General features: G+C 61.8%; 52 protein-coding genes, 1 tRNA gene and 2 pseudogenes (1 of these 55 only partly in view). 14 read left to right on the forward strand and 41 right to left on the reverse strand.

The features are described from left to right. The 6 genes from ACH79_RS37035 to rplJ form a co-directional block, all read right to left on the reverse strand. Window positions 1–1485 carry the 5' portion of an FAD-dependent oxidoreductase gene (locus tag ACH79_RS37035; RefSeq protein ID WP_161855317.1) on the reverse strand. Its footprint begins 570 nt before the window's first position, so the window shows 1485 of its 2055 coding nt (coding positions 1–1485); its start codon is at window positions 1483–1485; the stop codon falls past the left edge of the window. Between the two features lie 224 nt (window positions 1486–1709). Continuing rightward, a complete protein-coding gene (locus ACH79_RS37040; protein ID WP_161855318.1) occupies window positions 1710–2807 on the reverse strand; it encodes a LuxR family transcriptional regulator in 1098 nt (365 codons plus the stop codon). Window positions 2808–2958: 151 nt separating this feature from the next. Beyond that, window positions 2959–7158: a DNA-directed RNA polymerase subunit beta' gene (gene rpoC / locus ACH79_RS37045; protein WP_161855319.1), complete on the reverse strand. Its 4200-nt coding sequence runs from the start codon at window positions 7156–7158 to the stop codon at window positions 2959–2961. A 148-nt stretch (window positions 7159–7306) separates the two neighbouring features. Continuing rightward, a complete protein-coding gene (gene rpoB, locus ACH79_RS37050) occupies window positions 7307–11425 on the reverse strand; it encodes a DNA-directed RNA polymerase subunit beta (RefSeq protein ID WP_161855320.1) in 4119 nt (1372 codons plus the stop codon). A 521-nt stretch (window positions 11426–11946) separates the two neighbouring features. After that, entirely contained in the window at window positions 11947–12324 is a 378-nt protein-coding gene (gene rplL / locus ACH79_RS37055) for a 50S ribosomal protein L7/L12 (protein WP_161855321.1), read from the reverse strand. Between the two features lie 54 nt (window positions 12325–12378). Continuing rightward, the gene (gene rplJ / locus ACH79_RS37060; protein ID WP_161855322.1) at window positions 12379–12897 is read right to left on the reverse strand and encodes a 50S ribosomal protein L10; all 519 of its coding nucleotides are present in this window, start codon (window positions 12895–12897) and stop codon (window positions 12379–12381) included. 629 nt (window positions 12898–13526) lie between these two features. Between rplJ and ACH79_RS37065 the strand changes: the two genes are divergently transcribed. The 3 genes from ACH79_RS37065 to sigJ are packed head-to-tail and all read left to right on the forward strand — an operon-like array spanning window position 13527 to window position 15307. Next, complete coding sequence (locus ACH79_RS37065) at window positions 13527–13904, forward strand: hypothetical protein (RefSeq protein WP_161855323.1); 378 nt, start codon at window positions 13527–13529, stop codon at window positions 13902–13904. Beyond that, a complete protein-coding gene (locus ACH79_RS37070; RefSeq protein ID WP_161855324.1) occupies window positions 13897–14442 on the forward strand; it encodes a hypothetical protein in 546 nt (181 codons plus the stop codon). Before ACH79_RS37065 ends, ACH79_RS37070 begins: the two co-directional genes overlap by 8 nt. Further along, a complete protein-coding gene (gene sigJ, locus ACH79_RS37075) occupies window positions 14414–15307 on the forward strand; it encodes an RNA polymerase sigma factor SigJ (RefSeq protein WP_371419318.1) in 894 nt (297 codons plus the stop codon). The genes ACH79_RS37070 and sigJ overlap by 29 nt, the downstream gene beginning before the upstream one ends. 4 nt (window positions 15308–15311) lie before the next feature. On the opposite strand, the gene ACH79_RS37080 is transcribed toward sigJ, so the two are convergent. The 5 genes from ACH79_RS37080 to secE form a co-directional block, all read right to left on the reverse strand. Next, a complete protein-coding gene (locus ACH79_RS37080) occupies window positions 15312–16265 on the reverse strand; it encodes a 2-hydroxyacid dehydrogenase (protein ID WP_161855325.1) in 954 nt (317 codons plus the stop codon). 118 nt (window positions 16266–16383) lie between these two features. Continuing rightward, complete coding sequence (rplA, locus tag ACH79_RS37085; protein ID WP_057849146.1) at window positions 16384–17076, reverse strand: 50S ribosomal protein L1; 693 nt, start codon at window positions 17074–17076, stop codon at window positions 16384–16386. 6 nt (window positions 17077–17082) lie between these two features. Further along, window positions 17083–17511 (reverse strand): 50S ribosomal protein L11, encoded by a 429-nt coding sequence (rplK, locus tag ACH79_RS37090; RefSeq protein ID WP_161855326.1) that lies wholly within the window; start codon window positions 17509–17511, stop codon window positions 17083–17085. Window positions 17512–17642: 131 nt separating this feature from the next. After that, the gene (nusG, locus tag ACH79_RS37095; RefSeq protein WP_161856757.1) at window positions 17643–18173 is read right to left on the reverse strand and encodes a transcription termination/antitermination protein NusG; all 531 of its coding nucleotides are present in this window, start codon (window positions 18171–18173) and stop codon (window positions 17643–17645) included. A 20-nt stretch (window positions 18174–18193) separates the two neighbouring features. Continuing rightward, a complete protein-coding gene (gene secE / locus ACH79_RS37100) occupies window positions 18194–18385 on the reverse strand; it encodes a preprotein translocase subunit SecE (protein ID WP_161855327.1) in 192 nt (63 codons plus the stop codon). A 377-nt stretch (window positions 18386–18762) separates the two neighbouring features. Between secE and ACH79_RS37105 the strand changes: the two genes are divergently transcribed. Beyond that, entirely contained in the window at window positions 18763–18948 is a 186-nt protein-coding gene (locus ACH79_RS37105; protein WP_246738280.1) for a hypothetical protein, read from the forward strand. Between the two features lie 66 nt (window positions 18949–19014). Here the strand turns inward: ACH79_RS37105 and ACH79_RS37110 are convergent, their stop codons facing one another. From ACH79_RS37110 to ACH79_RS37135, 6 genes are all read right to left on the reverse strand, one after another. Further along, a complete protein-coding gene (locus ACH79_RS37110) occupies window positions 19015–19764 on the reverse strand; it encodes a hypothetical protein (RefSeq protein ID WP_161855328.1) in 750 nt (249 codons plus the stop codon). Continuing rightward, complete coding sequence (locus tag ACH79_RS37115) at window positions 19761–20156, reverse strand: phage holin family protein (RefSeq protein ID WP_161855329.1); 396 nt, start codon at window positions 20154–20156, stop codon at window positions 19761–19763. Before ACH79_RS37115 ends, ACH79_RS37110 begins: the two co-directional genes overlap by 4 nt. Then, entirely contained in the window at window positions 20153–20764 is a 612-nt protein-coding gene (locus ACH79_RS37120) for a hypothetical protein (RefSeq protein WP_246738281.1), read from the reverse strand. Before ACH79_RS37120 ends, ACH79_RS37115 begins: the two co-directional genes overlap by 4 nt. Window positions 20765–20775: 11 nt before the next feature. Further along, window positions 20776–21792: a DUF3618 domain-containing protein gene (locus tag ACH79_RS37125; RefSeq protein ID WP_161855330.1), complete on the reverse strand. Its 1017-nt coding sequence runs from the start codon at window positions 21790–21792 to the stop codon at window positions 20776–20778. A 62-nt stretch (window positions 21793–21854) separates the two neighbouring features. After that, the gene (locus ACH79_RS37130; RefSeq protein WP_161855331.1) at window positions 21855–22688 is read right to left on the reverse strand and encodes a YihY/virulence factor BrkB family protein; all 834 of its coding nucleotides are present in this window, start codon (window positions 22686–22688) and stop codon (window positions 21855–21857) included. 351 nt (window positions 22689–23039) lie between these two features. After that, a tRNA-Trp gene (locus ACH79_RS37135) sits at window positions 23040–23115 on the reverse strand. 147 nt (window positions 23116–23262) lie between these two features. Between ACH79_RS37135 and ACH79_RS37140 the strand changes: the two genes are divergently transcribed. After that, window positions 23263–24489 carry a serine hydrolase gene (locus ACH79_RS37140; RefSeq protein ID WP_161855332.1) on the forward strand — a complete coding sequence of 409 codons (1227 nt, stop codon included), beginning with the start codon at window positions 23263–23265 and terminating at the stop codon, window positions 24487–24489. A gap of 110 nt (window positions 24490–24599) precedes the next feature. On the opposite strand, the gene ACH79_RS37145 is transcribed toward ACH79_RS37140, so the two are convergent. Both ACH79_RS37145 and ACH79_RS37150 read right to left on the reverse strand, forming a co-directional pair. After that, window positions 24600–25367 (reverse strand): SDR family NAD(P)-dependent oxidoreductase, encoded by a 768-nt coding sequence (locus ACH79_RS37145; protein WP_161855333.1) that lies wholly within the window; start codon window positions 25365–25367, stop codon window positions 24600–24602. An 88-nt stretch (window positions 25368–25455) separates the two neighbouring features. After that, entirely contained in the window at window positions 25456–26166 is a 711-nt protein-coding gene (locus ACH79_RS37150; RefSeq protein WP_161855334.1) for a histidine phosphatase family protein, read from the reverse strand. A gap of 138 nt (window positions 26167–26304) precedes the next feature. Between ACH79_RS37150 and ACH79_RS37155 the strand changes: the two genes are divergently transcribed. Continuing rightward, window positions 26305–27090, forward strand: coding sequence for an SDR family NAD(P)-dependent oxidoreductase (locus ACH79_RS37155; RefSeq protein ID WP_161855335.1), 786 nt, complete (start codon window positions 26305–26307; stop codon window positions 27088–27090). A 79-nt stretch (window positions 27091–27169) separates the two neighbouring features. Here the strand turns inward: ACH79_RS37155 and ACH79_RS37160 are convergent, their stop codons facing one another. Genes ACH79_RS37160 through ACH79_RS37175 form a run of 4 tightly spaced genes read right to left on the reverse strand, consistent with a single transcriptional unit; the run spans window position 27170 to window position 30862 of the window. Then, on the reverse strand, window positions 27170–27526 hold the full coding sequence (locus ACH79_RS37160; RefSeq protein ID WP_161855336.1) for an NIPSNAP family protein: 357 nt from the start codon (window positions 27524–27526) through the stop codon (window positions 27170–27172). Between the two features lie 45 nt (window positions 27527–27571). Further along, window positions 27572–28483, reverse strand: coding sequence for a DMT family transporter (locus tag ACH79_RS37165; RefSeq protein ID WP_161855337.1), 912 nt, complete (start codon window positions 28481–28483; stop codon window positions 27572–27574). A gap of 30 nt (window positions 28484–28513) precedes the next feature. Beyond that, window positions 28514–29572: a phosphotransferase family protein gene (locus tag ACH79_RS37170; protein WP_161855338.1), complete on the reverse strand. Its 1059-nt coding sequence runs from the start codon at window positions 29570–29572 to the stop codon at window positions 28514–28516. Window positions 29573–29629: 57 nt separating this feature from the next. After that, a complete protein-coding gene (locus tag ACH79_RS37175) occupies window positions 29630–30862 on the reverse strand; it encodes an acyl-CoA dehydrogenase family protein (protein WP_161855339.1) in 1233 nt (410 codons plus the stop codon). Window positions 30863–31065: 203 nt separating this feature from the next. Here ACH79_RS37175 and ACH79_RS37180 point away from each other — a divergent pair, with 203 nt between their 5' ends. Continuing rightward, window positions 31066–31755, forward strand: coding sequence for a TetR/AcrR family transcriptional regulator (locus ACH79_RS37180; protein ID WP_161855340.1), 690 nt, complete (start codon window positions 31066–31068; stop codon window positions 31753–31755). A gap of 350 nt (window positions 31756–32105) precedes the next feature. On the opposite strand, the gene ACH79_RS37185 is transcribed toward ACH79_RS37180, so the two are convergent. Both ACH79_RS37185 and ACH79_RS44480 read right to left on the reverse strand, forming a co-directional pair. Continuing rightward, a complete protein-coding gene (locus tag ACH79_RS37185) occupies window positions 32106–33065 on the reverse strand; it encodes an IS110 family transposase (protein WP_161849892.1) in 960 nt (319 codons plus the stop codon). 806 nt (window positions 33066–33871) lie between these two features. Further along, window positions 33872–34222: a hypothetical protein gene (locus ACH79_RS44480; RefSeq protein ID WP_246738282.1), complete on the reverse strand. Its 351-nt coding sequence runs from the start codon at window positions 34220–34222 to the stop codon at window positions 33872–33874. Between the two features lie 308 nt (window positions 34223–34530). Between ACH79_RS44480 and ACH79_RS37195 the strand changes: the two genes are divergently transcribed. Together ACH79_RS37195 and ACH79_RS37200 are read left to right on the forward strand one after the other, a co-directional pair. Continuing rightward, a complete protein-coding gene (locus ACH79_RS37195; protein WP_161855341.1) occupies window positions 34531–35121 on the forward strand; it encodes a cysteine hydrolase family protein in 591 nt (196 codons plus the stop codon). 76 nt (window positions 35122–35197) lie between these two features. Then, window positions 35198–36274 (forward strand): flavodoxin family protein, encoded by a 1077-nt coding sequence (locus ACH79_RS37200; RefSeq protein ID WP_161855342.1) that lies wholly within the window; start codon window positions 35198–35200, stop codon window positions 36272–36274. Between the two features lie 109 nt (window positions 36275–36383). Here the strand turns inward: ACH79_RS37200 and ACH79_RS37205 are convergent, their stop codons facing one another. From ACH79_RS37205 to ACH79_RS37225, 5 genes are all read right to left on the reverse strand, one after another. Next, the gene (locus ACH79_RS37205) at window positions 36384–37235 is read right to left on the reverse strand and encodes a 3-hydroxybutyryl-CoA dehydrogenase (protein ID WP_161855343.1); all 852 of its coding nucleotides are present in this window, start codon (window positions 37233–37235) and stop codon (window positions 36384–36386) included. Window positions 37236–37725: 490 nt separating this feature from the next. Continuing rightward, window positions 37726–39111 (reverse strand): glutathione-disulfide reductase, encoded by a 1386-nt coding sequence (gene gor, locus ACH79_RS37210; protein ID WP_161855344.1) that lies wholly within the window; start codon window positions 39109–39111, stop codon window positions 37726–37728. Window positions 39112–39144: 33 nt separating this feature from the next. After that, window positions 39145–39690, reverse strand: a complete 546-nt coding sequence (locus tag ACH79_RS37215) for a DUF2059 domain-containing protein (RefSeq protein ID WP_161855345.1) — start codon at window positions 39688–39690, stop codon at window positions 39145–39147. A gap of 24 nt (window positions 39691–39714) precedes the next feature. Beyond that, on the reverse strand, window positions 39715–40413 hold the full coding sequence (gene rpiA, locus ACH79_RS37220) for a ribose-5-phosphate isomerase RpiA (protein ID WP_161855346.1): 699 nt from the start codon (window positions 40411–40413) through the stop codon (window positions 39715–39717). Window positions 40414–40510: 97 nt separating this feature from the next. After that, entirely contained in the window at window positions 40511–41347 is an 837-nt protein-coding gene (locus tag ACH79_RS37225; protein WP_161855347.1) for an SDR family NAD(P)-dependent oxidoreductase, read from the reverse strand. A 64-nt stretch (window positions 41348–41411) separates the two neighbouring features. Here ACH79_RS37225 and ACH79_RS37230 point away from each other — a divergent pair, with 64 nt between their 5' ends. The 4 genes from ACH79_RS37230 (at window position 41412) to ACH79_RS37245 (ending at window position 45829) form a co-directional block, all read left to right on the forward strand. Beyond that, window positions 41412–42098, forward strand: coding sequence for an HAD family hydrolase (locus tag ACH79_RS37230; RefSeq protein WP_161855348.1), 687 nt, complete (start codon window positions 41412–41414; stop codon window positions 42096–42098). Window positions 42099–42282: 184 nt separating this feature from the next. Further along, window positions 42283–43311 carry a GTP 3',8-cyclase MoaA gene (moaA, locus tag ACH79_RS37235; RefSeq protein WP_161855349.1) on the forward strand — a complete coding sequence of 343 codons (1029 nt, stop codon included), beginning with the start codon at window positions 42283–42285 and terminating at the stop codon, window positions 43309–43311. Between the two features lie 380 nt (window positions 43312–43691). Further along, window positions 43692–44231 (forward strand): TRAP transporter small permease subunit, encoded by a 540-nt coding sequence (locus ACH79_RS37240; protein WP_161855350.1) that lies wholly within the window; start codon window positions 43692–43694, stop codon window positions 44229–44231. Beyond that, window positions 44228–45829: a TRAP transporter large permease subunit gene (locus ACH79_RS37245; RefSeq protein ID WP_161855351.1), complete on the forward strand. Its 1602-nt coding sequence runs from the start codon at window positions 44228–44230 to the stop codon at window positions 45827–45829. Before ACH79_RS37240 ends, ACH79_RS37245 begins: the two co-directional genes overlap by 4 nt. A gap of 235 nt (window positions 45830–46064) precedes the next feature. On the opposite strand, the gene ACH79_RS37250 is transcribed toward ACH79_RS37245, so the two are convergent. Both ACH79_RS37250 and ACH79_RS37255 read right to left on the reverse strand, forming a co-directional pair. Further along, window positions 46065–46460 carry a hypothetical protein gene (locus ACH79_RS37250; protein WP_161855352.1) on the reverse strand — a complete coding sequence of 132 codons (396 nt, stop codon included), beginning with the start codon at window positions 46458–46460 and terminating at the stop codon, window positions 46065–46067. Between the two features lie 1075 nt (window positions 46461–47535). Continuing rightward, window positions 47536–47715: a hypothetical protein gene (locus ACH79_RS37255; RefSeq protein WP_161855353.1), complete on the reverse strand. Its 180-nt coding sequence runs from the start codon at window positions 47713–47715 to the stop codon at window positions 47536–47538. A 188-nt stretch (window positions 47716–47903) separates the two neighbouring features. Between ACH79_RS37255 and ACH79_RS44485 the strand changes: the two are divergent. Beyond that, window positions 47904–48105 (forward strand): annotated as a pseudogene (locus ACH79_RS44485) (transposase); the annotation flags it as partial. Window positions 48106–48322: 217 nt separating this feature from the next. Here the strand turns inward: ACH79_RS44485 and ACH79_RS37265 are convergent. The 9 genes and pseudogenes from ACH79_RS37265 to ACH79_RS37305 form a co-directional block, all read right to left on the reverse strand. After that, window positions 48323–49219 carry a GNAT family N-acetyltransferase gene (locus tag ACH79_RS37265; RefSeq protein WP_246738768.1) on the reverse strand — a complete coding sequence of 299 codons (897 nt, stop codon included), beginning with the start codon at window positions 49217–49219 and terminating at the stop codon, window positions 48323–48325. Window positions 49220–49399: 180 nt separating this feature from the next. Beyond that, a pseudogene (locus ACH79_RS37270) lies at window positions 49400–50837 on the reverse strand (IS1182 family transposase). Window positions 50838–51041: 204 nt separating this feature from the next. Beyond that, complete coding sequence (locus ACH79_RS37275) at window positions 51042–51380, reverse strand: hypothetical protein (protein WP_161855355.1); 339 nt, start codon at window positions 51378–51380, stop codon at window positions 51042–51044. Window positions 51381–51603: 223 nt separating this feature from the next. Further along, window positions 51604–52083 carry a hypothetical protein gene (locus ACH79_RS37280; RefSeq protein ID WP_161855356.1) on the reverse strand — a complete coding sequence of 160 codons (480 nt, stop codon included), beginning with the start codon at window positions 52081–52083 and terminating at the stop codon, window positions 51604–51606. A gap of 273 nt (window positions 52084–52356) precedes the next feature. Beyond that, complete coding sequence (locus ACH79_RS37285) at window positions 52357–52677, reverse strand: hypothetical protein (RefSeq protein ID WP_161855357.1); 321 nt, start codon at window positions 52675–52677, stop codon at window positions 52357–52359. Window positions 52678–52848: 171 nt separating this feature from the next. Further along, window positions 52849–54039 (reverse strand): PHB depolymerase family esterase, encoded by a 1191-nt coding sequence (locus ACH79_RS37290; RefSeq protein ID WP_161856760.1) that lies wholly within the window; start codon window positions 54037–54039, stop codon window positions 52849–52851. A gap of 5 nt (window positions 54040–54044) precedes the next feature. Further along, window positions 54045–54464 (reverse strand): CopG family transcriptional regulator, encoded by a 420-nt coding sequence (locus ACH79_RS37295; RefSeq protein ID WP_161855358.1) that lies wholly within the window; start codon window positions 54462–54464, stop codon window positions 54045–54047. 243 nt (window positions 54465–54707) lie between these two features. Further along, window positions 54708–55796: a TRAP transporter substrate-binding protein gene (locus ACH79_RS37300; protein ID WP_161855359.1), complete on the reverse strand. Its 1089-nt coding sequence runs from the start codon at window positions 55794–55796 to the stop codon at window positions 54708–54710. Between the two features lie 167 nt (window positions 55797–55963). Next, complete coding sequence (locus ACH79_RS37305) at window positions 55964–57052, reverse strand: TRAP transporter substrate-binding protein (RefSeq protein ID WP_161855360.1); 1089 nt, start codon at window positions 57050–57052, stop codon at window positions 55964–55966. Window positions 57053–57066 lie beyond the last annotated feature (14 nt).

Genomic DNA, 57066 nt, shown 5'->3' on the forward strand with positions numbered 1-57066 from the left:
GTCGGTCAGATAGGCCGGGTCGGTAAACCGGCTCCAGACTTCGCTGTAGGGGCCAAGCCCACGATAATTCTCGAAATAGCTGCGATCGATCTTGTCGGACGATTCCTCGCCCGCTTGCGCGCGGGCGCGGCGCAGCCGCATCATCTCGGTCAGAATGATGTCGGTCGCGGCGTCTGAAGAGTCGAGCAGACCGTTCAGCGTCGAGTCGAACAGGTAGTCGCCGACCACGACGATGCCCGGATGCTCTTTCGGCTCGGGGCGATGGTTGGTCATGACGTCACGGACCGGCAGGCCGCCCGGCAGCGCATTCACCGACGACAACCAGCGATGGATCTTGCCTTCCATGAAATGATCGCGGGCATCGCCGAAGGACGGCGGCAACGACTTCAACGCGGCGTCGATCAGTTCCTGGTCGCTGAGATTGGCAAACGCCAGCGCATCGGAGCCTGCGATCAGCCAGTTGAGCACGCCATGCTTGCCGACGTCGTGGCGGGCACCCTCATTGTAGACGCAGCAGCCGCCGAACGCTTCCGACATGAACCAGGCGCCGGGGATCTTCTCGCCCCAAAACGGCTCGTCGAACAGGATCGACACGCGCAAATAATGCGCCGGACGGTCGAAATAGGCGACGTGCTTGACCATCGACTTGCGCAGGTCTTCGCCATCCCAGCGCATGGTGGCGAGCCAGGAATGCGGCAGGCACATCAGCACGAGATCGAAATCCCTGACCTCCGGCCCCTTCCCGTTCATCATGTTGAGCTGGTAGCGGCCGGCGGAGGTCTTTCCGACCTTCAGCACGCGGTGATTGAGCTGGATGTCGGCATCGACTTCCGAGCGCAGGCACTCGATCAACTGCTCGTTGCCGTTCTGGATCGAATACAGGCCGATGTAGCCCTCGATATCCATCACGAAGTTCTTCAGCGCGTTCAGGCCGTTGGTATTGTGGCTCTCGGTCGCGATATCGGAGCGCGCCATCACCTTCAAAAAGCGCTTGGCGGTGGGATCTTCGACTTCCTTGTCGAGCACTTCCTCGCAGGTCATGTAGGCCCAGGGGTGCTCGTTGTCGTGGGCGCCGACGCCCTCGTAATACTCGATCGGCGACACCAGGTCGGCGCAACGCTTGCGGAACGCTTCGATCGCCGCAGCGGTTTTCGCGCCGTATTTGCGCCGCATGCCGGGAACGTCCTCGAGCAGTTCGCCGTCGAGGTGCACCTGCTCGGCGTCCATCGGGATGGTCTGCAGGCCGAAATGCTGGATCAGTTCCCGTAGGGGATCCGGGCCGGTCATCGAATAATCGTAGATTTCGGCTACACCCGCCTCATACATCGCCGGCGCGGAATCGAATTTACGCGAGACGATCTTGCCTCCGACACGGTCGGACGCCTCGTAGATGGTGACGCGGCAGAGATCGCCGAGCTTTTTCTTCAGATACCAGGCGCTCATCAGCCCGCCCGGGCCGCCGCCTACGATTGCAAGATCCAACATGTCTTTTCCGTCGCCCTCCGGCTCCCCCTGCCTATGGGAAAACAGCCGGTTTAAACCGCATTCAAAGGCGCTTTTCACCCTGAAGGGAAGATGAACAAAGCAGGTCCTCGCAACGCAGCAATTAAAGAAAGCAGCAAAAAGGCCGGCTTGCGCCGGCCATTTGTCTTCGCACCGTATTCTTGCGGATGTCCTATTCGGCCAGCGGATGGGCCGGCCGGTGTGCTCTATCCGCCACGGAATGCCTTGCCGGCGAGCAGGCTCACTAGCTCCTGCTGGCGCGAGAGGCCAGTCTTCGACAGCACAGCCTTGAGCTGGCTGCGCACCGTCTCTCGGTTAACGCCGGTCGCGTCGGCCAATGCGTCGACGGTTTCAGCCCGGCCGATTCCCCGCGCCACCCGCGCTTCCGCCGGCGTCAGGTCGAACAGGCCTTGCAAAACCTCCGCAGTCGGCACCGCGGCGCGATCGACCGGGGTCACCACCAACAGCGCAGTGGCCTGCGAGAAGATGTCGCGTGCATCGCCGCGCACGGGAATAACATGCAGCACCATCGGCACGCGGGTTGCCGTCGCAGCGACCGCGATCGACTTCACGGTCCGGCCATCGGCAAGAGACTTTGGGCCGAGCGCTTCGGCAAGCATCGCGTCCGCCGTGACATCCGTCATCGTTACGCGCTCGTTCCGATCCTGAAACAGCGAAGGGACCAGCGCTTCGAACAGGCCGTTGGCGGCAAACACCCGGCCGCGCCCACGCAGCACCGCGCCCGGCAGGCCCAGCACCTGCAGGGCGTCAGCCTGCGCGCGGGCGCGCTCGAAGCCAAGACGATTTGCTGCGAGGGACGCCCGAGCCAGATGCGGCCGCAGCCCATCCAGCAAGGTGACGACTTCTCGCGGCACCGGACCGAAATCCTGATGCCGCGGCACGACGATCGCAATCGAATCGCCGCTCGGCATCGGGATGATCGTTCCGGCCCGGTAGCCGAGGCCGTGCTTGCGGTAAAAATTGCAATAGACGTCATTGGTCGCAATCTCCTCCTCCGAGAGGAGATCGAAGTCGGTGACGAAACCCGCGTGATTGAGAGCGATGGCGCGCGGCAGATTGGGATCGCGTTCGCTCCATCCCTCTCCCAGGAAAACCGGCATCAGCGGGTCCCATTCGACGGAATTGACCGCGCTTGCGTACCCGTCCCGCACGCCGAACAGAAAGCCGCCGTTGCCGCCGACCGCTGCACTGAGCTCGCCAAGCAGGGCCGGCCAAAGGGAAGGAACGAGCCCCGCCTCGTAGATGCGATCGATCAAGGATTCAAGATGAGCCAATTCGCTCATGAGCAACTATTACCGTTGTGGCAGGACGCCCCTCGCCGACTTGATAGCAGGCATCCCCCATCTGGGTGAAGCGCAACATCGCTCCCCATCTGCACAAAGAAAAAGCCGGCTTCGCAGCCGGCTTTCTTGTTGATTGGAACCTGAGGAACCCTTACTCCGCCGGCGGCAGCGCCAGCGGTTCGGCTTCCGGAGCGGTCGGCACGATCGCCGACTGCTTCTCGCGCTCGTCGAGGATCAGCTTGTCGCGCTTGACCGCGACTTCGCGGATCTTGGCCATCGAGGCGCCGGTGCCCGCCGGGATCAGCCGGCCGACAATGACGTTCTCCTTGAGGCCTTCCAGCGGATCCACCTTGCCATTGACGGCGGCTTCGGTGAGCACGCGGGTGGTCTCCTGGAATGAGGCCGCCGAGAAGAACGAGCGGGTCTGCAGGCTCGCCTTGGTGATGCCGAGCAGAACCGGCGTTCCCGTGGCGGGCTTCTTGCCCTCTTCCTTGGCCTTCAGGTTGAGCGCATCGAACTCGATCTTGTCGACCTGCTCGCCCGAGATCATGTCGGTGTCGCCTTGATCGGTGATCTCGACCTTCTGCAGCATCTGACGGACAATCACTTCGATGTGCTTGTCGTTGATGAGCACGCCCTGCAGCCGGTAGACCTCCTGGATTTCGTTGACCAGATAGGCAGCGAGTTCCTCGATGCCCTTGATCGCCAGGATGTCGTGCGGCGCCGGATTGCCTTCGACGATGAAATCGCCCTTTTCGACGATGTCGCCGTCCTGCAGATGGATGTGCTTGCCCTTCGGGATCAGGTACTCGCGCGGCTCCTCGGTCTTGTCCATCGGCTCGATCGAGATGCGGCGCTTGTTCTTGTAGTCGCGGCCGAAGCGGATCGTGCCGGCGATCTCCGCGATGATGGCCGCGTCCTTCGGCTTGCGGGCCTCGAACAGTTCGGCCACCCGCGGCAGACCGCCGGTGATGTCGCGGGTCTTGGCGCTTTCGGTCGAGATACGCGCCAGGATGTCGCCGGCCTTGACCTTTGCGCCGGTGTCCACCGACAGAATGGCGTCGACCGACAGCATGTACCGGGCATCGCCGCCACGCGCGAGCTTGAGCACCTTGCCGTCCTTGCCCTTGACCACAATGGCCGGACGCAGGTCGGCGCCGCCCCGCGACGCACGCCAGTCGATGACGACGCGCTTGGCGATACCGGTGGATTCGTCGAGCGTTTCCGAGATCGACTGCCCTTCCACCAGGTCCTCGAACCCGATGGTGCCCTCGACTTCGGTGAGAACCGGACGGGTGTACGGATCCCATTCCGCAATGCGCTGGCCGCGCTTGACCATGTCGCCTTCGTCGACATGCATGCGCGCGCCGTACTGAATGCGGTGGGTCGCACGTTCGGTGCCGTCGGCATCGACGATGGCAACGACCATGTTGCGGACCATCGCGATCAAGTGACCTTCGCTGTTCCGGGCGATGGACTTGTTCTTGATGGTGACCTTGCCCTCGAAGTTCGATTCGACGAACGACTGCTCGTTGATCTGCGCCGCGCCGCCGATGTGGAACGTGCGCATCGTCAGCTGCGTGCCGGGCTCACCGATCGACTGGGCGGCAATGACGCCGACCGCCTCGCCGTGGTTGACCGGCGTACCGCGGGCCAGATCGCGGCCGTAGCACTTGCCGCAGATGCCGTTGACTAGTTCGCAGGTCAGCGCCGAGCGGATCTTCACTTCCTGGATGCCGGCCTGCTGGATGGCGTCGACGTGCGACTCCTCCATCAGCGTGCCGCGCTTGACCACGACCTTGTTGGAGGCGGGATCGCGCAGATCCTCGCCCGCGACGCGGCCGAGAATGCGCGAGGCCAGCGAAGCGACGACCGTGCCGGCGTCGACGATGGCGCGCATCTTGATGCCGAGCTTGGTGCCGCAATCGTCCTGCGTGATGATGCAGTCCTGCGCCACGTCGACCAGACGGCGGGTGAGGTAACCGGAGTTCGCGGTCTTCAACGCGGTGTCCGCGAGACCCTTGCGGGCGCCGTGGGTCGAGTTGAAGTATTCGAGCACCGACAGACCTTCCTTGAAGTTGGAAATGATCGGCGTCTCGATGATCTCACCCGACGGCTTCGCCATCAGGCCGCGCATACCGGCGAGCTGACGCATCTGGGCCGGCGAACCGCGCGCGCCCGAATGCGCCATCATGTAGATCGAGTTGATGTCGGCATCGGCGCCCTTCGGCGTCTTCTTGGTCGAGGAGATTTCCTTCATCATCTCCTTGGCGATTTCTTCGGTCGCCTTCGACCAGGCGTCGACCACCTTGTTGTACTTCTCGCCATGGGTGATCAGGCCGTCGTTGTACTGCTGCTCGAAATCCTTCGCCAGCGTACGGGTGGTGTCGACGATCTTCCATTTCGAGTGCGGCACGACCATGTCGTCCTTGCCGAACGAGATGCCGGCCTTGAACGCGTTGTAGAAGCCGAGCGCCATGATGCGGTCGCAGAAGATCACGGTCTCCTTCTGACCGCAGTGACGGTAGACCTGGTCGATCACGCCGGAGATTTCGCGCTTGGTCATCAGCTTGTTGATGATGTCGTACGAAATCTTCGAGTTCTTCGGCAGCACGTTGCCGAGCATGACGCGGCCCGCGGTGGTTTCGATCCAGCGCTTGGCCGACTTGCCGTTCTCGTCGGAGCCCTCCCACCGGTACTTGATCTTGGTGTGGAGGTGGATGACCTTCGAGTGCAGGGCGTGCTCGAGCTCGGCCATGTCGCCGAAGATCTTGCCCTCGCCGGGCAGGCCTTCACGCATGATCGAGAGGTAATACAGGCCGAGCACGATGTCCTGCGACGGCACGATGATCGGCTGGCCGTTCGCGGGATGCAGGATGTTGTTGGTCGACATCATCAGGACGCGCGCTTCCAGCTGCGCTTCGAGCGACAGCGGAACGTGCACGGCCATCTGGTCGCCGTCGAAGTCGGCGTTGAACGCCGCGCAAACCAGCGGATGGAGCTGGATCGCCTTGCCCTCGATCAGCACGGGCTCGAACGCCTGAATACCAAGGCGATGCAGCGTCGGCGCGCGGTTGAGCAGCACCGGATGCTCGCGGATCACCTCGTCGAGGATATCCCAGACCTCGGGACGCTCCTTCTCGACCAGCTTCTTCGCCTGCTTCACGGTGGTGGACAGACCCTTGGCGTCGAGCCGCGAATAGATGAACGGCTTGAACAGTTCGAGCGCCATCTTCTTCGGCAGGCCGCACTGATGCAGGCGCAGTTCGGGACCGACCACGATCACCGAGCGGCCCGAATAGTCGACGCGCTTGCCGAGCAGGTTCTGACGGAAGCGGCCCTGCTTGCCCTTGAGCATGTCGGCCAGCGACTTCAGCGGCCGCTTGTTGGCGCCGGTGATGACGCGGCCGCGGCGGCCGTTGTCGAACAGCGCGTCGACGGCCTCCTGCAGCATGCGCTTTTCGTTGCGGATGATGATGTCAGGCGCGCGCAGCTCCATCAGCCGCTTCAAGCGGTTGTTGCGGTTGATGACGCGGCGGTAGAGGTCGTTGAGATCCGAGGTCGCGAAGCGGCCGCCGTCGAGCGGCACCAGCGGACGCAGGTCCGGCGGAATCACCGGCACCACGGTCAGGATCATCCACTCCGGCTTGTTGCCGGAATAGCGGAAGGCCTCGACGATCTTCAGGCGCTTGGCGAGCTTCTTGTGCTTGATGTCGGACTCGGTCTCCTGCATCTCGGCGCGCAGGGACTGCTCGAGCTTTTCGAGCTCAAGCCCCTTCAACAGTTCGCGGATCGCTTCCGCGCCGATCATGGCAGTGAACGAATCCTGGCCGTATTCGTCCTGCGCCTTCAGGTACTCGTCTTCCGACAGCAACTGACGGTCCTTGAGCGCGGTCAGGCCCGGCTCCAGCACGACGTAATATTCGAAGTACAGGATCCGCTCGAGATCCTTCAGCGTCATGTCGAGCAGCAGGCCGATGCGGGACGGCAGCGACTTCAGGAACCAGATGTGGGCGACGGGCGCGGCCAGCTCGATATGGCCCATGCGCTCGCGCCGGACGCGCGACAGCGTCACTTCGACCGAGCACTTTTCGCAGATGATGCCCTTGTACTTCATCCGCTTGTACTTGCCGCACAAGCACTCGTAATCCTTGATCGGCCCGAAGATGCGGGCGCAGAACAGGCCGTCGCGCTCCGGCTTGAAGGTCCGGTAGTTGATGGTCTCCGGCTTTTTGATCTCGCCGTAGGACCAGGACAGAATCTTCTCCGGGGACGCAATCGAGATCCGGATCTGGTCGAAGACCTGGGCCGGGGTCGTCGGATTGAAGAGATTCATAATTTCTTGGTTCATCGTCTTCTCCTCGCGTGCCGATCGTCACCGGCAGCAAATTCGAAATTCTTCTTGGCCCGCGCCCCGCTCAACGTCCGAGCGGAGCGCGAATGTCCGGCCCATCTGCGAAGCTGTCTTCGCGCACGGGCCGGACATGGAACTTTCGGCGTTACTCGGCCGCCTCTGATGTCGGCGCCGGTCCCATCTTGGAATTGTGCAGGTCGACGTTGAGGCCGAGCGAGCGCATTTCCTTGACCAGCACGTTGAACGATTCCGGGATACCCGCCTCGAACGTGTCGTCGCCGCGCACGATCGCCTCGTACACCTTGGTACGGCCGGCGACGTCGTCCGACTTCACGGTCAGCATTTCCTGCAGCGTGTAGGCCGCGCCGTAAGCTTCCAGCGCCCACACCTCCATTTCGCCGAAGCGCTGACCGCCGAACTGCGCCTTGCCGCCCAGCGGCTGCTGGGTGACGAGCGAGTACGGACCGATCGAACGCGCGTGGATCTTGTCGTCGACCAGATGGTGCAGCTTGAGCATGTAGATGTAGCCCACCGTCACCTTGCGATCGAAGGCATCGCCGGTGCGGCCGTCATAGACGGTCGACTGGCCGGAGGCGTCGAAGCCCGCGAGCTTCAGCATCTCCTCGATGTCGGCTTCCTTGGCGCCGTCGAACACCGGCGTTGCGATCGGCACGCCGTGGCTCAGGTTCTTGCCAAGCTCCATCAGCTCGTTGTCGTTCAGCGACTTGATGGTTTCATCGTCGCCATAGATCTTCTTCAGGGTCTCGCGCAGCGGCTTGAGATCCTGCTTCTGATAATAGCCGTCGATGGTCTGGCCGATGCGCTTGCCGAGGCCGGCGCAGGCCCAGCCGAGATGCGTCTCCAGAATCTGGCCGACGTTCATGCGCGAGGGCACGCCGAGCGGGTTGAGCACGATGTCCGCGTGCGTGCCATCCTCGAGGAACGGCATGTCCTCGATCGGAACGATCTTGGACACCACGCCCTTGTTACCGTGACGGCCGGCCATCTTGTCGCCGGGCTGGATCTTGCGCTTCACCGCGACGAAGACCTTGACCATCTTCATCACGCCGGGCGGCAGTTCGTCGCCACGCTGCAGCTTTTCGACCTTGTCGAGGAAGCGCTGTTCAAGGCCCTTCTTCGATTCGTCATACTGCTTCCGCATCGCCTCGATTTCGGCCATCAGCTTGTCGTTCGGGGATGCAAACATCCACCACTGCGACTTCGGATACTCATCGAGCACGGCGCGCGTGATCTTGGTGTCCTTCTTGAAGCCCTTGGGACCCGCGATGCCCTGGCGGTTTTCCAGCAGCTCCGCGAGGCGGCCGTAGACGTTGCGGTCGAGGATCGCCTGTTCGTCGTCGCGGTCCTTGGCCAGACGTTCGATCTCTTCCCGCTCGATCGCCAGCGCACGCTCATCCTTGTCGACGCCGTGACGGTTGAACACGCGCACTTCCACGATGGTGCCCTGCACGCCAGGCGGCACACGGAGCGAGGTGTCGCGGACGTCGGAAGCCTTTTCGCCGAAGATGGCGCGCAGGAGCTTTTCTTCCGGCGTCATCGGGCTTTCGCCCTTCGGCGTGATCTTGCCGACCAGGATGTCACCGGCGCGCACTTCCGCGCCGATGTAAACGATGCCGGCTTCGTCGAGGTTCTTCAGCGCTTCTTCCGAGACGTTCGGAATGTCGCGGGTGATTTCCTCAGGTCCGAGCTTGGTGTCGCGGGCCATCACCTCGAACTCCTCGATGTGAATCGAGGTGAAGACGTCGTCCTTCACGATCCGCTCGGAGAGCAGGATCGAGTCTTCGAAGTTGTAGCCGTTCCACGGCATGAACGCGACCAGCACGTTGCGGCCGAGCGCGAGCTCGCCGAGATCGGTCGACGGGCCGTCGGCGATGATGTCGCCCTTCTTGACGATGTCGCCGACCTTCACCAGCGGACGCTGGTTGATGCAGGTCGACTGGTTGGAGCGCTGGTACTTCATCAGCCGGTAGATATCGACGCCCGACTTGGTGGGATCGAGATCTTCGGTGGCGCGGATCACGACGCGGGTCGCGTCGATCTGGTCGATCACGCCGGAGCGGCGGGCGGCGATCGCAGCACCGGAGTCACGGGCCACAACGCCTTCCATGCCGGTGCCGACGAACGGCGCCTCGGCGCGAACCAGCGGCACCGCCTGGCGCTGCATGTTCGAGCCCATCAGCGCGCGGTTGGCGTCGTCGTTCTCGAGGAACGGGATCAGCGCCGCGGCGACCGAAACGAGCTGCTTCGGCGACACGTCCATATAGTCGACCTTATCAGGCGTGATCGGCAGCACTTCGCCGGCGTGACGGCAGACGATCAGGTCTTCGGTGAAGCGGCCCTTGGCGTCGAGCGGCACGTTGGCCTGCGCGACGCGATAGCGGCCCTCCTCCATCGCCGAGAGATACACGACCTCGTCGGTGACGCGGCCGTCCTTCACCTTGCGATAGGGCGTCTCGACGAAGCCGTATTTGTTGACGCGCGCGAACGTCGCCAGCGAGTTGATCAGGCCGATGTTCGGACCTTCCGGCGTCTCGATCGGGCAGATACGGCCGTAATGCGTCGGATGCACGTCGCGCACCTCGAAGCCGGCGCGCTCGCGGGTCAGACCGCCCGGGCCAAGCGCCGAGAGACGGCGCTTGTGGGTGATCTCCGACAGCGGGTTGGTCTGGTCCATGAACTGCGAGAGCTGCGAGGAGCCGAAGAACTCGCGCACCGCGGCAGCCGCCGGCTTGGCGTTGATCAGGTCCTGCGGCATCACGGTGTCGATATCGACGCTGGACATGCGCTCCTTGATCGCGCGCTCCATGCGAAGCAGACCGATGCGGTACTGGTTCTCCATCAATTCGCCGACCGAACGCACACGACGGTTGCCGAGATGGTCGATGTCGTCGATCTCACCCTTGCCGTCGCGCAGGTCGACCAGCGTCTTGATGACGGCCAGGATATCTTCCTTGCGCAGGGTACGATGGGTGTCGGGCGCGTCGAGCTCAAGGCGCATGTTCATCTTGACGCGGCCGACCGCGGACAGGTCGTAACGCTCGGCGTCGAAGAACAGCGACTGGAACATGGTCTGGGCCGAATCGATCGTCGGCGGCTCACCCGGACGCATCACGCGATAGATGTCGAACAGCGCGTCTTCACGCGTCATGTTCTTGTCAGCATTCAGCGTGTTGCGGATGTAGGCGCCGACATTGACGTGGTCGATGTCGAGCAGCGGCAGTTCCTTGTAGCCCTGCTCGTTCAGCGCCTTCAGCGACTTCTCGGTGAGTTCCTCGCCGGCTTCGGCGTAGATTTCACCGGTCTTAGGATTGACGAGATCCTCGGCAAGGTAATTGCCGATCAGCTCTTCATCCGACAGGCGCAGGGCTTTCAGGCCCTTTTCCTGCAACTGGCGCGCCGCGCGAACCGTCAGCTTCTTGCCGGCCTCGAGCACGACCTTGCCGGTGTCGGCGTCGATCAGGTCGTTGATGGTCGAGTAGCCGCGGAAACGCGAGGCGTCGAACGGCACGCGCCAGCCTTCCTTGGCGCGCTTGTAATTGATCTTCTTGTAGAAGGTGGACAGGATCGTCTCGCCGTCGAGACCGAGCGCGTACATCAACGAGGTCACGGGGATCTTGCGGCGGCGGTCGATGCGCGCGAACACGATGTCCTTGGCGTCGAACTCGATGTCGAGCCAGGAACCGCGATACGGAATTACGCGCGCGGCAAACAACAGCTTGCCGGACGAATGCGTCTTGCCCTTGTCGTGGTCAAAGAACACGCCCGGCGAACGGTGCATCTGGGAGACGATGACGCGCTCGGTGCCGTTGACGACGAAGGTACCGTTCATGGTCATGAGCGGGATGTCGCCCATGTAGACGTCCTGCTCCTTGATGTCCTTGACTGACTTGGCGCCGGTTTCCTCGTCGATATCGAACACGATCAGGCGCAGCGTCACCTTCAGCGGCGCAGCATAGGTCATGCCGCGCTGGCGGCACTCGTCGACGTCATATTTGGGCGGCTCGAATTCGTAGCGGACGAATTCCAGCATCGAGGTGCCCGAGAAATCCGAGATCGGGAATACCGACCGGAACACCGCCTGCAGACCCTCGTCCAGCCGACCGCCCTGGGGTTCGTCGACCATCAGGAACTGGTCGTACGACGCCTTCTGAACCTCGATGAGGTTCGGCATCTCGGCAACTTCCTTGATATGTCCGAAGAACTTGCGAACGCGTTTGCGACCGGTGAATGTCTGCTGCGCCATCGTGGCCTCTCATTTTCGTCGCCCTTGTGGGCGAACCTTCCGAAGCGCGACTGCCATCGCCCCCGGGTTGAATGTCGAATCGCTCAAAGGAACAAAGCCCACTTTCAGGAATTAAGTCCTGAACCCGCACCTTAGACCTTCAAAACGCAAAACGACGCGCGGGGCGCATGACGCACCCGCCCGTCACAACTGATCACTTCACGGACTGAGAAAGCCCGAAATCTGACTGTCTCCCAACGGCTTACGCCGGGAACCCTGCTGCCCCCGCCGCCTACCGCGTTTTCCTGCTGCCGCTCCGATATGGGGCGGAAACGTGGAGATTCGAGGAGCTAACCCCGCGAATCCCCACACTTTTTTGTGTACGCCGTGTTCCGGGTTACCCCATCGCACGAACTTTGCACAGATCCCGCCACTTTCGTCGTGGCCGGGCTTGTCCCGGCCATCCACGTCCTTGGCAGATCCCCGGATCGCACTCGGCTTGCGCCTCGCTTGTCCGGGGATGGAATTGAAGCAAGCTTCGCTTACTTCAATTCCACCTTCGCGCCAGCCTTTTCGAGCTGGGCCTTGATCTTGTCGGCTTCTTCCTTGTTCACGCCTTCCTTCAGCGGCTTCGGAGCGCCTTCGACGAGGTCCTTGGCTTCCTTGAGGCCCAGGCCGGTGATGGCGCGGACTTCCTTGATGACCTCGATCTTCTTGTCACCGGCAGCGGCGAGAACGACCGTGAAGTCGGTCTTCTCTTCAGCCGGAGCGGCGGCGGCGCCACCACCCGCGGGACCGGCAACCGCGACGGCGGCAGCGGCGGAAACGCCCCACTTTTCTTCGAGGAGCTTGGCGAGTTCGGCGGCTTCGAGCACGGTCAGGCTCGAGAGGTCGTCGACGATTTTCTGCAAGTCAGCCATTGATCTATTTCCTTAAACGTTTGGTTTCGAACCAGGTTTGAGATTAGCGAAGGGTCAGGCCGCTTCGCCCTTTGAGGCATGAGCCTGAATGACGCGCGCGAGCTTGGCCGCAGGCGCAGTCGAGAGCTGGGCGATCTTGGTCGCCGGCGCCACCAGGAGGCCGACAAGCTTTCCGCGCAGTTCATCGAGTGACGGCAGCGAGGCAAGCGCCTTCACGCCGTTCACATCCAGGACGGTTTTACCCATCGAACCGCCAAGAATGACGAACTTTTCGTTCGCCTTGGCGAATTCCATGGCAACCTTCGGCGCCGCTACCGGATCGTTTGAAGTGGCGATCACGGTCGGTCCCTTCAGCAGGGAACCGATGGCAACGACGTCAGTGCCTTCAAGAGCAATTTTGGCGAGACGGTTTTTCGAGACCTTCACCGACGCGCCCGCCTGCTTCATCTGCGTACGCAGCTTTTGCATCTGGGCCACGGTGAGGCCGGAATAGTGGGCGACGACTGCGACGCTCGTGGTCTTGAAGACCCCGTTCAACGCCTCAACCGCGTCCTTTTTTGCCGCTCTTTCCACAGCAAGCTCTCTCCGGTTGGCGGCCTTCGCAAGAGCAAGACCGCCGGGTTGCACCCATCGTCTCGCCCAAAACCTGACCTCTAGACACCAGTCTCTAGGACACGCCGGGCAGACGACATTTGAAAAGCCTGCCCTCCCGAACCAGATGGCGCGGGGTGTCGAGGTTCGAACCAAATCAGCCATGGCGCCGCGAGAGGCGGCGTTAAAGCAAAATCCGGTCTTCACCCGTCTATGCAGGCTGTAAAATTAAGCCGTTGAAGAACTTGCGTTTCTTCGCGAGCGCCTGCAGTCTCGGACAGGATCGAGGCCGTTCGGCAAGCCGAAGGACCCCTGCCGCATTCCACGAAACGATCAGGTTTCCTTCCTTTCGAGCAATCCATGCGGACGTCCTGAAAGGAATGATCTCCTACCGTGTCGGGTTTTCGGAATGCGAGCACAGACGATGCCAGCAATGGCCAGCACGCCCGGAAGCCGTTCTTTAACGGGTCTTGGCCTTTTTGCCAAGAGCAAAATTCACACCAGTTTGCCGGCCCGGCCGGAGAAAAATTTCCGGTTTGCCCCCGAAATTTTTTTGACCGGTTCCGTCACACCGGGGCCGCCTGGCTCGTCTTTGCCCCAGGAGGCTCCCGATGCGGCGTCAGTTGGCAGCGATTCTTGCGATACTGACGGTTCTGAATGGGCTGGTCATGCTGGTCGCCGGCCCGTTCTGGTATCAAACCGTGCCGGGGGTGCCGGATACCGGCCCCTTCAACCCACATTTCGTCCAGGACATCGGTGCCGCCTTCCTCGTCGCCGGTCTTGCGCTGGCCGCTCGGGCATGGCGGCCAAGGTACTGGCCGGCGGCCGTTGCGGGCGCCGGATTCCTGGTCGTTCACGCCCTGCTCCACGTGGCGATCCTGGTCGGCGGCCACGCCCATTACCCCGCCTTCGACCTTCTCGCGATCGTTCTGCCCGCCGCAGCCGCCCTCTATTCCGCCTTCCCCAACCAAGGAGAACAACATGCGTAGTTGGATCGCCCGCCGCAGTTTGCGTGCATTCGCCAGGCGCTATGGTTACGACGTCAGCTATCTCGAAATGATGCTGAACGAATCGCCTGCCGCCCTCTTCAAGTTCGCGCCCCTCATGAAGGCGGCCGCCCACCGCGAGGTGGTCCCGGCCGATGCCAGCTTCGCCGCCAAGATCGTCGGCGCACTGGCGGAGGATTGCGGCCCCTGTACCCAGCTCGTTGTCGACATGGCGCTGGAGGCCGGCATGGCCAAGGACCAGATCGAAGCGGTACTTCGCCGCGATCCGCGCGCGATGAATGACGCGACCATGCTCGGGTTCCGCTTTGCCGATGCCGTGGTGCGCCGCTCGACGGATGACGACGAATTTCGCGACGCCGTCACGGCCCAATGGGGCCCCAAGGGCGTAATAGACCTGACAATGGCGCTGCAGCTCGGCCGCATGTTTCCGATGGTGAAGGCCGGGCTCGGTTATGCCAAGGAGTGCCGCCGCGTCTCGGTGAGCGGGCACGATGTTGATGTCGTCAAACAGGCCGCATGATCACGACCCGCTGGCGCCCCATCGCGGGCGTCTGCTCGGGCTCGCCTATCGCATGCTCGGCAGCCGCAGCGACGCCGAAGACGTCGTGCAGGACGCCTATCTGCGATTTACCGGCGCGCAGGACGTTCACAATGCGGAAGCCTTTCTCGTCACCGTCGTGACGCGGCTTTGTCTCGATCGCCTGAAGAGCGCGAAAGCACAACGGGAGATCTATGTCGGGCCTTGGCTTCCCGAGCCGGTGTTCGATGCCGAGGGCCTGTCGGCCGACGCCGCTACAGAACTGGCCGACGACCTGTCGTTCGCGCTGCTGCTGGCGCTGGATCGGCTGTCGCCGCTGGAGCGCGCGGCCTTCCTGCTGCACGACGTCTTCGATACGCCGTTTCCCGAAATCGCCGCCATGCTCGACCGCAGCGAGGCGGCCTGCCGGCAACTGGCATCGCGGGCCCGCCGCGCGGTGCGCGACGATCGCCCGGCACCCGCGGCAACGCCGGACAGTCACGCGCGCCTGCTGCAGGCTTTCAGCGATGCGGTTGCTAGCGGCAATGTCAGGCAGCTTGCCGAGTTGCTGCGCGAGGATGCGGTGGCGATCACGGATGGCGGCGGCCGCAAGTTCGCCGCGCTCAACCCGATCATCGGCGCCGACAAGGTCGCGCGCTTCTTCATCGGCCTTGCCGGCAAGATCGCCGGCCAGGATTTCCGCATCGAGCCGGCTGCCATCAACGGCGCCGCTGGCGCCCTGCTCTTTCTGGACGGCGAACTCGATCTCACCCTGAGCATGGCGATATCAGGCGAGAAAATCGCCGCGATCTATGTCGTTCGCAACCCGGACAAGCTGCGGCACCTGCCGCCCGCGGCGGCGCACTGACGCGTCAGCCGAGCGGCACCGCATACGGCAGTGGCTTGCCGGCGAAGAACGCGTCGAGATTGGCCAGCACGCAATCCTGCATCGCCACATGCGACTCCAGCGTATGGCCGCCGATATGCGGAGAGAGCACGACATTGGGCAGCGCCGTCAGCGCGTCAGGCGCATGCGGCTCCTTGGCGTAGACGTCGAGGCCCGCGCCGCCGATGGTCTGGTCGGACAGCGCCGCGATCAGCGCCGGCTGGTCGATCACCGAGCCGCGCGAAATGTTGATGACGTAGCCGTCCTTGCCAAGCTTGCGCAGGATATTGGCATCGACCGCGTGATTGGTTTCCGCGCCCGCCCGCACCGCGATCATCAGGACACTACACCATTCGGCCAGCGCATCGAGCGTCGGAAAATATTGATAGGGAACGTCGTGCTTACTGCGGCTGAAATAGCCGACCTCGGTTTCGAACGCGGCCACCCGCGCCGCGATCTTGCGGCCGATCTCGCCCATGCCGTAGACGCCGATTTTGCGGCCGAGCATGCCGGCTTGCGGGCGCATCATCGGCGACGGCTTTGCCGCCGCCCAGCTCCCGCCCCGCACATAGTCATCCGCCACGAGCAGCCGCCGCGTGGCTGCGAGCATCAGCGTGACCGCGATGTCGGCGACCGAGGCCGCATTCGCGCCCGGGCTGTGACCAACCGCGATCCTGCGCTTCGCCGCCGCCGCCAGATCGACGCCGTCATAGCCGGTGCCGTAGCAGACGATGGCGCCCAATTTCGGCATCATGTCCATCGCTTCACCGCGAAGCGACGTAGCGCCTGCGGTGATCAGCGCACGAATATCCGCGAGTTGATCGGCCGCGAGCACCTCATTGGGCGCCTTGCCGGCCGCGTTCAGCAATTCATAGCGCTGGCCGAAGCGCTCCATCTGGGCTTTGGGAAAACGCGAATAGATCAGGACTTTCTCGGGCATTGTTCTTCTTTCTTGGCAAGTCCGGCCGGGCGACGATTACGCAAAACCGATAGCAAACGCAAAGGGCGGAATCGGTCACCCGATTCCGCCCTTTATTATTTACGTCAACGGCAAAGCCTTAGCCGAGCAGCGTGCCCGGCTCGACCTTGACGCCCGGGCCCATGGTGGAGGAGACCGCCACGCGCTGGATGTAGGTGCCCTTGGCGCCCGCGGGCTTTGCTTTCGACACCGCATCGGCAAGCGCCTTCACGTTCTGCACCAGCTTTTCCTCGGAGAACGACGCCTTGCCGACGCCGGCCTGCACGATGCCGGCCTTCTCGACGCGGAATTCGACCGAGCCGCCCTTGGCGCCCTTCACGGCGGAGGTGACGTCCATGGTCACGGTGCCGATCTTCGGATTCGGCATCATGCCGCGCGGGCCGAGCACCTTACCGAGGCGGCCGACCAGCGGCATCATGTCGGGAGTGGCGATGCAGCGATCGAAATCGATGTTGCCGCCCTGCACCTTCTCGACCAGGTCTTCGGCGCCGACGACGTCAGCACCCGCAGCCTTGGCTTCTTCCGCTTTCGCACCGCGAGCGAACACGCCGACGCGCAGCGTGCGGCCGGTGCCGTTCGGCAGGTTGACGACGCCACGAACCATCTGGTCGGCGTGACGCGGGTCGACGCCGAGATTGATCGCGATCTCGATCGTTTCGTCGAACTTCGAGGTGGCGCGTTCCTTGACCATCTTGATGGCATCCGCGAGCGGATAGAGCTTCTCGCGGTCGATGCCTTCACGAACCTTCTTCAAACGTTTTCCGATTGCCATGGTCCGTTACCCCGCAACTTCCAGACCCATCGAACGGGCGGAGCCCTCGACCATCTTCATGGCCGATTCGATGGAATCGCAATTGAGATCCTTCATCTTCTTCTCGGCGATCTCGCGCACCTGCGCTTTCGTCACCTTGCCGGCCTTGTCGCGGCCCGGGGCTTTCGAGCCGGACTGGATCTTGGCGGCCTGCTTGAGGAAGTGGGACATCGGCGGCGTCTTCATCTCGAAGGTGAAGGAACGGTCCGCATAGATGGTGATGATCACCGGGATCGGGGTGTTCTTTTCTTCCTTCTGCGTCTGCGCGTTGAACGCCTTGCAGAATTCCATGATGTTGAGACCGCGCTGACCAAGCGCGGGGCCGATCGGGGGCGAAGGATTCGCCGCACCGGCCGGGACCTGAAGCTTCAGGTATCCGGTCACTTTCTTTGCCATGTATCACTCCTGTTGCGCCGGCAGGTCGCCGGCTGGTTCAGGTTCCGTGGTTCGGTTCAGGAGCGGTTGGCGACCGCCCTCTCCCTCCCACGGCCTCTTCAACGCGAAGCCAAGGCCTCGCGCTTTTCCGATCAGACCTTTTCGACCTGACCGAATTCCAGTTCGACGGGCGTGGCGCGGCCGAAGATCGACACCGCGACCTTCACGCGCGAACGCGCCTCGTCAATTTCTTCAACCACGCCGGAGAACGAGGCGAACGGGCCATCGGCCACCCGCACGTTCTCGCCGATTTCGAACGACACCGACGCCTTCGGACGTTCGACGCCCTCCTGCACCTGATGCAGGATCCGCATCGCCTCGGATTCGGAGATCGGCATCGGCTTGTTTTCGGCGCCGAGGAAGCCGGTCACCTTGGGCGTGTTCTTGATGAGATGGAACGCCTCGTCGGTCAGCTTCATCTTCACCAGCACGTAGCCCGGGAAGAACTTGCGCTCGGCGTCGATCTTGCGGCCGCGGCGCACTTCGGTGACCTTTTCGGTCGGCACCAGTACCAGTTCGAACAGTTCCTCGAGCCCGCGCTGCTTGGCCTGCTCGCGGATCGATTCCGCGACCTTCTTCTCGAAATTCGAATAGGCGTGAACAATATACCAGCGCTTGTCCATCGCAAGGGTTCCGGTGCTCATCAGTGGACGCCCAGCAGGAAAGTGACGACGTAGCGGATGATCAAGTCCGCCACGAAGAAGAAGATCGAAGCCAGCGCAACCATCACGAACACCATGATCGTGGTGATCGTCACCTCACGGCGTGTCGGCCAGGTGACCTTGGCGGTCTCCGAGCGCACTTCCTGCAGGAATTTGAACGGGCTGAAAGCCATCGTTGGTTACCGCGTCCTTCGTGAGACGATTGAGATTTAAAGCGAATCCGAACAGCCCTCTTGCGCCCAGCCCTCTCTCGAAGGATGAGCCGCCAAGCGGGCTCGATTGTTCGGGGGAATCCAAAGCCGCGCCGGATATCCGCATCTAGCGGGCCGGCAGCAGGTGGCGCGTATCTACTGCCGACCGGGCAAAAGGTCAAGATAGGGGTGCCGCAGGGCTTCCCGCAGGCCATTTTCGGCACTTTGGCCCCGGGCCGCGAAAAGCCATTGGTTAATCGTAGGTACTGCCTCCCATCAAATCCTCATGACAGCGCGATCTGGTTCTTAAAAGCTGTCGGCTAGCCTCATGATTCAGAGGGGTAATGAGGGAAATGACCATGGAGCTGTTAGGCCAGGACCAGGAGAGATTTTCGGGCGAGACGGCCTGGACCGTTCTCGACGCGGCGAACGACCTCGGCGACACCATCACGGTCGATGCGTGCAGGCGGGTAATCGATGCCGATTTGCGGGGCGAGGCCCCGGCCCGATCGGATATTGCGGTGCTCTCCGCATTCTTCAGCTAGTTTCGGCCTGGCGGGAAAGAATCCAGCCAAGCCACTGACCTCACGACGAATTCCGACCGGCGAGCGTTACTCTCGCAGCTTCTCAAGGCCCGCGTCCAGTGCGTCCCGGCCGGCCTGTTCTACGCGGTCGGCATATTCGGCCCCGGCGTCCGAGAGCTCGGCTTTCAGTGTATCGGAAGCCTCCTGGACACTTTGCGACACGGCCCCGGCACGCTCCTTCAGGTCGGCCTTCAGGCTGTCACTCAGGTTCCCTACCCACTCATCCTCGACACCGGACCTGGACAGGGCGCCGGCCACTGTGGCGCCGATTGCAACGCCGACGGCTCCGAGAACCAGCGGTTGCCGTTCCAGCAGGTCGGAAAGCGATGATTGCGCCTGCATGAAGGTCTCTTTCCGCGGCAACGCCCGACCCAACCGATCGAACATGTCCCGCGCGCCAGCCACGCCTTCCTCGAACCGCTCACCCACCGTTTCGGCTGCGCCCGACATCGCGTCGGAAGCGGCCGTTCCGGCATTGCGCACCGTTTCGTTGATGCCGCCGCGCGAAGCCTCGTCCCGCATCCGGGAAGCGCGCTTCCGCATGGAGCCGTAGGCGTCTTCCCAGTCTTCCCAGCTGGAAGCCGCTGACCTCTGGGCGCGCGCGCCGAGATCAGCGAGCGGCGCGGCCACTGACGTCACCGAGCCGGCGGCGCTCTTCAGTTTGTCGCTACCGATCAGCAGCCACAGCGCGCCGCCTCCGATCAAAGCCGCAGCGAGCGGGTTGTCACGGGCCGCCGTGGTCAGACTATCTATGAAACTCTCTTGTGAGCCGCTCATCGCACCATTCCCTTCACGGTGTCCTTGTCCTTTTCAAGCTGACGCAACGTTTCACGCGGCGCCAGATGACGTGCGTCGAGCCGGTTCATCCCGACCGCAAACAAGATGCCTGCGAGCACCGCGGCAATGATCGCGGAGATCAGATAGGAGACCGGCTGCGACCATCCGCCGGCGATCAAGGCCGCGGATAGCGCAAACAGCGCCATGACGATTGCGGGGATGACCAGAACGGCGCCGGCCGCAATGAGGCCGACGGCGCTGCCGACTTGCTGAACCTTCTCGCCAAGTTCGGCCTTGGCGAGATCGACCTCGTTCTGGAACAGTTTTGCAAATTGCGACAGCGCATCACCGAAGAGATGCGAGATCGTTCGAATATCGGTTTTCGTACTCATGACGCCTCACTCTTGTAGGATCCCGAGCTGTAGGCTGACGACGGGTTGTACGTTGATGACGTGTACGAAGATGATGAGCCCTGACTTGAAGGGCTCGCACCCCCCGATGCCTTCAGGAAGCGGACAGCCGCGAAACCGGCCAACACCGACAGCCCCAGAAACGCAGCAGGCTGACGCTTTGCGAAGTCGGTCGCGCCATCGACGAGATCGCGGAAGCTTCCGTTGCGGATTTTCTCCGCAGCCTCGTCGACATATTCGGCGGCTGAATTGATGCCCCGCGCTGCGAATGGCACGTCATTTTCGAATGCGCGGGCCGCATTCCTGATATCGCCGGCCAACCGGCCGACGAAATCCGCTCCGCTGCGCTGTTGTTCACGAGCCTGGTCCTGGAAACGATCCGCAGCTCCAGCCGCAGCGTCCTTGGCGGCATCAGCCGCCTCCTTGAATGTATCGCGGGCGGTGTCAGTCGATTCCCTCAAAACATCGCCAGCACGCTGTTTGATTTCAGCGCCCGCATCCGCCACCTGATCCTTCAGGTTCTGGGATGAGCCGGTATTCTGGTTCTGGGAAAAATTCTTGTTGCGGGTATTAAGATCCATATCGCTCATGACGGCCTCTATTAGCTGTTCGGGTTTCGGGAAGGATCGAAGGCCGTTGTCACGACATCGTCGGCCACTTCTTTGAGTCTTTCGGTTACGCCTTCGGTGATGCGGCTGGCGTGTTCACCGAGGTCGGCGTCGGAGATAGTTTTTGCTGCAGCTTCGGCAGCTGAGAACACCGCGTCTTTGCCGGCCTCGAATCCGGATTGCGCGGCAGAGCCGGCAGCGCGCTTGACCCGATCGCTCGCTCTACCGACCACGCGGGCCTCGGCCGTGGTGCTCGGGAGGGAAGCGGCAAGGATCGCGCCGATCGCAACCCCCAGCCCGCCGATCAATGCGGCGTTGTCCCGGATCACCTTGCTCGCCGTCGCCGGAGCATTCGTCGCCGTGGATCGAACGCGCTCCATTCTCTCCTTTGCCATTTCGGTGGCGGCATCCATGCCGGACCTGACCTTGTTAGTCATGGCATCGGCAGCCTGCGTCGCGCGATCCTTCAGGTCACCAGTCATTCCGCTCGCCGCATCTGCCATTTCGCCCGCGGTTTGCTGCGCCTCATCGGCCATGCCGACGGCCTGACGCTCCGCGTGTGACATCGCGTTCTTCATGCCATCACGGAGGGACTGCGCGCGCTCCACCGTCTCGTCCATGGCCTCCCTCACCTTCTCAATGGCAGGCTCCGCTGCCTCCGCAGCGCGATCGCGGACGGTCTTCGAGGTCAGCGCAAGGCCAGCGCCGATCATCAGGAGCGGCAATGGGAAACCGCGAACCAGGCGTAGCGCGGGGACGGCAATCGCTGTGCCGGCGGCGATCGCCTGCATCGGATTGTCCATGGCCTGCTGCTTCAGCGCATCCAGCCAGCTATGGGTCTTGTGACTGATGAAGCCGGATACCTCGGCCTTGATGTGCTCCGGCGAGACCTTGTAGCGGATGTCTTCTGCCGTATCGGCAATCTGTTCCCTCAACCTGTCGACGGTTGCCGCAAGCTCTGTACGGCTCTGCTCGGAATCCCGTCGTAGCTCCTCTACGGATCGTGTCATGTCGTCACCGCCCTTTAGGTTCGTGTCGTTTTGAAGCGAACTCAGGCGCTATTGAATGGTTCCTAACGCTCCTCGGACGCCGTAGGATTACGCGCGTCATCGATTGCCTTCGTCAGCTTGGCGCCGAACAGGAAGATCTGTGCGGAGTAGTAGACCCAGAACATCAGGACGATCAGCGAACCCGCGGCGCCATAGGTCGAGTTCGGAGCCGCCTGACCGAGATACCATCCGATCAGCGATTTTCCGGCGGTGAACAGCAGGGCTGTGACAAAAGCGCCCAGCAGAAGGTGACGCCAGTAGAGCGTCGCATCCGGTAGCACCCTGTAGATCGCTGCGAACAGTAGCGTGAAGATACCGAGCGACAGGACCGTGTTAAGCGCGCCGAGCACCACCGTGCCGACAGACCATTGTTCCAGGGCCGACAGAGCAGCGCTCGCGGCCAGCGAGACGATCAGCATGAAGCCCAATGCAGCGACGAGCCCGAGACTGGCCGCCCGGCTTCGGATCAAGGAGAGGATTGGCTCGTCCGTCGGCTTGGCCTTGAACGTTGCGTTCAATGCCGTGCGCATCTCGCCAAACACACCGGATGCCGTGACCAGCACCGTGACGAGCCCGACGACGGTCGCAGTCGCGCCGGAGGTCGGATCGCTGGATCGCGCCAGGATGGATTTAATGAAGTCGGCGCCGGTCGGCCCCAGCAGCCGGCCGAGTTCGTCGCTGATGGCGGCGCGAGCCGCGTCCTGCCCGAACGCGAGGCCGGCGACCGCAACGACAATAAGGAGCACGGGTGCCAGGGACGTGGCGGCGTAGAAGGCAATGGAAGCTCCCCGGCTCAAGGCGTCGTTGGCCACAAAGCCCGAGACGGCGGCCTTCAATATCCGCCACAACGTTCCCATGACCTGCGCTGACCTCCTCCAATGCGCAGCAAGCCTGGACAGTGCTGCAACGGGTGGAGCTCGCGGAAGGTTTCCTTACCGCATCAAAACTCGCCGATAGGGCCAGAGGCGCCTGCCGTCGACGCGAACCTTGCAACCATCGCGCCGCACCGCCGCCTGGCGTCGTGGCGCGTGGAGAACGGCCCGCCGCCACCTCAGCCCGTCCGCTGTGGACAAATCGCACCGACCGCCAGCCGCCCGGCCCGGTGGGGAGAGGATCAGCCGTCGGCGCCGCGCGATGCGGGACATGAATTGAACGCGCGGCAGATAAATGCCGGCGCCGTCAAAATCAGCTTAAGTGTTTGATTTAGCTGGCAGGAGTGGCAGGGCTCGAACCTGCGACCCCCGGTTTTGGAGACCGGTGCTCTACCAATTGAGCTACACTCCTGCAGGGAACCGGCGCGTGCGTCGGTTCGTGCCGTTTCAAGCATAGGGCATACCCTGAATGCAAGGGCGAAGCGGCTTCCGCCCTACCCAAAGCACGCCTTCTGCTCCAGACTTGATCTTATAAACAACAAGCGCAACGGGAGAGACCATGAACGCGCAGACCGCCGCCGCCCGGCAGACATCCGCCCTCCAGACCCCACCTCTCCCCGACGCCAAGCCGGAAACGATCGGGCTCTCGACGACGCGATTGCAGCGGTTGTCGGACGCCTTCAAGCGCGAGATCGACAAGGGCACCCTCCCCGGCGCCACGGTCATGGTGGCGCGGCGCGGCCAGATCGGCTGGTTCGACGCGATCGGCCGCCAGAGCCCGGCCGCCAGCGCGCCGATGGCCCATGACAGCATCTTTCGCATCTTCTCGATGACCAAGCCGATCGTCTCGGTCGGCATCATGATGCTCGTCGAGGACGGCCACTTCATCCTGGGTGATCCCGTCGCCAAATTCATTCCGGAGTTTGCCGAGCAGAAGGTTGGCGTCGAGAATAACGGCAAGCTCGACCTCGTCCCGGTGAAGCGGCAGATGACGGTTCAGGACTTGCTGCGGCACACCTCGGGCCTGACCTACGACCACACCGGCAACGGCCTGGTCCAAAAGCTCTACCAGCAGTCGCGGCTGCGCAGCCGCAAGATCACCAATGCCGAGCACGCCACCATGATCGCCGGCATGCCGCTGATCTGCCAGCCGGGCGCGGAATGGAATTACAGCCGCTCGACCGACGTGCTCGGCCGCATCATCGAGGTCGTCTCCGGCAAGTCGCTCGGCGCCTTCCTGACCGAACGCATTTTGGCGCCGCTGCAGATGGCAGAGACTGCGTTCCATACATCGGAAACCAATGCCGGCCGCCTCGCCGAGGCGTTCCCGATTGATCCCTGGAACGGCGACAAGGTGCAACTCTTCAACATGCTGGAGAAGCCCGCGATGGAATCCGGCGGCGGCGGGCTGGTCTCGACCACTATGGACTATGCGCGGTTCTGCCAGATGCTGCTCAATGGCGGCTCACTCGACGGCGTCAGGATCATCGGCCGCAAGACGCTGGAGCTGATGGCGTCGGATCATCTCTCGCCGAACGTGAAGGTCGACTCGCCGCTGATGCCGCCCGGCCATGGTTTCGGCCTCGGCTTCGCCGTTCGTACCCATCGGGGCATCGCCCCGTTCCCGGGCTCGCTCGGCCAGTTCTTCTGGAGCGGGATGGCCGGCACGTTCTTCTTCATAGATCCTGCCGAGGACCTGTTCACCGTGTTCATGATGCAAGGTCCCGGCCAGCGCGAATATATCCGCAACATGTTACGGGATCTGGTCTACGCCGCGGTCGACTAGCGTCATTCCGGGGCAGCCCGCAGGGCTGAACTCTGGTGCGCACTTGCGCACCAGAGAATCTCGAGATTCCGGGTTCGCGCTAGCGCGCGCCCCGGAATGACGAGCCAATCTCAACTGATCGTCGCCCCGCCGTCGATCACGATGGTCTGGCCGGTCATGAAGTCGCCGGCCTTCGATCCCATCAGCACCGCGGCGCCCGCTATCTCATCCGGCACGCCGATGCGCAATAGCGGCGAACGCGCCGTGGAGGCCTTCAGCGTCTCCGGGTTGTCCCACAGCGCTTTGGCAAAATCGGTCTTGATCAGGCCGGGCGCGATGCAGTTCACGCGGATGTTGTGCTTGCCGTATTCGCAGGCGAGATTGCGCGCGAGCTGCATGTCGGCGGCTTTCGAGATCGCGTAGGCGCCGAGCACGGTCGAGCCCTTCAGGCCGCCGATCGAGGACACGATCACGATCGAGCCGTCCTTGCGCTCGATCATCTGCGGCACCACCATGTTGATCAGCCAGTTGTTGGCGACAATGTTATTGTCCAGGATTTTTCGGAACTGGTCGTCGGAAATGCCGCCAAGCGGACCGTAATAGGGATTGGACGCGGCGTTGCACACCAGCACGTCGATCTTGCCGAAGGCGCGGTTGGATTCGTCAACGAGGTTCTGCAAATTTTCCTTGTTCGAGATGTTTGCGGCGATCGCGACCGCCGTCCCCTTGCCAAACTTGTCGTTGACCTCCTTGGCGACCTGGTCGCAGACGTCCTGCTTTCGCGAGGAGATCACGACCTTGGCGCCGTGCTCGGCCATGCGCTCGGCGATAGCGCGGCCGATGCCGCGCGTGGAGCCGGTGATGACGGCGACTTTCCCGGTCATATCGAACAAGCTCATGTCTCTCTCCCAAATGTTGACCCAGCGCGATGCCGGCTTCGTCTTGAATTCGAACTAAGCAGCGTTTGCAGTTTTCGACAACCGGGCATCAGGCTAGTTTTGTCGATGGCGGTTCGATCTCCGGCCCGGCCGGCTGATGCATGGCGTTATGCGAAGCGTCCGCGATCCAAGGCTGCTGATTGACCATCGGCAGCCGCCAGAAACTTTGGCCCGCGCTTGAGAGATGATCGAGCCGCGTCACCGAACAGTTGTCGATATCGAAGGCGAGACCTTTCTCCGGCTGACCGCCGAGCGCAAACCCGACCGCAGCCCTGATCGTGCCGCCGTGCGCAACCACGACGATATCCCTGCCCGCCTGTTCGGCATTGATGCGTTCGATCGCGCCGCAAGTGCGGTCATAGAGGTTCATAAAACTCTCGCCGCCGGGCGGGACCTCGTCGATCTCAGCGAACCAGTTACGGCCGACAGCGCGGCTGGCGAGGAACGCTGCACGATTGAGGCCCTGCCACTCACCGAGATGCTGTTCGGCGAACGCATTTACGTGCGGCATCTGCGAAGGCTTCGGAAAGCCCGCGGCCCAGATCGCATCGGCAGTCTGGTGCGTGCGCTTCAGATTGCTTGCATACCAGACCGCGTTGCGCGGCAGGATTTTTCCGACTGCCTCGAACACGACGCGGTCGCTAGTGTCGCAGCCGAGGTCCTTCTGTCCGTAAATGCAGCCATTATCTTCGCGCACCGGCGCATGGCGAATCCACCACCATCGCGTCGTGATTATCAGCGGTTTGTCTGCATTGGACATCGCAACGCCCCTTCAATACTGTTCGTTGTCGCTGTACGTCAGAGCACGCATCGTCTCAAGTGAATCTGACGTTTGAAATCTTGTTTGAATTCCGCAAGGCGGCAGACGCCTAAGCGCATAGCTATCAGGGAGAGACTCATGGGCCGCCTCGAAGGCAAATCCGTCATCATCACCGGCGCGGGCAGCGGCATCGGGCGCGCAGCCTCGGTGCTGTTCTCCAGGGAAGGCGCGAAGCTCATCATCGTCGACAAGACCGAGGGCGTGACGGAGACCGCCAAACTCGTCGGCGACGCCGGCGGCACGGTCGAAGCGGTCATGGCCGATGCCGGTTCGGAAGCCGACGTGAAGGCGTTCATCGACAAGGCGGTCGCGAAATATGGCAGGCTCGATGCGATCTGGGCTAATGCCGGCGTCAGCGGCGGGCTGGTGCCGCTGGCCGAGCAGACCGTCGAGCACTGGCAGGAGGTGTTGCGCGTCAACCTGATCGGCCCGTTCCTGGCGATCAAGCATTCGATGCCGCACATGATCCGGCAGAAGTCCGGCTCGATCGTCTGCACGGCGTCCGTCGCTGGGCTGAAGGCCGGCGCCAGCGGGCATCCTTACGGCGCCAGCAAGGCCGGCGTCATCAGCCTGGTGCAGACCACCGCCTATTCGCTCTCCGGCACCGGGGTGCGTATCAACGCCGTGTGCCCGGGCCTGATCGAGACCGGCATGACCAAGCCGGTGTTCGACCGCGCCAAGGAGCGCGGCACCCAAGACAAGATCGGCCAGCTCAATCCGCTGAAGCGCGCCGGCCAGCCGCATGAGCTCGCGGCGATGGGATTGTTCCTTGCCAGCGACGACGCCTCCTACGTCAACGGCCAGGCGATCCCGGTCGATGGCGGCCTCACCGCCTCGATGCCGTATACGGGCAAGCCGGTTTAGCGACGTTCTCGTCGTCCGGACGTGGCGCGGCCGCGCGTCGTTTCGTGCCGCACCGCGTCCGGGACACGAGACTGATTTTCTACGCTGATGCCGCAAGAAGGCTCCTGCCTATCGCCGGCGAATAGTCTGTTGGCGCCAGCAAGCGGTCCTCGATCTGGCCTACCATCAGGCCATGCTCCGCATGCGTCACGCGCTTGATGTCGGACCATTCGGTATCGGCCATGAAAGCTGACCATGCAGTCGTCTTGGCCGCCTCGTCCGGCCATTCCAGCAGATAGGCAAACTCGGTTCTGTCGCCGAATTTGGTTTCCCACATCGCGACGATCCGGAAACCATATCTGGTTTGCATGATGCGCGCGGCGTGATCGCGAAAGCGGGCGTGGAACGCGGCCTTGTTCTTCTCGAATATTTCGTAGATGCGCAATTGCTGAATCATGACCATCTCCAATCAGCTTCGGAGATATGGGCTCCCATGATGCAATCACAAGCCGTCGGGCGGCAGGCCGGATGATTCCGCCGCCAGCGCGCGGTGGCGGATGCGCTCGCGGTAGAAGGCGTAGAGGCCGGAGGCAACGATGATCGCAGCCCCCGTCACCATCATCGCGTCGGGTATGTCGCCGAACACGAGATAGCCGAGCATCATCGCCCACAGCAGCGCGGAATAGCGGAACGGCGCCACCGCCGAGATGTCGCCGGTGCGCAGCGCCGAGATGATGCATTGATAGCCGATCAGGAGCAGCACCGCGGCCAGCGCCTGCAGGCCGAGCGCGCTGGCGGATGGCGGCGTCCAGCCCCCGAGCGGAACGAGGATGACGCCGCCGGCCGTCGTCACTGTCACGGCAGTCAGCAACGTAATGAACAGCGACGGGATCTTGGCCGGAATCTTCCGGGTCGCAAGGTCACGCAGCGCGCAGAACGCGACCGACACCAGTGCGAACAGCGAGTACTGGCTGAAGCCGGCAAGTCCCGGCCGCACGATAATGAGCACGCCGATGAAGCCTGCGGCGATTGCCGACCAGCGCCGCCAGCCGACGGGCTCGCGGAAGATCACAGCAGCACCGAGCGTGATCGCCAGCGGCAGCGCCTGGAGGATCGCCGAGGTATTGGCGAGCGGTAGATGCACGAGCGCCGCCATGAACGAGACCGTGCCGCCGATCTCGCCGAACACCCGCAGCGCGACCGGCTTCACCATCAGCGTGTGCAGCGGACGCAGCGCGCCCTGCTGCCAGGCGAATACCGCGACTAGGACGATCGCGAACAGCCCGCGCACCAGGATCACCTGGCCGAAGTTCATCTCGGACGACACCACCTTTGTGATGGAGTCGTTCGTGGTGAACGCCGCCATGGACACTGCCATGAGCAGGCTGCCGCGAATATTCGGGGAGAGTGCCAAGGAACCTAACGACTGAACTAACGGCGCGGGTCAGGTCGCGCCGGCCTTCTGAGCGTATTCCCAGGAAGATTTCGACAGCGGCACGGTGCGCGCCGCCGATTCCAGCGCCTTGGCATTGGCCGCGGTGCCGTCGCGGATACGTCCGGCGATACCCTGCGTGATGCCTGCGAGGCGGAACATGTTGTAGGCGAAGTACCAGTTGAGGTCAGGCACTTCCATGCCGGTCACATCGCAGTAGATCTGCGCAGCCTCCTCCACGCTCGGAATGTTCAGCGCCTTGAGATCGGCGTTGGCGAGCCCCGGCATGGTCCACTGCATCAACAGATAGGTGAAGTCGGCCATGGGATCGCCGAGCGTCGACAGCTCCCAGTCCAGCACCGCCTGCACCCGCGGTTCCGTCGCATGGAAAATCATGTTGTCGAGGCGGTAGTCGCCATGGACGATCGAGACGCGCTTCTGCTCAGGGACCGTTCGCGGCAGCCACTCGGCCACCTTCTCGAATTCAGGAATGTGCTGCGTCTCGGACGCCCGGTATTGCTTGGTCCAGCGATCGATCTGGCGCGCGAAATAATTGCCGGGCTTGCCGAAATCGCCGAGCCCGATTGCTTCGGGATTGAAGACGTGGAGTTTTGCCAGCGTCTCGATCTTGCTGGTGAAGATTTTTCGGCGTGCATCCGGCGTCTGGCTCGGCAGGGTCGGGTCCCAGAACACCCGGCCGTCTTCCATCGACATGATGTAGAAGGCCGCGCCGATCACGGTGTCATCGGTGCACAGTGCATAGGCCTTTGCGACCGGAAAGCCCTGCTTGCCCAGCGCCGCGATAACGCGGAACTCGCGATCGACTGCATGCGCCGACGGCAGCAATTTACCGAACGGCTTTCGGCGCATCACATAGGATCGTGCCGGCGTTTCGAGCTTGTAGGTCGGATTGGATTGACCGCCCTTGAACTGCAGGACTTTCAGCGGTCCCTGGTAGCCTTCGACATGCTCGCGCATCCAGCGATCGAGGCTCGCCTCATCAATACGATGACGCTCCTCAACTTCCTTGGTGCCCGAGAACTCTTCGTCTTTCCTGACGCCGTCCGCCACGATGACGCTCCCTTAATTCTTCTTAGACTTTGGGGAGCGCCATCGATGGCTCTCCCGTTAGTGAGTAGCGTTTGCATACTTCCGAAGTTCAAGTCTGGCAATGGCGCGATTGTGCACCTCGTCCGGACCGTCCGCCAGGCGGAGCGTACGGATATGGGCATAATCCCGCGCCAGGCCGGCATCATCGGAGACACCGCCACCGCCGTAAGCCTGAATAGCGTTGTCGATAATCTTCAGCGCCATATTGGGGGCGGTGACCTTGATCATCGCGATCTCGGCCTGCGCGGTCTTGTTGCCGACCTTGTCCATCATGTCGGCGGCCTTGAGGCACAGCAAGCGATTCATTTCGATATCGGCGCGGGCTTCGCCGATGCGCTGTTCCCACACCGAGTGCTCGATGATCTTCTTGCCGAACGCGGTGCGAGAGGCCAGCCGCTTCACCATCTTCTCCAGCGCCTCCTCGGCCTTGCCGATGGTGCGCATGCAATGATGGATACGGCCAGGACCGAGGCGGCCCTGCGCGATCTCGAAGCCGCGGCCTTCGCCGAGCAGGATGTTTTCTTTCGGCACGCGAACGTTTTCCAGCAGAACCTGGGCGTGACCGTGCGGCGCGTCGTCAAAGCCGAACACCGGCAGCATCTTCTCCACCTTGATGCCGGGCGTGTCGAGCGGCACCAGGATCTGCGACTGCTGCTGGTGCTTCGCCGCGTTCGGATCGGTCTTACCCATCAGGATCGCGATCTTGCAGCGGGGATCGCCGACACCCGACGACCACCATTTACGGCCGTTGATGACATAGTGGTCGCCATCTTTTTCGATCCGCGTCTCAATGTTGGTCGCGTCCGATGACGCCACCGCGGGCTCGGTCATCAGGAAGGCGGAGCGGATTTCGCCGTCCATCAGCGGCCGCAGCCACTTCCGCTTTTGCTCCTTGGTGCCGTAGCGGATGAACACTTCCATGTTGCCGGTATCGGGGGCGGAGCAATTGAACACCTCCGAGGCCCAGGAGATGCGGCCCATCTCTTCCGACAACAGCGCATACTCAAGGTTGGTCAATCCCGCGCCGCGGAATTCGTCGTCCTCATGCGCGTTCGGCGGCATGAACATGTTCCAGAGGCCTTCGGCCTTCGCCTTCTTCTTCAGTTCCTCGAGGATCGGGATCACCTTCCAGCGCGGGCCCTCCGCATCCTGCTTCTCGTAGATCGGAACCGCGGGACGGACATGCGTCTTCATGAACGCCTGCACGCGGTTCAGCCAATCTTTCTGCTTCTCTGACATATCGAAGTTCATGGGACGCTCCTCGCCTTTAGCTTCTGAAACCGTTGGGCCGCACTGTCTGCCCGCTACCCGCGGCCCGCAAGCCATTTTGCGGATCTGACAGTGCGGCTGGTTGGAGATGCGACACGTTCGCAAACGTTGTTGACATTTCCGGCCCTTCAAACGATAGTTTCATACAAGTGTTTGAATAGCAACTCCGCAAACGGGGACCAGATATGTCGAGCGATCGGACCCGGTCTGCCATCCTTGCCGCCGCGGAGAAGCTTTACGCCGATCGCGGCTTCGGCGACGTGACGCTGCGCGACATCGTCGCCGAAGCGAACGTCAATCTCGCCGCGGTGAATTATCATTTCGGCTCCAAGGACGAATTGATAGCCGAGCTGTTCGTCACCCGCAGCCTCGCTACCAACCGCGAGCGGCTCAATGAGCTGAAGCTTGCCGAGGAAAAGGGCGGCGGCCACGCCCCGATCGACGCCATTCTGCACGCGCTGGTCGGCCCTACCCTGCGCGGCTGCCTCGGCCCCGACCGCGAAGGCTCGACCGCGGCGCGGTTCATGATCCGCGCCTCCATTGAATCGGTGCCGCCGATCCGCCGCATCAAGAACCGAGAGGTCGATCACTTGCGAAAATTCATCGCCGCGATGCGCCGCGCGATGCCCGGCCGCAACGACGCCGATCTCAATTGGGGCCTGCATTTTGCGCTCGCGATGTCGCATCACACCATCCGGGAAAAGGAGCGGCTGACCAGATTGTCCGAAGGGCAATGCGACCTCAACGACGTGGATGCCATCGTCGATCGCGTTGTTGCGGTCTCGGTGATGGCGCTGACGGGTGGCGAGACGCCGAAGAAGGCGGCCGTTCGATCTGCGATGCCGCAGGGGCGGCTGACCCGACAGGATCTTTGAGCTGATTGTCCTGGCGAGTCGATTTGAAGGTGCCGCCGTCATTGCGAGCGAAGCGAAGCAATCCATCCTTCCGCGTGTGAGGTGACAATGGATTGCTTCGCTGCCCTCGCAATGACGGTGGATATAGTTTCGCGATCTCGCGACATGTTTTGCCCGAGGTTTGCAATCTTCTTTGGTCGCCCTCTCCAATCAGAGCAACTGTGCTGGAAGTAGCCCGGTGATCGGCCGGCCTCAAGGCTGGCGCTGGCGCGCCCCCGCCTACGGCGGCTGCGGCCTTGACCCCGCCCGTTCACCGGTCTGTCGGCTTTGCAAGCGCTCGGTCGCGGAACCGATCGCGGTGGGCGCGCTCGTCAGCTCAACGCGTAACGGCTGGGATCCCATTTCTGCCGTCGTGCGATCATGGTGTTGAGGATGATGATCAGCTTGCGCATGCCGGCGATGATGGCAATCTTCGGCTCTTTTCCTTTGGCAATCAGGCGCTGATAGTAGGCCTTCAGCACGGGATTGTTCAGCGTGGCTGCGCCAACACAGGGCATGTAGATGGCGTTACGGACCCAGCGGCGGCCTCCCTTGATGTGGCGCTCGCCGCGGCGCTTTCCGCTGTCGTCGTCATAGGGGGCGACCCCGATCAAGGCCGCGGCGATCTTGTTGCTCACCTGACCAAGCTCCGGCATTCCTGCAAGGAGGTTTGCCGAACTCGTCTCGGCGAACCCCGGCACACTCTCGATGATCTCGGCGCGTTCCGCAAAATCCGGCATGGACTTGATTTTGGCGCAGATGGCGGCCTCGAGCTTGGCAATCTCGCAGGCCAGGTTCTTCAAGATGCGGGCATGCGCCTTCTGCACCAATCCCGGCGCGGCATGCTCGCTTTGGCTGACCAAGCGCATCCTAAAATCAATCAGGCTTAAGCGCGCCTTTACGAGTGCCTGCAGCTCCTCTTGTGCCGCATCGTGTTTCTGGCCCGGCGCATCGCTGAATGTCTCGGCGAACCAGGCAATCATCTCGGCATCGATCGTATCGTTCTTGGCCAGCCGTCCGGCTGATAGCGCGAAGCTGCGGACCCGTTTGGGGTCGACGATCCGAACTTCGATGCCGGCGTCGCGCAGCACCTTGGCCCAGGCACGCTCATAGCCGCCACTCGCCTCCATCACCGCCTTGTTCGCCTGGTGCTTGCGAAGCCAGGCGACCAGCTTACGGTGCCCCTGGGTCGTGCTCGGGAGGGTTTGCCGTAATCCCAACGCACGAATGCACGCATCCACCTTGTCCTTGGCGACATCGATACCCACGACAACATGAGCATTTTGTGCCATCATCCACTCCCTTCCTTGCTCGGTTCGGGCTCGAAGCCCTTGCAACTGTTCGGGTTGAGGAAGACACCGGAGCTGTCCCTCGCTCTGACACAGGCTCGGTCGCCTTTGGGCGCAACGGGCTCAGTTCCAGCAACGGGCGGTTGGTGCGCAACCGCCCGTTCGCACATTCTGACAGATTTCCTGGACACAAGGGCGCAGGGAAGACCGGGTGCTTGCTGCACCCGAGGTCTCGTGTGCCGTTGCGCAAAAAAAGAACGCACACGAGCATACAGGTACAGCGAGGGCATCCCGGCCTTCCCTGCGCAATGGCTTTACGGCTTACTTCGTGCTCTCCCCGGAGAACGGCTTTCTTGCCTCCGTCGCCCTTGAGAAGCTTCGCTTCTCAAGAACTTAACGCCAGCACCGCGGCGTCCGAACCACACGACTTCGCCGTACGCCTCACGTCACGTACGTCGTCGTGACATCAGCGTCCATCGCATCTCACCGCACGTTCGTGACGATCGCGAAGCGCCCCTCATCTTGCCGTGAGACGGGCGGAGTTATGCGACTGATTTGCCCAACCTGTTAAGCGGAATATTTTTTGATTCCGGGCTTGACACGATTTCGGAAAATCAGAATTGATTTGCCCCTTCGAGTTATCTTGTCGCAGTTGCACGTCAAGAATTGCGCTTGCCGGCAAAAGCAAATCAGTCCGCAGTCCGTAGGTGGGGAAAGCGCAAGCGTGCCCACCATCGAAAAGCGCGCGCGATGAAAGATGGTGGGTACGGCGCTGACGAGCCTTTGCCCACCCTGCGATCTCACACCTGCTACACGCGTCTGAACGCAATCGCGCGGGCAAGCGATCGGGCGCGCGTGCGCACCGCGCCGCCGTCGTTGCCGCTGTGAACGATCCACTGGCCGTCAGATGTCTGCCCGGTGATGATTCCGACGTGATGCCGCCAGACCACCACGACGCCAATGCCAGGGCCACCTGCATTCATCCCCTCGTTCGCCCAGGAGCGCGCCAGCGCGAGACGGCGGTCCGATTTGCCGAGATATTTACTGAGATAGCTGCCGCACCAGGCCCGATGACCATGATGGCGGTGTTGAGGGCGCGCATTTGCCTGGGCGGAAAAGACGAGCAGGATAACAGAGGCCGCTGCGAGAGGCTTTAGCATCGATTACTCCACGAACGCTGGGGGTTGGAGGGACGGTACAAACCGCCGCCAACAGCGATCGGAGCGGATGGTTCCCGCATGACTGCCATCCCTTCCCGAATGTGAATCTGTGGAACCGGAGAAGGAGTTCGTGCCAACACCGGCAGCCAAGAATGCATGTCGATCATGTCGCTCGGCTTGAGATCCCTGCACCAGCCCTTCGCATCGACGTCAGCAGATCGCCTGCGCCGTCATCATGATCTTCAAGACGCGCTTGAAACCAGTTCCTGTCTATCGAATTAGCCTTCCGATCGTGAGAGAGGCCGCACATGGCGGGAATTCGCGACGCTGCGCATCTGTGCATCGATATGCAGAACATTTTCGCCAAGGGCGGCGTGTGGGAAACGCCGTGGATGGAGCGGGTGTTGCCGGTCATCTCCGAGATCTGCGCGCGCTACCGGGAGCGGACGGTGTTCACGCGCTTTATCACGCCGGAGCAGCCGCAAGACCGGCGCGGCCAATGGCAGGCCTATTTCACGAAATGGCAACGCGCAACGCGCGGCAATCTCGCGCCCGCCGCGCTCGATATCGTGCCTGAGCTGACGCGCTATTCGCCGCCGGCGCTTATCGTCGACAAGCCGGCTTATTCGGCATTCTTCGGCTCCCGGCTCGGTCACCTCCTGGTCGAGCGGCACGTCGACACGGTGGTGGTGTCGGGTGCGGAGACCGACGTCTGCGTCCTCTCCACCGTGCTCGGCGCGGTCGATCTCGGCTTCCGCGTCGTCATCGTGCAAGACGCGCTGTGCAGTTCGTCCGACACCGGCCACGATGCGCTGATGACCATGTACCGGACGCGGTTCAGCGAGCAGATCGAACTGGTGAGCGCGGCGGAGCTGTTCGACATGTGGCGTCCGGATTAGACGTCCGGCCACCTCGGAACCTCCGCGACGCCTGCAACGTTGAGAAGACAGGCAATCATCGCGCGAGGACCGATCCATGACGGCGCCGGACATTCGCAAGGAAATGCCGGCCGTCAAACTGCCGCGCGAGGAATTCGAGAAGCGCTACCGCCGCCGCTTCGTCGATCCGGCCTTCAAGCCGCTGCAGCGCGAACTCGACGCCATCGTCGCGGCCGCATGGGACGCCTACAGCCATTCGCGCAAGGCACCGCGGACGCGAAAAGCGGGGCCGGCCTTCGCCGATCCCGAGTACGAAATATCGTTGGATTGGCTGGCCGCGCGCGAGGCCATTCTCGAGGCGCAGCGGCGCCACGACGATGCCGCCGCACAGCCGCGCATCCTCATCATCAACGGCTCGGCACGCACCGAGCATACCTGCCCCGGCGAGAGTTCGAAGACGTGGCGGCTGGTCAAACTCTGCGAGCCGGTATTGACCGAGATGGGATTTGCGGTCGACATTCTCGATCTGTCGCGGCTGACGTCGGAATATGGCCGGCAGATTCACCCTTGCAAATCCTGCGTCGCCACCGCGATGCCGCTCTGTCACTGGCCCTGCAGTTGCTATCCGAACTACGCGCTGAACCAGACTGACGACTGGATGAACGATATCTATCCGATGTGGGTGGCAGCCCATGGCATCCTGATCGTGTCGCCGGTGAACTGGTATCACGCGCCGACGCCGCTGAAGGCGATGATGGACCGGCTGGTCTGCGCCGATGGCGGCAATCCCGATCCGACCTCCACCCACGGCAAGCATGCCGACCAAGCCAAGGCGCTCGAACTGAAGGGCTGGCCCTACCCGCGGCATCTGGCGGGACGCCACTTTGGGCTCGTCGTGCACGGCGACAGCGCCGGCGCCGAGATGTTGCGCCGCTCGCTGTCGGACTGGCTCACCGACATGTCGCTGATCTCGGCCGGCCGCACCGCCGAGGCCGAGGGCTATATCGGCTACATGGAGCCCTACGCCACCTCGCACCAGGCGCTCGACGAAGATCGCGAATTCCAGGACGAGGTCCGCAATGCGGCGCGCGCGCTCGGCAATGCGGTGAAGCTGGCGCGGGCGGGGAAGTTCGAGAACCCCGGACAGGGACTTGTCAATCCGAATCCGAAGTAGCTGCGTAGGGTGGGTTAGGCGAAGCCGTAACCCACCGCTTTGATCCCCGCGCACGAATAGTTTGGTGGGTTACGCTGCGCTAACTCACCCTACAAACCCACCGCTACGCCTACTTCCCGTAGCTATAAAACCCCTGCCCGGTCTTGCGGCCGAGGTGGCCGGCGGCGACCATTTCCTTCAGCAGCGGCGCGGGGCGGTATTTCGGATCGTTGAAGCCTTCATAGAACACTTCCATCACCGACAGCATGGTGTCGAGGCCGATCATGTCGGCAAGCGCGAGCGGGCCGATCGGATGGTTGCAGCCGAGCTTCATGCCGGCGTCGAGGTCTTCGGCCGTGGCAATACCTTCCTGAAGCGCAAAAATCGCCTCGTTGATCATCGGGCACAGGATGCGGTTGACCGCAAAGCCCGGGCTGTTCTTCGCCGTGATCGCAACCTTGCCGACCCGTTTTGCAAAGGCTTCCGCCTTGGCATGGGTATCGTCCGACGTCTGCAGGCCGCGGATCAATTCCAAAAGCGCCATCAGCGGCACCGGGTTGAAGAAGTGCATGCCGATGAAGCGGTCGGGGCGGTCCGTTGCCGCCGCGAGTTTGGTGATCGAGATCGACGAGGTATTGGTCGCGAGCAGCGCCTGCGGGCGAATCTTCGCGCATAGATCCTTCAGGATCTTGACCTTCAGCTCTTCATTCTCGGTCGCCGCCTCGATCACGAGATCGCAGGTAGAAAATTTCGTGTTGTCCGTAGTCGTCGTGATGCGTGCCAGCGCGGCCTGGCGATCGGCGTCGGTCATCTTCTGCTTGTTGACGAGGCGCTCCAGGCTGCTCGCGACGACCGACATGCCGCGGGTGAGCGCGGCGTCGGAGATGTCGGTCATGACGACGGGAAGCCCGGCGGCGGCGCACACCTGGGCGATGCCGTTACCCATGGTGCCCGCGCCTACGATACCGATTTGTTCGATCATGGGGATAACTCCGTTATTGAATGCTTGCCCGCACCGTTATCAGAGTGTCGCGGCCATCGGTAGCCCTTGGCATGCTCACTCGGCCGCCCCTAGGACGCATTCAGGGCGCCGAAAACCTGATGGAGCACATGCTGAAGTTTAAACTGGTTGCAACCGCGAGAGGCGATGTTGCCGCGACCATCGGAGACCTCGAGCTCCCACCCCTCCTCGATGTCCGACCAATAAAGCAGTCTCTCGTCGAGAACCGCCACAGCAACGACGAATTCTCCGGGGGAGTCACTTACGCCGACTGTACGCGGATCGATCAGCGCGCTTTCGAGTGCCGCCGATGCTGCGGATAAAGCGATGTCATGTCCGCTGCGAGCCGTCTCGTTACCAGAGAAATTTCGGGCTCGCGTGACACAGGACTACAACCCAAATCAATTGTCAGCCGTGGCGTTTCGCGGAAGGTGATGGGTATCGCTTCGCTCCACCCATCCTACGATCCTGCCTACTCCGCCGCCTGCCGCACATACCGCGCCGTCGGCGTGCGCATCGTCACCAGCTCTTCCGCGGCGGTCGGATGCAGGGCAATCGTTGCGTCGAAATCGGCTTTGGTCGCCTTCATCTTCACCGCGATCGCGACCGCCTGCACGATTTCGGCGGCGGTGTCGCCGACGATGTGACAGCCGAGCACGCGGTCGGTGGTGCCGTCGACCACAAGCTTCATCAGCACGCGGGTGTCGCGGCCGGACATCGTCGCCTTGATCGGACGAAAATCGGCCTTGTAGATGTCGACATGGCTCACCTGCGCACGCGCCTGCGCTTCGGTCAGGCCAACGGTGCCGACTTCGGGCTGCGAAAACACGGCCGTCGGAATGGTGGCGTGATCGACTGCTAGCTGCCGCTTGCCAAACACGGTGTCGGCGAAGGCATGGCCCTCGCGAATCGCGACCGGCGTCAGATTGAGGCGATGGGTGACGTCGCCGATCGCATAGATGTTGTCGACCGAGGTCTTCGACCACTCATCGACGGCAATGCCGCCATTCGCAGGATTGATGGCGACGCCGGCCTTTTCCAGCCCGAGATTGGCGACGTTCGGGTGGCGGCCGATCGCGAACATCACCTTCTCCGAAGCGATGCTCGATCCGCTGGATAGATGCGTGGTGTATTCCTTGCCGTGCTTCTCCACCTTGTCGATGGTGCAGCCGGTGATGATGGTGATGCCCTGCTTCTCCATCTCGGCGCGCACGTGCTTGCGGACGTCCTCGTCAAAGCCGCGCAAAATGTTGTCGCCGCGGTAGACCACGGTCACATCGGAGCCGAAGCCGGCAAAGATGCCGGCGAATTCCAGCGCGATATAGCCGCCGCCCTGGATCACGATGCGCTTCGGCAGTTCGGTCAGATGAAACGCCTCGTTGGAGGAAATCACGTGTTCGATGCCGGGGATCTCGCGGCCGTGGTTCGGCGCGCCGCCGGTCGCGATCAGGATATATTTTGCGGTGACCGTTTCGCCGGTCATCAGTCGCAGCGTGTGGGCGTCTTCCAGCACCGCGCGGGTTTTCGCAATTCGCGCGCCTGATTTCTCGACATTGGCGGCGTAGATGCCCTCGAGGCGGGCGATCTCCTTGTCCTTGTTGGCGACCAGCGTCGACCAGTCGAAGGAGATTTCCGGGATGGACCAGCCGAAACCGGCGGCGTCCTCGATTTCGTGGCGGACGTGCGAGCCGAGCACGAACAGTTTTTTGGGCACGCAGCCGCGGATCACGCAGGTGCCGCCCATCCGGTATTCTTCGGCGACCATGACCTTGGCGCCGTAGCCGGCAGCGATTCGGGCGGCGCGCACGCCACCCGAGCCACCACCGATGACGAACAGATCGACGTCGAACTTAGCCATCTCAACCCCGCCCGAAGTCGCTTCTGGTTTGGATCAGATATCCTTGCCGCGCTTCTTCATCTCGGCGCGGAACTGGCCGTTGATCGTTTCGGCAAAGGCCTGGGCCCACTGGTTCATGTAGGACATGCTGAACTGGATCGCACGGGGCTCGCTCGCAAGCAGCTTCTGGCCGAGCGGCGACTTGTAGAAGGTGACGAGGTCCTTCAGCTCCTGCTCGGTGAACTCGTTGGCGTAGACCTGCGCCATGCCCTCGCCGATTTCCTTCTCACGGCCGGCGAGATTCTTGGCCACGATCACGGCGACCTCGTTGAGGTCCTTCTGGTAGTTCAGATTGCTCTGCAACAGCACGTTCTTGGTCTGCTCGACGAGATTGGGAACGGCGTTGGCGTACATCGCCGCCGCGTTCTTCATCGTCAGGATTTCCTTGGCGGCAGCGATCGCCGCCGGCGAACCAGGCTTGAGTTGCGTGGCCGCAGGCGCCGCAGGGGCGTTCTTCTGCTGCGCGCTGGCCGGAACGGCGGTCAGGGCCAGCCCCACTGCAAGGCCGGTCGCCGACATAATCCGTGAAAGGCTCTTCATTCCAATTCTCCTCGATTTCCGGCGTTACCGCCGCTCAACTACGCGAATTCCCTGGGCACCTGCCAGGACGGCGATGCTGGCCAGGCCAATGAACAACCCATGTTCGACGACACCCGGGATCGGACTCAACAGGCCCGCCAGACGCGGCGCATCCGCAATGCGCCCGAGATGGGCATCGACAATCCAGTGGCCGCCATCGGTGACAAAAACGTGGCCGTCCTTGCCCTTGCGGAGCCCCATTTGCCCGGAAACGCCGCTTTGGGCAAATGCGGCCGCCATGGCCCGCTGGGTTGCGGCCAGCCCGAACGGGATCACCTCGACAGGTAGAGGGAAACGGCCGAGGACATCGACCCATTTGGTATCGTCGGCAATCACGATCATGCGATTCGAGGCCGCCGCCACGATCTTCTCCCGCAGCAGCGCGCCACCGCCGCCCTTGATCAGGTTGAGGGCGCCATCGAGCTCGTCGGCGCCGTCGACGGTGAGATCGAGCCGGTCGACTTCGTCGAGCGTGGTCAGGGGAATTTTGCAGGCTTCGGCCTGGGCGCGGGTTGCTTCCGAGGTCGGCACGCCGACCACGCGCAACCCACCGGCCACGCGCTGACCGAGCAACTCGACAAAATGCTTGGCGGTCGAGCCGGTGCCGAGCCCGAGCTTCATGCCGTCCTGCACATGCTCCAGCGCCTGCGCCGCCGCCTGCCGCTTAAGTCCATCCATATCCACGCTGACGATGCTCCCAGGAATCCCGCCGATCCGCGGGCGCATGTCTAGCGTCGTTTTAACGGCAGGAACAGCGCCCAAAAGTCGTGCGAGAGAACGATTATGGGGGTGAAACCCGATCCATTGCGGCCAAAATGGCGGCGAAACGCGGCTCGACCTCGGCCCGCATGCCGGGATGGGTAAAAATGTAGAGTTCATCGTGGCGGATCGCGGCGAGCACCCGCGCGGCAACCGCGTCGGGCTCAATTCCGGCGTCGATATTCCGGGCAAGCTCGGCGACCAAGGCCGCAGCGGGGCTGGCGGGATCGAGCGGCTTCGTCGGCCCGTAGCGCGCGGGCCGGTTGCGCCCGCTCTCGCCGATGCGGGTACGCACATAGTTTGGGCACAATACGCTGACGCCGATGCCGTGCGGCTTGAGCTGAAGGCTCAACCCTTCCGACATGCTGACAACGGCAAATTTGCTGGCGCCGTAGGCGCTAAATCCAAGTCCGGCCAACATCCCCGCCATCGAGGCAGTGTTGACGATATGGCCGCCTTCGCCATGCGCGCGGATATGCGGCAGAAAGCTCTTGATGCCGTGAAGCACGCCCATCAGGTTGACGTCGATCACCCAGCGCCAACTGTCGAGCGAGATATGGTCGATGCCGCCGCCCGCGGCGACGCCGGCATTGTTGCAGACCACGTGCACCTTGCCGAAGGCGTCGAATGCGGCCTGGGCGGCGCGCTCGACGCTTTCCGCGTCGGCAACGTCGCAGATGATGCCGCTGACATCGGGCGAGATTTCCCGCAGGTTGGTGACGGCGGCCTGCAGCGCATCCGCCTCGATATCGGCCAGCATCACTTTCATGCCGGCCTGCGCGAACGCGCGGCCGAGCGCCAAACCGATTCCACCAGCCCCACCGGTCACAAAGGCGGTCTTGCCCACAAGCTCGCGCATGTCGTCCTCCCGGATTTCAAGTTCCCTACTTGCATGACGCGACGCCTGCCGCTAGCGAATTCCGATGACCTTTCCTCGCACCGTTGTCTTCGACCTCGACGGCACCCTCGTCGATACCGCCCCCGACCTGATTGCCGCGCTCAATTTCGTGCTCGCGCGCGAAGGCCTGACGCCCGTTCCCGTGAAAACGGCGCGCAACATGATCGGCGCCGGCGCACGCAAGCTGATCGAGCGCGCGCTCGAAGCGGAAGGCCGCATCATGGGCGTCGAGGACATCAACCGGCTGACCAAGGATTTCATCGATTATTACGGCGCCCACATCGCCGACGCCTCGCGCCCTTTCGAGGGGCTGGAAGCCGCGCTCGACGACCTCGCGGCGCAGGGGTGCCGCTTTGCGGTGTGCACCAACAAGCTGGAATGGCTGTCGAAGCGGCTGCTCGACGAATTGGGCCTGAGCGGACGGTTTGCCGCGATCTGCGGCGCCGATACGTTCGGTGTCTCCAAGCCGGATCCCATCATCCTGCAGCAGACGGTGGCGCGGGCCGGCGGCGATATCGGCGCGACCGTCATGGTGGGCGATGCCGGGCCTGACGTCGGCGTCGCGAGGCGAGCCGGCGTTCCCGTGATCGGGGTCGAATTCGGCTACACCGATGTACCGATCGCCGAGTTCAAGCCCGACCGGCTGATCGGGCATATGCGTGAGCTGCCGGCCGCGGTGGACGGGCTGAGCAAGGCCGTGTCGCAGGTGTAACCAGCTGATTTCACTGCAGTTATCCGGCGATCCGCAGCCCCAGCGATTCGTCTCGCCCGCCGACCCCTGCCCCGGCGCAACCCGCGCGCTGAGGCGCATTGTCGGCGCCTTACAAGCTGCCTAGATTATGCTAGCGAAGCAGCAGGCCAAGCTTCTTTAGAGGCTCCTTTACAAGGCAGTTTGAATGAACGGCTCCCCGTCACCCGATCAGCTGATGCGCCCGATGGTCGATCCGTTCGGCCGGACCATCCGGTATCTGCGCGTGTCGGTGACGGATCGCTGCGACCTGCGCTGCTTCTACTGCATGTCCGAGGACATGACGTTCCTGCCGAAAAAGGACTTGCTGACGCTGGAGGAACTCGACCGGCTGTGCTCGGCCTTCATCGCCAAGGGCGTGCGCAAGATCCGCCTCACGGGCGGCGAGCCGCTGGTCCGGCGCAACGTCATGACGCTGGTGCGCTCGTTGTCGCGGCATCTTGGCACTGGCGCGCTCGATGAGCTGACGCTGACCACCAACGGCTCGCAACTGGCGCGTTTCGCGACCGAATTGCGCGACTGCGGCATCCGCCGCGTCAACGTCTCGCTCGACACGCTCGATGCGCAGAAGTTCCGCGCCATCACCCGCTGGGGCGATATCGACCAGGTCCTGGCCGGCATCGAGGCCGCGCGCGACGCGGGGCTTGCGGTCAAGATCAACGCGGTGGCGCTGAAGAACATGAACGAGGAGGAAATTCCCTCGCTGATGGAATGGGCGCACGGCAAGGGCATGGCGCTGACGCTGATCGAGGTCATGCCGATGGGCGAGATCGGCGAAGGCCGCATCGACCAATATGTACCGCTGTCATTGTTGCGCGCGCGGCTGGCCCAGCACTACACGCTCACCGACCTCGACGAAAATACCGGCGGCCCTGCCCGCTATGTCCGCGTCACCGAGACCAGCGGCAAGCTCGGCTTCATCACGCCGATGACCCATAATTTCTGCGAGTCCTGTAACCGGGTACGGATCACCTGCACCGGCACGCTGCACACCTGCCTCGGCCACGAGGATGCCTCCGATTTGCGCAAGCCGTTGCGGGCATCGCCTGACGACGAGTTGCTGTCGGCCGCGATCGATCGCGCCATCGGGCTGAAGCCGAAGGGCCATGACTTCATCATCGACCGCCGGCATAACCGCCCGAGCGTCTCGCGCCACATGAGCGTGACCGGCGGCTAGTCCGCCGGCCAACTTATCACCCGTAAAAACGCGGATTTATCAGGCCAACCAATCAATTGGTTGCCGCGTCAATTTGTCCATTTTCCGATTGACGCCGCCGCAGCGCGCTGAAATGGTGCGGCTGCTTTCACGCCAGCACGGCCGGAACAAGGCCGCTGCATCCTTTTGGTTGCAGACAAGACGGCGGTAGCGCGAGACGGGGGAGGAGTTATCGTTGCAATCGCATCTGCGAATGAGCTGCGGGCTCGCGCGTTTTTCGCGCGGGAGCGAACCTGCGCGCCGGTTACGCGGCGGCAGCTCCGGTCGTCGGGCGCGCGATGGCAATGCAATATCAATGAAGACATCCGGCACGCCTCGATGACGTGTCCGAGGAGAGCGTAATGCGCCCATTGTTGGCCCTGAGTAATTCAATCGATTGGCTCAATGACAAACTAGGCGGCGTCTGCAACTGGCTCGTGCTTGCGGCCTGCGTCGTGAGCGCCGCCAACGCGATGATCCGCTACGCGTTCGGCTACTCGTCCAACGCCTGGCTCGAATTGCAGTGGTACATGTTCGCCATCTTCGTGATGTTCGGCGCCTCGCATACGTTCAAGAAGAACGAGCATGTCCGGGTTGAAATCCTGTACCTGATGCTGTCCGAGCGTGGCCAGCTCAAGCTCGATCTGATCGGCACCCTGTTCTTCCTGATCCCGTCCTGCCTGCTGCTCAGCTATCTGTCCTGGCCGTTCTTCATGCAGGCCTACGCGGTCGGCGAGACCTCGAGCAATGCCGGCGGCCTGCTTCGCTGGCCGATCAAGCTCGTCGTTCCCGTGGGCTTCGTATTCCTGGCGCTGCAAGGCTTCTCCGAGGTGATCAAGCGCATCGCCGCACTTAAGGGTTATGTCGTGATTGATGCGAAGTACGAGAGGCCGACCCAATGATCACGCTGGAGATGATGCCGCCGCTGATGTTCGGCGGCTTGATTCTGGCCATGCTGATCGGCTTCCCGGTGGCCTTCACGCTGGCGGCCCTCGGGCTGTCGTTCGGGTTCCTGTCGATCCATCTCGGCTTTTTCGACATGAACTTCCTGCAGGCAATTCCGGGCCGCATTTTCGGCGGCGTGCTTTCCAACGAATTGCTGCTGGCGATTCCGTTCTTCACCTTCATGGGTTCCGTCCTCGAGCGATGCGGTCTCGCCGAAGACATGCTGGACTCGATGGGCCAGCTGTTCGGCCCGATCCGCGGCGGTCTCGGCTATTCCGTCATCATCGTCGGCTTCATCCTCGGTGCGATCACGGGCACGGTGGCGGCGCAGGTCATCGCCATGGCGCTGATCTCGATGCCGGTGATGCTGCGCTATGGTTATAACGTCCGCTACATCACCGGCGTGCTGGCTGCATCCGGCACCATCACCCAGTTGGTGCCACCCTCGCTGGTGCTGATCGTGATGGCCGACCAACTCGGCAAATCGGTCGGCGACATGTATCTTGGCGCCTGGGGGCCGTCGCTCCTGCAGATCGCGCTGTTCGCCGGCTACACCTTCGTTCTGAGTATCTTCCTGCCCCATCACGTCCCGGCCGTGCCCAAGGACGCGCTGACGTTGCGAGGCTGGCCGCTCTGGCGCAAATGCCTGATGGGCATCATTCCCTCCGCGGTGCTGATCTTCGTGGTGTTGGGCACCATGATGATGGGCCTGGCCACCCCCACGGAAGCCGGCGCGATGGGTGCGATCGGCGCCATCGTGCTCGCCGCTATCCACCACAAGGATCTGAGCAGCAAGGGACACAAGATGCTGCTCGTCGGCATCGCCGCCACCGGCGTCGCCGTAATCGTCGGAATGTTCCTCGGCGAAGGCAAAGTGCTCAAGCTGACCTTCGCGGTGCTCTATCTGGCCGTCGTCTGGCTCTGCCTGGAAGCGGTCCGCATTCCGGACCTGCGCGATCTGATCAAGCAGGGCTACCAGTCGACCATGCGCCTCTCCTGCATGGTGGTGTTCATCCTGATCGGCTCGACCTGCTTCTCGGTGGTGTTCCTCGGCGTCAACGGCGGCGTGTGGCTCGAGCACCATCTGACCTCGATCCCCGGCGGCGTCTGGGGCTTCCTGATCTTCATCAACGTCTTCATCTTCTTCCTGGCGTTCTTCCTCGATTTCTTCGAGATCGCCTTCATCATCCTGCCGATGGTGGCGCCGATTGCGCAGAAGGTGCTGGCGCCGATCGTGGGTCCCGACGCCGCGCTGATCTGGTTCGGCGTCATGCTCTGCGTCAACATGCAGACCTCGTTCCTGCACCCGCCGTTTGGTTTCGCGCTGTTCTATCTGCGCGGCGTCGCGCCCAAGGAGGTCAAGAGCTCCGACATCTACTGGGGGGCGATACCCTGGATCGGCCTACAGGCCATCATGGTGGTGATCGTGGTCGCTTTCCCGATGGTGGTTACCGCCCTGCTTCCAAAGCCGCTCGACGTCGACCTCAGCAAGGTCAAGATCGAGGTGCCGCAGATCGAACTGCCGCCGCTCGATTTCGGCGGGCCGAAGCAATGACCAGGGTGTGACCTCATAAAGCGGTGGGCGGCGACGGACGTCCGCTTTGGCGCCCACTTAACTCGGACAGCGCACGAGGTTCGAAAAGAGCCAGAAACGGACATCGATACTTGCGGCGAGGTGCCGTGTCACTATGGCAGCCCTGCCTTGCGAACTCCTTCGATATACAACTGCGAACGCCCTCCGAAGCCAGGATTGTCCTTGCCGATATGGCCAAGGGCGGTGACTCTGGTCGTCACCAGAACTTCCACCACCGTCTCTTCTGCAGCGCGCTCGTATCCACCTGGAAACCGTCGAAGATGCACGAGCTCTCATGCGCTGCGATCATCGCGACGTCGACCAGTTCAAGAAAAGCCTCTTTGCTCAGGTGGACAGGAGGGGAGATGATGTGTACCGAGAGCCGTCCGAGAGGATTGTCACTGTTCGCGATCTCGCGTTCCCAGCGCGGGAAGGCAGCTACAAGAGCGGTCACGTGCGCGTCGCTTTTAGCGAAGAAATAGCATTCGATGCGCCCCGGTGTCCCGTCTCTCACGCCTTGTTCTTTCAGCGTTGACCACAAAGCCGCGGTAAGCGCACGTTGGCTCTCTAGTTCGCGCGGATCGACGCTTTCAATTCCTCGTAACTCCGTCATTCAACTACTACCATTAGGGAAGGTTTGGCCAACCGAGTGCTGGGGTGCGGCGCGATACGAACACGGATTGCCGTTGAATTTTGTTGAGTATCTGCCAGACGTGCAAATATAGTAGTCTGGAGTTTTTTGAAGTTATCCGCAGCGGCGCAACCGACATTTATCCCTTCGCTAAGAAGGTGACTAGACGAAGGCGACTCTCAGCGTAGCGTTGGCCGCGCAGTTTAGTGAACCTCTAGCCGGTCTGCCGACCTCACCTTTTCGAACTATCATTGTAGGCAAGCGCCATGTGACGGGCGCAGTCGGCATGTCCGAAGTGAGTCAAACTCAGACCTCGGGGCGTATCCGAGCTAGGTCCGTTCTTCCCCCAACACCAGACATAAGGCGATTGCGGAAGCATTTCGGTTTCGGACCAACAGGAGACATTCGCGAAATGAAAGAGGCCGCCAACTGAAGCGGCCTTAGTGGATGGCACCCAATTCCTTGATTGCGAGAGCCTTGGCTCGACGCTCGTGAGCGCCGGGGACAATCTTCTAGTCCGGCGCTGCTAGTCGCAACGGCGGACCCTGCGGACCGAACCGTCGTCGCGCTCGATCGTGACGGTGCGGCATCCACCGCGATATCGGCGATCGTATCCGTAGGCGCGATAAGCGGGTCGATCGTAGTCTCGGTAGTAACGCGGCTGCGGGCCCACTCTCACGCCGCCGAGCGGAGTATCAACGGCAACTTGAGCTGACGCGGGTGCAGTAGAGATCGGCGTGGCGATAGCGAAACCAGCAACCGCCAGTACACCAGCCAGTAACAGAGTTCTCATACGAGTTTCCTCCTGAGTTATTGCATGCTTTCCAACATCCCAGGTAGGGCAAGGTTCCTGCGCGAAATTCCATCTAAACGGCAATAGCCTCGACAAAGGAAAGATATGCGCCAGAGATGGCCACCAGGAACAAGTGGTAATGTTCCTGAATTATGCTCAACGTCTGGAGGACACCGGACACATGCAAGACGGCCTCAGCGCGTCCCCCGAAGGCGCTGGGGCCGTTTTGCTTCGGCACGAAAGAAGAGCTCCGCCCTTCGGCGACTACTCCGCTTGCCAGGCTGTAATCTGAATAAAATAGATCGGTTTTCGAGCCTCGTCAGTCACCTCTAACGCCCATTCTTGATCGGGGCGAAAGATGCCGTCGTCTTTGAATAAGGCCGCGCCAGCGCTGACCGTGGCGCGTCGCCAAGCGGCTTCATTATCGGGGAGTTCTTCGGCCAAGTCGCCGGCGCTTGGGCTCACGTTGTGCACGTTGAAATAGTACCTTGGCATGTCATGAAAATGCCGAACAGAATGCAAGGTTCCTATACAGCTACGCCGGCTTCGATATCGTTCGCGCGGCGCTGAAGCCGCTATTGCTTGAGGTAGCGTTGCCTGCTCTCCACCGCTTTCTCGATACGGAAGCCTTCCAGCAGTCTCGCCGCGAGCGTAAGAAGATCGAGATGCGGTTTGCGCATATGAAACGCATTCTCAGGCTCGACCGACTTCGGCTGCGGGGCTTGGGTGGTGCCAGAGACGAAGTCCTGCTCACAGCAACGGCGCAACCTAAGGCGGCTGGCCAAGCTTCTCTGCCGTGCCCCATCCCCTCTCGGAGCCGCTTGCCTCGCATAGATACCAGCGAATAGGCACCGCAGCCGACACAAGGGAGGGCGCAAACAAGGGGCCGGCTAAAACTCATCGCTAAGCTCTGAAATCGAGACCTGCCGAGTTTTGCAACACAATCCCCCGGTGAACGGACATCCTCACGATGGGCGGGCATGTCTCAAAGGTGCCAGTACCGGAAGTGGTCGGCGCCGCCGCGGCCGGCGAAAGGGGAGGCTTCCAGCGCTCACATATAGCCGGGATCGCGCGGAACATAATTGCGCCAATCGCCAAATGATCGCGCCGACATGAGGACGAGCGGCTGCACGATGCGAAAGCCAAGTTCGGTTATCTTGGCCATAAGTGCGTCGGCACCCCCTGGCGCGATCAGCGACAGCTGCTGAGGTTGAAGGCTCAAAGCAGCTTCCATTGCCGCGCTGACGACCTCCGCCGTGTCAGCGCCCGGCGCAACTGCGAGAGGTCCAATGTGACCCTCGGGCGACGCGTACGCGTAGCCAACGGCGGAATCGCCTTCCTCAATCCTGAATCCTGTCGCATCTGTCCGCAACAGGAACTCGTGGTGCCGGTCGCGGCGGAAGCCGAGAATGTCACTGTCGATTTGGCCAAGCCAATCGACCGGCGCGCCCGCCGCAATCGGGCGACGGGCATAGCGGCTGCTTCGAAGCCTCCGTTGCACCTCGCTGGCCGGTGCGCTGATGCGAAAGAGGGGTTCGCGCGGATACAGGCCGTGCTTCGTATAAAGCCCGATTGAAGACGTATTGAACGCAAAGGTGATAAGCGCTCGATTTGTCGCCTTCAGCCGCTCCGCATGGAGCAAGGTTTTTTGGAGGAGTTCCCCGCCGACTCCCCTTGCCTGCTTCCCCGGCTCCACGAAGAGCTGCGCCAGGTACCAGAAGTCGGCGAGAGTCCAGCTGAAACCGAAGCCGATGATCGCCCCGCCGTCTTCCGCAATCCATAGGCCGCTCGCATCCTCGGACAGACAGAAGGCTTGGAACAGTGGCGGCCGCAGCGGCATCGACGGCTCAACCCCATGCCGGGTCCACAGATCATTGATGCTTCGCTGAACCAGCGCGGCCGCAATCTCCAGGTCTTCGTTCCTTGCCGCGCGAATGCTGATCGGCATATCTTTCACGGGCTCCAGCCGAGGAGAGGACATCTTAACGGCTGAAACCTGAGCGTGGCTAGGTCTAGAAGCGGCTCTGTTGCTGCAACCTGCAGCCGCTAGCCAATGTCCGCGTCGGGTCTTGGCGTGTAAAAACACCCTTCCCAGGGAAGCCGGTGAGAAGCAAGGATCGGCTCGGTCTCAGGCCACGATCGCAGCCATCAGCGGCTTGGTCCCGACGATGTTCATGACCCGTGTCAGATTGTAGGCCAGGATCGAGAGCGCCATCTCGGCGGCTACTTTTGGAAGCGTTTTGGTAAGGAAGTGTGTCGCCCCCATGCGGGCCTTCATCGTGCCGAACGGATGCTCGACCGTCTCCCGACGCTGGCGCATGGCTTGTGGATTTGCATCAAGGCGCTGCTGCACGGCCTCGAGCAGATGCTCATGCTCCCATCGTGGAATCCGCCGCTCTGGTCCTGTCGTGCACTGCGATTTAAGCGAACAATCTTGACAGCCTGTGGTCCAGTAGCGCCGTAGCCGCTTGCCGTCTTCCTCGCTCGTAAAGCGATATGGCAGTTGCTCCCCAGTTGGACAGCGATAGGCGTCCTCCTCTGGCAAATAGACAAAGTCCTGCTTGCCGAAGCGGCCATCTGACTTGGCGCCCGAGGTCTGCGGCTTGGGCAGAGTTACAGTGATGCCGGCCTCGTGGCACGCGAGGATCTCCAGGCTGCTGAAGTAGCCGCGATCGGCAACGGCCTCGAGCGTCTCGGTCTTAAGAACAGCCTTCGCCTGCTTGGCCATATTGGCAAGTTGCGCCCGATCAGAGCCGCTGTTCGTTACCTCGTGCACCACAATCAGATGATGCTCGGTATCGACGGCGACCTGAACGTTGTAGCCGACGACGCCGGAACCGCGGCCGCTCGTCGCCATCGATCGGCTGTCGGGATCGGTCAGTGAGATTTGCTGGTCGGGCGACGCGAGCATCTGCTTCTCGTAGACGGCAAGCTTGCCCATTTCCGCCTTCAGCTTCGTCAGTTTCTCGGTGAGCCTTGTTACTTTCTCCGCCAGCGCCTCCGTCGGTTCCTGTCGATCGGCGGTATCAAGTTGGCCCAAATAGCGCGCGACGCTCTCCTCCAGCTGGGCGCGCCGCCGCTCCACTTTCGCCCGTGTGAAGTTCTTGTCCCGGTTGTTCACGGCCTTGAACTTACTGCCATCGATGGCGACGCTCGCCGTCGCAAGGAGTCCCATCTCGCGGCAGAGTTCGACAAAGCGCACATACCTTGCGCAATGCCAGGCCATTGTCTTTGCGGAAGTCCGCGATCGTCTTGTGATCAGGTGCGAGCCGGCCCAATAGCCACATGACCTCGACATTGCGTCCGGCTTCTCGTTCGAGCCGTCGGCTCGACTGAACCCGGTTCAGATAGCCGTAAATGTAAAGCTTGAGGAGAACCGAGGGGTGGTACGATGGCCGACCAGTCGCCGCCGGCTCCACCCCCTCAAAGCTCATCTCGGCCAAATCGAGCACATCGACAAACACGTCGATCACGCGAACAGGGTTGCTCTCGTCAATGAAATCATCGAGGCATTCGGGCAATAGCGTCCATTGCCCACGATCCGCCTCTTCAACGAAGCGCCTCATCAATTCCCCCGCAGAATCACGAGGGAATCATACCAGCGGCACAGCGTTTTCACACAGCCAGGGTCAAAAGCGGCGTTTGCGAAACCGGCCAATTACTTCCGGTCTACCCCGACAAGCTGACTACCTCAAAGCCCGTCCTGACTTCGCATTAGGGCCAATAGCTAGCATCGGCTATCATATAACAGGCTGCCAGCCGCGACGACGTCAGTCACGGTCCGATTTGGGTTTATTAAGCCACCATCTTCGGATTGCCAAAAGCTGCCCTGCGCACAGCGCCAGTCCGAACGTGGCAATCATCACGCAAACAGCGAAAAGCGCAAGAAAGCCTAATGGGTGAGTTTCATAAGTAATGATCTGATACTGGCGGATATTATTTATCCCACGTCCAGCGTAGACGAGCAGTCCTCCTGACACGTACCATTTGTACAGCGAAAAAAGACCTACCCAAGCTACTAATACGCTAGCGCCCCAACCGCCGACAAAAGCGGCGATCGATTTTATGATGTTCAGCCACCCCGTCATAATCCGTGATTTGCCATCCATCAGCAGATTACGCCATTCGCAAATTGAAACGAGGCTAACAGAAATTGAAGGATCGTTGGGGCTTGTCTTGCTGATCCTAAGAGGGACATCCGTTTTGGGTCAACACCTCGGCAATCCATCAGGCGCTAGTCCGCTCCACCCCACAAACCGGACATCTGCGCGCTCGTCACGCAAGTCAGCAACGGGCCACAAAGAGACGTTGGTTCAATCGGCCGGTCTGCCCTCAGTGCTCTCGATCCGGCGCAGTACCGTAGTTAGCGTTGGACATCCGAGCAGGCAATATCGAGTTGGAGTACGTCCTGACTGAGCGCTTGCCGAAATAATTCCAGAATACCAGCGCCATTTCATGTTCCGATGCCCAATGAGCTCCGTCATACGATTCCAGAAAGCCTCGATACGGGTTGGACCCCGCGCATAACTCACGAACGCGCATGTCGGGACTGAGCATGTCGCGTAGGAGATCAAAAAGGTCTTCTATCAACTTGTCGACCCCCGCTGTCGGTTCAAAGCGAGTATGCCAATTGCCCCAATACAGGGTGATGGCGCCTCGCTCGATCTCGAATCGAATGTCGAATCCATTTGGGGAGAGTGCCGGTATAGAAAGGCTGCAACCGTCGGATTCCACGTTCCACTTATGCACAATCTCAGAATTTCGGGCCAAAACGGCCGCGCCATACTGTCGGAACGATTCAGGCAAGTTCATTTTCAAGCACCCGACCGAAAGCGTCTGTTTGCTGTTTGGGCATGTTATTCGCCTGCGCTTTGCTGAGCAATGTCGCATCCTAGCTAGTCTAATCGCTCAACTCTACACGAGCCGCCCCTTCGGCTCGTTTAAGAGCCCAATTCAAATCGTATCGATTGTTTGGCGATGTCCGAGTTGGGTCAAACTCGGAAGTGCCCCTGCTTGAACGGCACGTCCGTTGTACCCTCAAGAGTGGACGTCGCTAGGCCGCCCCCGCAGGTCCGTTTCGTGCCATTACCGGACGAACCAGACGGGAACGTCTATGCCTTTCGTCCACCATTCCTCGAACTGCTCATACGAGATTTCTTCAAGCTTACCACTATCAAACAAATCTCCGAGCGAGCAGTCTATAAGTGAAGGGCATTTGTCACCGTGCCGCTGCTCAAGTACAACACTGTTGCGAGCAACGCGCCCATCGGCGAATACGTGAACAGTTCGCAGCACCGCGTCCGCCAACTTGTCAACATCGTAGAAAAGCCAGATCGGCTCCCCGTCCGGTATCGGCTCTTCCGGCCAACGTCCGCGATAGTAGTTGTGCGCGACAATCTCCGTCATGGCTTATGCTAGCCGATCCGCTGATACGATGGAATGTCCGCTCCGGGGTCACAAGCTGACCTCCGCGGCCTGCCTAACCATGGTCGCCTCGCCCTCCGGAAGCAGACATGGCGGCTTCCTGAGCGAAAGTCAGCCAGGGGCCAGAGACTGACTATCTCTGGTCTGTCACCGCTACGGAAGCGAATGCTCGAGGAAAAAACGCAGCATCTCTCTTGTTGCGTCCGGTCCTCGCGGGTCAGTATAGGAGCCCACGGAGCTTCCCCCCGACCATGCGTGTCCAGCTCCGTGGATGCTCCAGTGTTCGAAGACGTGGCGCCCACTGGCATCGCAATGGACAGTGCGAGTATAGGCGTGACCTCCAGCCACCTGCCCGCGATGCACGTTTCTTTCCGTGCGCGTTGCCTCGATGGACTGCTTGATAACTTGATCGCCATTGTTTGGGTGCACTGTACTGTCGCGATCGCCATGAAAAACAATGGTCGGAACAGTTGGCCGGTCGGTTAGAACCGCCCGATGATCGAAGCCGCCGCCTTGTCGCATGGCGAGGAGCGCAGAGGGAAGGTCGGTGGCGGCGCCACATGCGAGGCCGGAATGTACACCAACGGCCGCGTATAGATCGCTATATGTTGCTCCCATGATGGCGGCTGCGGCCGCTCCGGCCGAAAGTCCGGCAACGTAGACTCGCTTTGGATCAACTGAGTACTCGCGCATGATTTGGCGCGTGATCCCCGCGATAAGCGAGGGTTCGCCGGTGTCACGCTGCTGATCGGTGGTGCGAAACCAGTTCCAGCATTTCGCCTGATTTGCTTCGCTACGCTGCGCGGGATAGACCACAAAGCAAGGTTGCGTTTCTGCGACAAAGTTCATTCTCGTGCCGGCGGCGAAATCTTCTGGCGACTGGGTGCAACCGTGGAGCATGACGATCAACGGAAGCGGTTGCCCATGATAACCACTCGGGATGAAGAGCCTGTAGGCACGGCTTCCTGCAGAATTGCTATAGCTACCGTCGATAAATCTCGCACGGTCCGGCACGATGTCGCGCGTGGACAGCGGAGTCCGCTTTGTTGCACCCCGCAATCGGAGCCCAGCAAAATTGTTTGTACGATTTGACGGTGCGTTGAACTTGCGCGGTTGAGTGGATGTGGCCCGCGGTAACGGCGAGCTCCCCGTTTCCTTAACCCAATTTGCTTTCGCGTCTACAATTGACGGCGTACCTCCTGGGAGGGCGATAGGATAGGTGCGCAATGTCGCGTCCGTCGTCCTTTCACCGCGAAGCATGTGCTGGAGAAGTGCCGTGGCCTCGACGAGTCGGCCCGCGCGCGTGAGACGTGTAGCTTCGCGAATGATGTCCTGGTTGAGCATCGTCATCACCGCGTCCTGTCGGCGAGCGCGGCTTTCACCGCCGGACTGGCATGGAGGGCTCCGAGCACCGAGACCGAGGCAATCGTGGCGCGAGCAAGCTCCGGCGTGACATCATTGGCAATTGTCGCAAGGCCCAGCACATTGATATGCAGCATCTCGCCGGCGCGTCGCACCGTCTCGAGATCCTCACGGCTGTAATTCCGTAGACCCAGGTCCAGACTTTTCCGAGCAGTCGACTGTTTGACCACATCCGCATGACGTTCGAGTTGGTTGCGGATGGCTGTGCGAATGAAATCGGTCCGGTTCGAGTAGAACCCTTCCTGGACCATGAGGTCGACGTGCCCAAGGTCGACATAACCCAGATTGATCGTGATTTTTTCAGAATCGGCCGGCTTCGGTCGGAGTTCGCGGACATTATTCGACATTGTTTACCCTCCATGCACCATCCGTATAGATGGTACATGGATGTCGGCACTGGGTCTTCAAGGGGGCGTTGCCAAGATATTCGCCATTGGCGGGCCGTTACGAGCAGGAAATGCCAGTCCATCGTTGATGGACGCCACTTGAAGCATGGTTCAAGTTCGCGGGCCGACCCAGATATGAAAACCCCGGGGCTTTCGCTCCGGGGTTTTGCTTGTCGTGGCCGCTGCTGCGATCAGCCTCGAAGATCAGCCTTGCGGATTGCGCGCCATAAAGCTGTCGTAGCCGAGCTCGGCGACCTGGAACCACTGGTATCCGTTGGTCGTGAACGAGTTCATGGACTCCAGCACCTTCTTGAAATTGGGATTGGACGCCGAGGTCTCGGCGTACAATTCCTTGGTCGCCTTCAGGCAGGCCTGCATGATCGGCGGCGAGAAGCTGTGCAGCTTGGTGCCGCCTGCCAGCAGTTTCTTCAGCGCCGGCGGGTTGCCCTGGTCGTACTTGGCCATCATCCAGCTATTGGCGGCCTGGCCGGCCTGCTCGATGACGCTCTGATAGTATTTCGGCAGCGAATTCCACTTATCCAGGTTGACCAGCCCGAGCAGCATCGGCCCGCCTTCCCACCAGCCGGGATAGTAGTAATGCGGCGCGACCTTGTTGAAGCCGAGCTTCTCGTCGTCGTATGGCCCGACCCATTCCGCCGCATCGATCGTGCCCTTTTCGAGCGCGGGATAGATGTCGCCGCCGGCAAGCTGCTGCGGCACGACGCCGAGCTTCTGCATCACGCGGCCGGCAAAGCCGCCGATGCGCATCTTCAAGCCCTTTAGATCGTCGACGGTGTTGATCTCCTTGCGGAACCAGCCGCCCATCTGGCAGCCGGTGTTGCCGGCCAGAAACGAGGTGACGTTGTAGCTCTTGTAGAACTGGTTGAGCAGGTCCCTGCCGCCGCCCAGCATGTACCAAGCCTGGTTGAGGCGCTGGTTGGGGCCGAACGGCACCGCCGTTCCGAAAGCAAATGTCGGGTCCTTGCCGAAATAATAATAGGACGCGGTATGGCCCATCTCGACGGTGCCGTTCTGCACGGCATCGAGCACCTGCAGGCCGGGAACGATTTCGCCGCCGGCGAAGGCCTGGATCTGGAACTTGTTGTCGGTGGCTTCGCCAACGAGCTTGGCCATCAGCTCCACCCCGCCCCACAGGGTGTCGAGCGATTTCGGCCAGCTGGCGGTCAGGCGCCATTTGAGCTCCGGCATCGATTGAGCAATAGCGGGGGCCGCCAAGGTCGCGGCGCCGGCCGCGCCAATACCGGTCACTTTAAGAAAATCTCTTCTTTTCATTGAATCCTTCCCTGTTGGTGATGCGTGCCATGGCCTTCTTGGCGAGGCCTTCATAGCCACCATGGAACAATCGGTTCCGGATTTCCATCCCGAACTATACGGGCAAACGAAAAAGCCCGGCCTTCAAAGCGAAGGCCGGGCCCCTTTTTCTGCGACTTAAGTCGTAATCAGCCGCGGGTGCGCGAGCGGATCATGAAGCTGTCATAGGTGTATTCGGCAACCTGCCACCACAGATACTGGTCGGAGCGGTAGGCCTGCATCGCATCGATCGACTTCTTGAAGTCGGCGTTCTTGCCGGATATCTCGGCCCACAGCTCGTTGGTTGCCTTCAGGCATGCTTCCAGCACTTCATTGGTGAAGGGACGAAGCTGCGTGCCGCCAGCGACCAGCCGCTTCAGCGCGGCCGGGTTCTGCATGTCGTAACGCGCGTTCATCCAGCTATTGGCGTGGGCGCACGCATTGGTCAGGATCGCCTGGTAGTTCTTCGGCAGCGAATTCCACTTTTCGAGGTTGGCGAAGGCGTGGACCATCGGACCGCCTTCCCAGAAGCCCGGGTAATAGTAGAACTTGGCAACCTTCTGGAAGCCGAGCTTTTCATCGTCATACGGACCGACCCACTCGGCCGCGTCGATGGTGCCCTTCTCCAGCGCCGGGTAGATGTCGCCGCCGGCGAGCTGCTGCGGCACCACGCCGACCTTCTGAAAGACCTGTCCGGCGATGCCGCCAATGCGCATCTTGAGGCCCGAGAGATCGGCAACGGTCTTGATCTCCTTGCGGAACCAGCCGCCCATCTGCGCGCCGGTATTGCCGGTGGCGAAGCCGACCACGCCGAACTTCTTGAAGAACTCGTTGCCGAGTGCCTCACCGCCACCCTGCGACCACCAGGAATTCTGCTGGCGCGCATTGAGGCCGAACGGGACCGAGGCGTAGATCGCAAAGGTCGGGTCCTTGCCGACGTAATAATACGAGACGGTGTGGCACATCTCGACGGTGTTGTTGGAGGTCGCGTCCAGCGCCTGCAGACCGGGAACGATTTCGCCGGCCGCGAACACCTGGATCTGAAACTTGTTGTCGGTCATCTCGGCGACGTACTTCGCCACCTGCTCGGCACCGCCATAGATGGTATCGAGCGACTTCGGGAAGCTCGACGTCAGGCGCCATTTGATCTCAGGCGATGATTGCGCGATCGCCGGCGAGGCAACGGCTGTCGCGGCAGCACCGGCCGCTGAAACCTTCAAAAAATCACGACGCTTCATTCAAGTCTCCTTAA

This window comes from Bradyrhizobium sp. CCBAU 051011 (assembly GCF_009930815.1).
In the GTDB taxonomy this organism is placed as follows: domain Bacteria; phylum Pseudomonadota; class Alphaproteobacteria; order Rhizobiales; family Xanthobacteraceae; genus Bradyrhizobium.

Bases quoted from the DNA above. Each gene is read 5' to 3' on its own strand.
- ACH79_RS37225 (WP_161855347.1), bottom strand. From the start codon at position 41,347: ATGCGCGAGCTTGTGGGCAAGACCGCCTTTGTGACCGGTGGGGCTGGT.
- ACH79_RS37160 (WP_161855336.1), bottom strand. From the start codon at position 27,526: ATGATTCAGCAATTGCGCATCTACGAAATATTCGAGAAGAACAAGGCC.
- ACH79_RS37215 (WP_161855345.1), bottom strand. From the start codon at position 39,690: ATGAAGAGCCTTTCACGGATTATGTCGGCGACCGGCCTTGCAGTGGGG.
- rplA (WP_057849146.1), bottom strand. From the start codon at position 17,076: ATGGCAATCGGAAAACGTTTGAAGAAGGTTCGTGAAGGCATCGACCGC.
- ACH79_RS37110 (WP_161855328.1), bottom strand. From the start codon at position 19,764: ATGAGCGGCTCACAAGAGAGTTTCATAGATAGTCTGACCACGGCGGCC.
- ACH79_RS37245 (WP_161855351.1), top strand. From the start codon at position 44,228: ATGATCACGCTGGAGATGATGCCGCCGCTGATGTTCGGCGGCTTGATT.
- ACH79_RS37265 (WP_246738768.1), bottom strand. From the start codon at position 49,219: ATGCCGATCAGCATTCGCGCGGCAAGGAACGAAGACCTGGAGATTGCG.
- ACH79_RS37200 (WP_161855342.1), top strand. From the start codon at position 35,198: ATGACGGCGCCGGACATTCGCAAGGAAATGCCGGCCGTCAAACTGCCG.
- ACH79_RS37130 (WP_161855331.1), bottom strand. From the start codon at position 22,688: ATGGGAACGTTGTGGCGGATATTGAAGGCCGCCGTCTCGGGCTTTGTG.
- ACH79_RS37285 (WP_161855357.1), bottom strand. From the start codon at position 52,677: ATGACGGAGATTGTCGCGCACAACTACTATCGCGGACGTTGGCCGGAA.
- ACH79_RS37240 (WP_161855350.1), top strand. From the start codon at position 43,692: ATGCGCCCATTGTTGGCCCTGAGTAATTCAATCGATTGGCTCAATGAC.
- ACH79_RS37305 (WP_161855360.1), bottom strand. From the start codon at position 57,052: ATGAAGCGTCGTGATTTTTTGAAGGTTTCAGCGGCCGGTGCTGCCGCG.
- ACH79_RS37180 (WP_161855340.1), top strand. From the start codon at position 31,066: ATGTCGAGCGATCGGACCCGGTCTGCCATCCTTGCCGCCGCGGAGAAG.
- ACH79_RS44480 (WP_246738282.1), bottom strand. From the start codon at position 34,222: ATGCTAAAGCCTCTCGCAGCGGCCTCTGTTATCCTGCTCGTCTTTTCC.
- ACH79_RS37185 (WP_161849892.1), bottom strand. From the start codon at position 33,065: ATGGCACAAAATGCTCATGTTGTCGTGGGTATCGATGTCGCCAAGGAC.
- ACH79_RS37115 (WP_161855329.1), bottom strand. From the start codon at position 20,156: ATGAGTACGAAAACCGATATTCGAACGATCTCGCATCTCTTCGGTGAT.
- ACH79_RS37295 (WP_161855358.1), bottom strand. From the start codon at position 54,464: ATGTCGAATAATGTCCGCGAACTCCGACCGAAGCCGGCCGATTCTGAA.
- ACH79_RS37195 (WP_161855341.1), top strand. From the start codon at position 34,531: ATGGCGGGAATTCGCGACGCTGCGCATCTGTGCATCGATATGCAGAAC.
- ACH79_RS37070 (WP_161855324.1), top strand. From the start codon at position 13,897: ATGCGTAGTTGGATCGCCCGCCGCAGTTTGCGTGCATTCGCCAGGCGC.
- gor (WP_161855344.1), bottom strand. From the start codon at position 39,111: ATGGCTAAGTTCGACGTCGATCTGTTCGTCATCGGTGGTGGCTCGGGT.
- ACH79_RS37290 (WP_161856760.1), bottom strand. From the start codon at position 54,039: ATGCTCAACCAGGACATCATTCGCGAAGCTACACGTCTCACGCGCGCG.
- ACH79_RS37300 (WP_161855359.1), bottom strand. From the start codon at position 55,796: ATGAAAAGAAGAGATTTTCTTAAAGTGACCGGTATTGGCGCGGCCGGC.
- ACH79_RS37120 (WP_246738281.1), bottom strand. From the start codon at position 20,764: ATGAGCGATATGGATCTTAATACCCGCAACAAGAATTTTTCCCAGAAC.
- rplK (WP_161855326.1), bottom strand. From the start codon at position 17,511: ATGGCAAAGAAAGTGACCGGATACCTGAAGCTTCAGGTCCCGGCCGGT.
- ACH79_RS37275 (WP_161855355.1), bottom strand. From the start codon at position 51,380: ATGGATGGCAAATCACGGATTATGACGGGGTGGCTGAACATCATAAAA.
- ACH79_RS37125 (WP_161855330.1), bottom strand. From the start codon at position 21,792: ATGACACGATCCGTAGAGGAGCTACGACGGGATTCCGAGCAGAGCCGT.
- ACH79_RS37140 (WP_161855332.1), top strand. From the start codon at position 23,263: ATGAACGCGCAGACCGCCGCCGCCCGGCAGACATCCGCCCTCCAGACC.
- ACH79_RS37175 (WP_161855339.1), bottom strand. From the start codon at position 30,862: ATGAACTTCGATATGTCAGAGAAGCAGAAAGATTGGCTGAACCGCGTG.
- ACH79_RS37250 (WP_161855352.1), bottom strand. From the start codon at position 46,460: ATGACGGAGTTACGAGGAATTGAAAGCGTCGATCCGCGCGAACTAGAG.
- ACH79_RS37145 (WP_161855333.1), bottom strand. From the start codon at position 25,367: ATGAGCTTGTTCGATATGACCGGGAAAGTCGCCGTCATCACCGGCTCC.
- rplL (WP_161855321.1), bottom strand. From the start codon at position 12,324: ATGGCTGACTTGCAGAAAATCGTCGACGACCTCTCGAGCCTGACCGTG.
- ACH79_RS37150 (WP_161855334.1), bottom strand. From the start codon at position 26,166: ATGTCCAATGCAGACAAACCGCTGATAATCACGACGCGATGGTGGTGG.
- ACH79_RS37040 (WP_161855318.1), bottom strand. From the start codon at position 2,807: ATGAGCGAATTGGCTCATCTTGAATCCTTGATCGATCGCATCTACGAG.
- sigJ (WP_371419318.1), top strand. From the start codon at position 14,414: ATGTTGATGTCGTCAAACAGGCCGCATGATCACGACCCGCTGGCGCCC.
- ACH79_RS37105 (WP_246738280.1), top strand. From the start codon at position 18,763: ATGGAGCTGTTAGGCCAGGACCAGGAGAGATTTTCGGGCGAGACGGCC.
- secE (WP_161855327.1), bottom strand. From the start codon at position 18,385: ATGGCTTTCAGCCCGTTCAAATTCCTGCAGGAAGTGCGCTCGGAGACC.
- ACH79_RS37080 (WP_161855325.1), bottom strand. From the start codon at position 16,265: ATGCCCGAGAAAGTCCTGATCTATTCGCGTTTTCCCAAAGCCCAGATG.
- ACH79_RS37205 (WP_161855343.1), bottom strand. From the start codon at position 37,235: ATGATCGAACAAATCGGTATCGTAGGCGCGGGCACCATGGGTAACGGC.
- ACH79_RS37065 (WP_161855323.1), top strand. From the start codon at position 13,527: ATGCGGCGTCAGTTGGCAGCGATTCTTGCGATACTGACGGTTCTGAAT.
- ACH79_RS37280 (WP_161855356.1), bottom strand. From the start codon at position 52,083: ATGAACTTGCCTGAATCGTTCCGACAGTATGGCGCGGCCGTTTTGGCC.
- rpoC (WP_161855319.1), bottom strand. From the start codon at position 7,158: ATGAACCAAGAAATTATGAATCTCTTCAATCCGACGACCCCGGCCCAG.
- ACH79_RS37155 (WP_161855335.1), top strand. From the start codon at position 26,305: ATGGGCCGCCTCGAAGGCAAATCCGTCATCATCACCGGCGCGGGCAGC.
- nusG (WP_161856757.1), bottom strand. From the start codon at position 18,173: ATGGACAAGCGCTGGTATATTGTTCACGCCTATTCGAATTTCGAGAAG.
- ACH79_RS37230 (WP_161855348.1), top strand. From the start codon at position 41,412: ATGACCTTTCCTCGCACCGTTGTCTTCGACCTCGACGGCACCCTCGTC.
- rpoB (WP_161855320.1), bottom strand. From the start codon at position 11,425: ATGGCGCAGCAGACATTCACCGGTCGCAAACGCGTTCGCAAGTTCTTC.
- moaA (WP_161855349.1), top strand. From the start codon at position 42,283: ATGAACGGCTCCCCGTCACCCGATCAGCTGATGCGCCCGATGGTCGAT.